Source organism: Acutalibacter caecimuris, assembly GCF_034335085.1.
In the GTDB taxonomy this organism is placed as follows: Bacteria; Bacillota; Clostridia; order Oscillospirales; family Acutalibacteraceae; genus Acutalibacter; species Acutalibacter caecimuris.
Genome location: NZ_JAWXXJ010000012.1, coordinates 1 through 57,671 on the forward strand (window position 1 = coordinate 1; position 57,671 = coordinate 57,671).

The 57,671-nt window shown below is 50.0% G+C and carries 54 protein-coding genes, 1 other RNA gene and 1 pseudogene (1 of these 56 running past the window's edge); 19 read left to right on the forward strand and 37 right to left on the reverse strand.

Annotated features, from left to right (window positions below):
• The 6 genes and pseudogenes from U8U01_RS08435 to U8U01_RS08460 all read left to right on the forward strand — a co-directional run.
• A pseudogene (locus U8U01_RS08435) lies at positions 1-100 on the forward strand (IS5/IS1182 family transposase); the annotation flags it as partial.
• 128 nt (positions 101-228) lie between these two features.
• Positions 229-432, forward strand: a complete 204-nt coding sequence (locus tag U8U01_RS08440; RefSeq protein WP_322173316.1) for a DUF1858 domain-containing protein — start codon at positions 229-231, stop codon at positions 430-432.
• An 80-nt stretch (positions 433-512) separates the two neighbouring features.
• Positions 513-1,238: a class I SAM-dependent methyltransferase gene (locus U8U01_RS08445; RefSeq protein WP_322173318.1), complete on the forward strand. Its 726-nt coding sequence runs from the start codon at positions 513-515 to the stop codon at positions 1,236-1,238.
• A complete protein-coding gene (locus tag U8U01_RS08450) occupies positions 1,222-1,995 on the forward strand; it encodes a Nif3-like dinuclear metal center hexameric protein (protein WP_322173320.1) in 774 nt (257 codons plus the stop codon). The genes U8U01_RS08445 and U8U01_RS08450 overlap by 17 nt, the downstream gene beginning before the upstream one ends.
• A gap of 14 nt (positions 1,996-2,009) precedes the next feature.
• On the forward strand, positions 2,010-2,483 hold the full coding sequence (locus tag U8U01_RS08455; protein WP_322173321.1) for a GNAT family N-acetyltransferase: 474 nt from the start codon (positions 2,010-2,012) through the stop codon (positions 2,481-2,483).
• Positions 2,484-2,501: 18 nt separating this feature from the next.
• Positions 2,502-4,238 (forward strand): Rqc2 family fibronectin-binding protein, encoded by a 1,737-nt coding sequence (locus tag U8U01_RS08460; RefSeq protein ID WP_322173323.1) that lies wholly within the window; start codon positions 2,502-2,504, stop codon positions 4,236-4,238.
• 157 nt (positions 4,239-4,395) lie between these two features.
• Here U8U01_RS08460 and U8U01_RS08465 read toward each other — a convergent pair whose 3' ends face one another.
• Positions 4,396-5,676: a bifunctional folylpolyglutamate synthase/dihydrofolate synthase gene (locus U8U01_RS08465; protein WP_322173325.1), complete on the reverse strand. Its 1,281-nt coding sequence runs from the start codon at positions 5,674-5,676 to the stop codon at positions 4,396-4,398.
• A 166-nt stretch (positions 5,677-5,842) separates the two neighbouring features.
• On the opposite strand from U8U01_RS08465, the gene U8U01_RS08470 reads away from it, so the two are divergent.
• Positions 5,843-7,759: a flagellar assembly protein A gene (locus U8U01_RS08470; protein WP_322173327.1), complete on the forward strand. Its 1,917-nt coding sequence runs from the start codon at positions 5,843-5,845 to the stop codon at positions 7,757-7,759.
• A gap of 59 nt (positions 7,760-7,818) precedes the next feature.
• Here U8U01_RS08470 and U8U01_RS08475 read toward each other — a convergent pair whose 3' ends face one another.
• The 11 genes from U8U01_RS08475 to U8U01_RS08525 all read right to left on the reverse strand — a co-directional run bounded on the left by U8U01_RS08475 (position 7,819) and on the right by U8U01_RS08525 (position 17,368).
• Positions 7,819-10,512 carry an FtsK/SpoIIIE family DNA translocase gene (locus U8U01_RS08475; protein ID WP_322173329.1) on the reverse strand — a complete coding sequence of 898 codons (2,694 nt, stop codon included), beginning with the start codon at positions 10,510-10,512 and terminating at the stop codon, positions 7,819-7,821.
• A gap of 35 nt (positions 10,513-10,547) precedes the next feature.
• Positions 10,548-11,495, reverse strand: coding sequence for an undecaprenyl-diphosphate phosphatase (locus U8U01_RS08480; RefSeq protein WP_322173331.1), 948 nt, complete (start codon positions 11,493-11,495; stop codon positions 10,548-10,550).
• A gap of 66 nt (positions 11,496-11,561) precedes the next feature.
• Positions 11,562-12,344, reverse strand: coding sequence for a ClpP family protease (locus U8U01_RS08485; protein ID WP_322173332.1), 783 nt, complete (start codon positions 12,342-12,344; stop codon positions 11,562-11,564).
• A 217-nt stretch (positions 12,345-12,561) separates the two neighbouring features.
• On the reverse strand, positions 12,562-13,134 hold the full coding sequence (locus U8U01_RS08490) for a SpoIIIAH-like family protein (protein WP_322173333.1): 573 nt from the start codon (positions 13,132-13,134) through the stop codon (positions 12,562-12,564).
• Positions 13,135-13,172: 38 nt separating this feature from the next.
• Positions 13,173-13,715 carry a SpoIIIAG-related protein gene (locus tag U8U01_RS08495; RefSeq protein WP_322173335.1) on the reverse strand — a complete coding sequence of 181 codons (543 nt, stop codon included), beginning with the start codon at positions 13,713-13,715 and terminating at the stop codon, positions 13,173-13,175.
• Positions 13,705-14,175, reverse strand: a complete 471-nt coding sequence (locus tag U8U01_RS08500; protein ID WP_322173337.1) for a hypothetical protein — start codon at positions 14,173-14,175, stop codon at positions 13,705-13,707. The genes U8U01_RS08495 and U8U01_RS08500 overlap by 11 nt, the downstream gene beginning before the upstream one ends.
• 57 nt (positions 14,176-14,232) lie before the next feature.
• Positions 14,233-15,336 (reverse strand): stage III sporulation protein AE, encoded by a 1,104-nt coding sequence (locus U8U01_RS08505; RefSeq protein ID WP_322173339.1) that lies wholly within the window; start codon positions 15,334-15,336, stop codon positions 14,233-14,235.
• Positions 15,333-15,731 carry a SpoIIIAC/SpoIIIAD family protein gene (locus U8U01_RS08510; RefSeq protein ID WP_322173340.1) on the reverse strand — a complete coding sequence of 133 codons (399 nt, stop codon included), beginning with the start codon at positions 15,729-15,731 and terminating at the stop codon, positions 15,333-15,335. Before U8U01_RS08510 ends, U8U01_RS08505 begins: the two co-directional genes overlap by 4 nt.
• Positions 15,728-15,922 carry a stage III sporulation protein AC gene (spoIIIAC, locus tag U8U01_RS08515; RefSeq protein WP_322173341.1) on the reverse strand — a complete coding sequence of 65 codons (195 nt, stop codon included), beginning with the start codon at positions 15,920-15,922 and terminating at the stop codon, positions 15,728-15,730. Before spoIIIAC ends, U8U01_RS08510 begins: the two co-directional genes overlap by 4 nt.
• A 37-nt stretch (positions 15,923-15,959) precedes the next feature.
• Positions 15,960-16,436, reverse strand: coding sequence for a stage III sporulation protein AB (locus U8U01_RS08520; RefSeq protein WP_322173343.1), 477 nt, complete (start codon positions 16,434-16,436; stop codon positions 15,960-15,962).
• Positions 16,436-17,368: a stage III sporulation protein AA gene (locus tag U8U01_RS08525; protein ID WP_322173344.1), complete on the reverse strand. Its 933-nt coding sequence runs from the start codon at positions 17,366-17,368 to the stop codon at positions 16,436-16,438. The genes U8U01_RS08520 and U8U01_RS08525 overlap by 1 nt, the downstream gene beginning before the upstream one ends.
• A 254-nt stretch (positions 17,369-17,622) precedes the next feature.
• Here U8U01_RS08525 and U8U01_RS08530 point away from each other — a divergent pair, with 254 nt between their 5' ends.
• Positions 17,623-19,191 (forward strand): carboxylesterase/lipase family protein, encoded by a 1,569-nt coding sequence (locus U8U01_RS08530; RefSeq protein ID WP_322173346.1) that lies wholly within the window; start codon positions 17,623-17,625, stop codon positions 19,189-19,191.
• 72 nt (positions 19,192-19,263) lie between these two features.
• On the opposite strand, the gene rnpB is transcribed toward U8U01_RS08530, so the two are convergent.
• Both rnpB and U8U01_RS08540 read right to left on the reverse strand, forming a co-directional pair.
• An RNA gene (rnpB, locus tag U8U01_RS08535) (RNase P RNA component class A) lies at positions 19,264-19,637 on the reverse strand.
• Positions 19,638-19,671: 34 nt separating this feature from the next.
• The gene (locus U8U01_RS08540) at positions 19,672-21,093 is read right to left on the reverse strand and encodes a nicotinate phosphoribosyltransferase (RefSeq protein ID WP_322173503.1); all 1,422 of its coding nucleotides are present in this window, start codon (positions 21,091-21,093) and stop codon (positions 19,672-19,674) included.
• Between the two features lie 378 nt (positions 21,094-21,471).
• On the opposite strand from U8U01_RS08540, the gene U8U01_RS08545 reads away from it, so the two are divergent.
• Positions 21,472-21,669 carry a hypothetical protein gene (locus U8U01_RS08545; RefSeq protein WP_322173348.1) on the forward strand — a complete coding sequence of 66 codons (198 nt, stop codon included), beginning with the start codon at positions 21,472-21,474 and terminating at the stop codon, positions 21,667-21,669.
• Between the two features lie 135 nt (positions 21,670-21,804).
• Positions 21,805-22,914, forward strand: a complete 1,110-nt coding sequence (locus tag U8U01_RS08550; protein ID WP_322173350.1) for an AI-2E family transporter — start codon at positions 21,805-21,807, stop codon at positions 22,912-22,914.
• Positions 22,915-22,918: 4 nt separating this feature from the next.
• Here the strand turns inward: U8U01_RS08550 and U8U01_RS08555 are convergent, their stop codons facing one another.
• From U8U01_RS08555 to hflX, 12 genes are all read right to left on the reverse strand, one after another.
• Positions 22,919-23,413 (reverse strand): kinase, encoded by a 495-nt coding sequence (locus U8U01_RS08555; protein ID WP_322173351.1) that lies wholly within the window; start codon positions 23,411-23,413, stop codon positions 22,919-22,921.
• Between the two features lie 71 nt (positions 23,414-23,484).
• Positions 23,485-24,393, reverse strand: a complete 909-nt coding sequence (gene argF, locus U8U01_RS08560) for an ornithine carbamoyltransferase (protein ID WP_322173353.1) — start codon at positions 24,391-24,393, stop codon at positions 23,485-23,487.
• Positions 24,394-25,566, reverse strand: coding sequence for an aspartate aminotransferase family protein (locus tag U8U01_RS08565; protein WP_322173355.1), 1,173 nt, complete (start codon positions 25,564-25,566; stop codon positions 24,394-24,396).
• Between the two features lie 15 nt (positions 25,567-25,581).
• Entirely contained in the window at positions 25,582-26,433 is an 852-nt protein-coding gene (argB, locus tag U8U01_RS08570) for an acetylglutamate kinase (RefSeq protein ID WP_322173356.1), read from the reverse strand.
• 15 nt (positions 26,434-26,448) lie between these two features.
• Positions 26,449-26,781 carry a hypothetical protein gene (locus tag U8U01_RS08575; RefSeq protein ID WP_322173358.1) on the reverse strand — a complete coding sequence of 111 codons (333 nt, stop codon included), beginning with the start codon at positions 26,779-26,781 and terminating at the stop codon, positions 26,449-26,451.
• Positions 26,778-27,992 (reverse strand): bifunctional glutamate N-acetyltransferase/amino-acid acetyltransferase ArgJ, encoded by a 1,215-nt coding sequence (gene argJ, locus U8U01_RS08580; protein WP_322173360.1) that lies wholly within the window; start codon positions 27,990-27,992, stop codon positions 26,778-26,780. The genes U8U01_RS08575 and argJ overlap by 4 nt, the downstream gene beginning before the upstream one ends.
• 25 nt (positions 27,993-28,017) lie before the next feature.
• Entirely contained in the window at positions 28,018-29,058 is a 1,041-nt protein-coding gene (argC, locus tag U8U01_RS08585) for an N-acetyl-gamma-glutamyl-phosphate reductase (RefSeq protein ID WP_322173362.1), read from the reverse strand.
• A gap of 1 nt (position 29,059) precedes the next feature.
• The gene (argH, locus tag U8U01_RS08590) at positions 29,060-30,445 is read right to left on the reverse strand and encodes an argininosuccinate lyase (RefSeq protein ID WP_322173365.1); all 1,386 of its coding nucleotides are present in this window, start codon (positions 30,443-30,445) and stop codon (positions 29,060-29,062) included.
• Positions 30,442-30,996 (reverse strand): NUDIX domain-containing protein, encoded by a 555-nt coding sequence (locus U8U01_RS08595; RefSeq protein ID WP_322173366.1) that lies wholly within the window; start codon positions 30,994-30,996, stop codon positions 30,442-30,444. The genes argH and U8U01_RS08595 overlap by 4 nt, the downstream gene beginning before the upstream one ends.
• Before the next feature lie 15 nt (positions 30,997-31,011).
• Complete coding sequence (locus U8U01_RS08600) at positions 31,012-32,238, reverse strand: argininosuccinate synthase (RefSeq protein ID WP_322173368.1); 1,227 nt, start codon at positions 32,236-32,238, stop codon at positions 31,012-31,014.
• Positions 32,239-32,536: 298 nt separating this feature from the next.
• A complete protein-coding gene (locus tag U8U01_RS08605; protein WP_322173370.1) occupies positions 32,537-33,109 on the reverse strand; it encodes a hypothetical protein in 573 nt (190 codons plus the stop codon).
• Positions 33,110-33,111: 2 nt separating this feature from the next.
• Positions 33,112-34,371 (reverse strand): GTPase HflX, encoded by a 1,260-nt coding sequence (gene hflX / locus U8U01_RS08610; RefSeq protein ID WP_322173372.1) that lies wholly within the window; start codon positions 34,369-34,371, stop codon positions 33,112-33,114.
• Between the two features lie 109 nt (positions 34,372-34,480).
• Here hflX and U8U01_RS08615 point away from each other — a divergent pair, with 109 nt between their 5' ends.
• A complete protein-coding gene (locus U8U01_RS08615; protein WP_322173374.1) occupies positions 34,481-35,050 on the forward strand; it encodes a uridine kinase family protein in 570 nt (189 codons plus the stop codon).
• A gap of 119 nt (positions 35,051-35,169) precedes the next feature.
• Here U8U01_RS08615 and U8U01_RS08620 read toward each other — a convergent pair whose 3' ends face one another.
• Entirely contained in the window at positions 35,170-36,813 is a 1,644-nt protein-coding gene (locus U8U01_RS08620) for a putative ABC exporter domain-containing protein (protein ID WP_322173376.1), read from the reverse strand.
• Positions 36,810-37,526 carry an ABC transporter ATP-binding protein gene (locus U8U01_RS08625; RefSeq protein WP_322173505.1) on the reverse strand — a complete coding sequence of 239 codons (717 nt, stop codon included), beginning with the start codon at positions 37,524-37,526 and terminating at the stop codon, positions 36,810-36,812. The genes U8U01_RS08620 and U8U01_RS08625 overlap by 4 nt, the downstream gene beginning before the upstream one ends.
• Positions 37,527-37,820: 294 nt before the next feature.
• Here U8U01_RS08625 and U8U01_RS08630 point away from each other — a divergent pair, with 294 nt between their 5' ends.
• Positions 37,821-38,048 (forward strand): helix-turn-helix domain-containing protein, encoded by a 228-nt coding sequence (locus U8U01_RS08630; RefSeq protein ID WP_322173378.1) that lies wholly within the window; start codon positions 37,821-37,823, stop codon positions 38,046-38,048.
• A gap of 72 nt (positions 38,049-38,120) precedes the next feature.
• On the opposite strand, the gene U8U01_RS08635 is transcribed toward U8U01_RS08630, so the two are convergent.
• On the reverse strand, positions 38,121-39,452 hold the full coding sequence (locus tag U8U01_RS08635) for a hemolysin family protein (protein ID WP_322173380.1): 1,332 nt from the start codon (positions 39,450-39,452) through the stop codon (positions 38,121-38,123).
• 365 nt (positions 39,453-39,817) lie between these two features.
• On the opposite strand from U8U01_RS08635, the gene nifJ reads away from it, so the two are divergent.
• The 7 genes from nifJ to U8U01_RS08670 all read left to right on the forward strand — a co-directional run bounded on the left by nifJ (position 39,818) and on the right by U8U01_RS08670 (position 49,591).
• Positions 39,818-43,489 (forward strand): pyruvate:ferredoxin (flavodoxin) oxidoreductase, encoded by a 3,672-nt coding sequence (gene nifJ, locus U8U01_RS08640; protein WP_322173382.1) that lies wholly within the window; start codon positions 39,818-39,820, stop codon positions 43,487-43,489.
• A gap of 242 nt (positions 43,490-43,731) precedes the next feature.
• Positions 43,732-44,847 (forward strand): helix-turn-helix domain-containing protein, encoded by a 1,116-nt coding sequence (locus U8U01_RS08645; RefSeq protein WP_322173384.1) that lies wholly within the window; start codon positions 43,732-43,734, stop codon positions 44,845-44,847.
• Positions 44,844-45,752 (forward strand): ABC transporter ATP-binding protein, encoded by a 909-nt coding sequence (locus U8U01_RS08650; protein ID WP_322173385.1) that lies wholly within the window; start codon positions 44,844-44,846, stop codon positions 45,750-45,752. Before U8U01_RS08645 ends, U8U01_RS08650 begins: the two co-directional genes overlap by 4 nt.
• Entirely contained in the window at positions 45,745-46,533 is a 789-nt protein-coding gene (locus U8U01_RS08655) for an ABC transporter permease subunit (RefSeq protein ID WP_322173386.1), read from the forward strand. Before U8U01_RS08650 ends, U8U01_RS08655 begins: the two co-directional genes overlap by 8 nt.
• Positions 46,534-46,717: 184 nt before the next feature.
• On the forward strand, positions 46,718-48,250 hold the full coding sequence (gene arfA / locus U8U01_RS08660) for an arabinosylfuranosidase ArfA (protein ID WP_322173388.1): 1,533 nt from the start codon (positions 46,718-46,720) through the stop codon (positions 48,248-48,250).
• A gap of 94 nt (positions 48,251-48,344) precedes the next feature.
• Positions 48,345-48,938, forward strand: a complete 594-nt coding sequence (locus tag U8U01_RS08665) for a hypothetical protein (protein WP_322173389.1) — start codon at positions 48,345-48,347, stop codon at positions 48,936-48,938.
• Positions 48,939-48,961: 23 nt separating this feature from the next.
• Complete coding sequence (locus U8U01_RS08670; RefSeq protein WP_322173390.1) at positions 48,962-49,591, forward strand: CpXC domain-containing protein; 630 nt, start codon at positions 48,962-48,964, stop codon at positions 49,589-49,591.
• Positions 49,592-49,826: 235 nt separating this feature from the next.
• Here the strand turns inward: U8U01_RS08670 and U8U01_RS08675 are convergent, their stop codons facing one another.
• The 8 genes from U8U01_RS08675 to U8U01_RS08710 all read right to left on the reverse strand — a co-directional run.
• On the reverse strand, positions 49,827-50,396 hold the full coding sequence (locus tag U8U01_RS08675) for a dipicolinate synthase subunit B (protein WP_322173392.1): 570 nt from the start codon (positions 50,394-50,396) through the stop codon (positions 49,827-49,829).
• A gap of 60 nt (positions 50,397-50,456) precedes the next feature.
• Positions 50,457-51,383: a dipicolinate synthase subunit DpsA gene (locus U8U01_RS08680; protein ID WP_322173393.1), complete on the reverse strand. Its 927-nt coding sequence runs from the start codon at positions 51,381-51,383 to the stop codon at positions 50,457-50,459.
• A gap of 164 nt (positions 51,384-51,547) precedes the next feature.
• On the reverse strand, positions 51,548-52,207 hold the full coding sequence (locus U8U01_RS08685) for an NAD(P)H-dependent oxidoreductase (protein WP_322173395.1): 660 nt from the start codon (positions 52,205-52,207) through the stop codon (positions 51,548-51,550).
• A gap of 18 nt (positions 52,208-52,225) precedes the next feature.
• Positions 52,226-53,983, reverse strand: a complete 1,758-nt coding sequence (locus U8U01_RS08690) for an ABC transporter ATP-binding protein (RefSeq protein ID WP_322173397.1) — start codon at positions 53,981-53,983, stop codon at positions 52,226-52,228.
• Positions 53,980-55,707 carry an ABC transporter ATP-binding protein gene (locus U8U01_RS08695; protein WP_322173399.1) on the reverse strand — a complete coding sequence of 576 codons (1,728 nt, stop codon included), beginning with the start codon at positions 55,705-55,707 and terminating at the stop codon, positions 53,980-53,982. The genes U8U01_RS08690 and U8U01_RS08695 overlap by 4 nt, the downstream gene beginning before the upstream one ends.
• A gap of 40 nt (positions 55,708-55,747) precedes the next feature.
• On the reverse strand, positions 55,748-56,206 hold the full coding sequence (locus tag U8U01_RS08700) for a GNAT family N-acetyltransferase (protein ID WP_322173401.1): 459 nt from the start codon (positions 56,204-56,206) through the stop codon (positions 55,748-55,750).
• 26 nt (positions 56,207-56,232) lie between these two features.
• A complete protein-coding gene (locus U8U01_RS08705; protein WP_322173403.1) occupies positions 56,233-56,940 on the reverse strand; it encodes a carbon-nitrogen hydrolase family protein in 708 nt (235 codons plus the stop codon).
• 10 nt (positions 56,941-56,950) lie between these two features.
• A protein-coding gene (locus tag U8U01_RS08710; RefSeq protein WP_322173405.1) for an ATP-dependent helicase crosses the window boundary here: on the reverse strand, positions 56,951-57,671 show its end. The gene runs 1,649 nt beyond the window's last position; 721 of the gene's 2,370 nt are visible here — the last part of the coding sequence; its start codon lies beyond the right edge, outside the window — the gene reads right to left on this strand; it ends in the stop codon at positions 56,951-56,953.

Consider the following 57,671-nt stretch of genomic DNA (forward strand, 5'->3'; position numbering starts at 1 on the left):
TTGGAGAGGTATTGCTACTCGTTATGCCAAAACCTCGGATGCTTTTATCGCCGCGGTACACGTCCGTTGTATCGCCATTTGGGCTGCTATCCGCACTTAATTCGTGTAGACACTATCTAAAACCCTCACAAAATAATTTTTTTCATCCAGGTATTGCATAGTTGTTGAAAGGGTATTATAATGGTAGAGAACAGGTGCTTATGCATCGGAAAATGGAGGAATATTAATATGGCAACTATAACAAAAGATACCATTATTGGTGAGATCCTTGACTTGGACCAGTCTACTGCCCCCTTCTTCCTGGAAATGGGTATGCACTGCTTGGGCTGTCCTTCTGCGCGTGGCGAAACTTTGGAGCAGGCCTGTGCAGTCCATGGTGTAGATGCCGATGAGTTGGTCAGCAAGATTAACGAGCATCTCGGCAACAAGTAATTTGTTTGATTTGGGCCAGAAGCCGCACGGTATAGGGGCTTGTTCCCTGTGCCGGGCGGCATGGTTTTTAGGAGGAACCTATGGCAACTTCATCTCGGCCGCTTTATACGCTCAGCCCGCGGTTAGCGGCTTGTGCTGCGTTAGTTAGACCTGGCCGGGCGATGATCGACGTGGGTACTGACCACGCCTATCTGCCCATATGGCTGCTGAAGACCGAAAGTATCTGCCGTGCTGTTGCCTGTGACATAAACCCTGGCCCGCTGGATACTGCCTTCCGCCATGCGCAACGATACCAGGTGCAAGAAAAACTGCGGTTAGTCCTCAGCGATGGCCTACGGGAGTTGACATCAAAAGATGGGGACGATATTGTCATAGCCGGTATGGGCGGAGAGTTGATCCTACGAATCATTCAAGAAACGTCCTGGTTGCTTTCCCCAGAAAAACGGTTAATCCTACAACCCATGTCGATGGTAGGGCCACTTCGATTGGGGCTGGCAAAATTGGGCTTTCAAGTGCAAGATGAGTCCGCAGTAATTGATGCAGGCAAGGTATACTCTGCATTTTCGGCAGAGTATACAGGGAAAGAAATCCCAGTCAACCATCTCTACCCTTATATGGGACAACTTCAGCCTGGCTCATTTACCGCAAAGCAATATGCACATAAAACCCTGCGCGGTATTAGAGGCCTTTTACAAGGTGCGGAGCATACAGGTGACTTGCAAACAGTACGGGAACTGCGGAAGATAATAGACGAAATCACTAAGAAGTACATTTTACCAGGAGATAACTATGGCGAGAATCTGTGACATATACGATGTAATTAATGCGGTAGCGCCCTTCGAGAGCCAGCTAAGTTTTGACAACTCTGGCCTATTAGTAGGAGATGCCGCCACGCAAGTAACCCGCGCCCTATTGTGTCTTGATATTACTGAGGCCGTGATAGAAGAGGCAACTGGCATCAACGCTAACCTGATTATTAGTCACCATCCAGTAATTTTTAACCCTATAAAATCATTAAACAGTCTTGATGCCGCGTATTTGCTGGCAAAACGAGGCATGGCCGCTTTATGCTGTCACACCAACCTAGACCTCTCCCCTATCTGTGGGGTAAATGTAGCCCTTGCTAGCCGATTAGGGTTAAGAAATGTTCGACAGGAAAATGTCTTTGGAGAAGAAAGTATACTGTTTTCTGGTGACGTGGAAACGCCTTGTGAGCCGGTGGAATTTGCGCAGCTAGTAAAAAAGCGCTTGCGTGTAAGCACCGTGCAGCTCATCCCCGGTAATAGCACAATCCAGCGTGTATTTCTTTGCAGTGGTGCAGGCGGTAATGAAATACAACATACTGCCTGTCGTGGCGGGGATGCCTTTGTTACCGGGGAGTTACGCCATCATGAGGCTATAACCGCTGTGAAAACGGGGCTTACCTGTATAGCAGCCGGGCATTATGAAACTGAAGTCATTTTCCGGGAATTTCTAGCAGAGTATTTGAAAAAACGCATTACGGATACTGCTTTCCTCATCAGTAAGGCAGAACATAGCCCCTTTGAAATGATATCTTTGTAATGGAGGGCAGGCGCATGACAATTATCCCCGCTACACGTAGTGACCTACCGGCGATTAGAAAACTCTATGAAGAGTTAAATGCCTGTATGGCGGCCTTGCAGCACAATAACTTCCGTCCTGCCCAGCAAAATGAGGATTTTATCCTTTCCATGCTCGCGGATGAAAGCAGTGATTTCCTGACAGCTAAAACAGAAACAGGTGCTATGATGGGTTTTGCCCTTGTGCAAGCAAAAGTCACTCCACCGCACCCCAGCTTTATTCCTCGCGCATATACCTACTTAATGGATATTGTTGTTACAGAATCATGCAGAAGACAAGGTGTAGGATACGCGCTACTGGAAGAAGTAATGCGGTGGGCACAAGGAAGGGGCTCAGAATTTATAGAACTTGGAGTATTGAGTGAAAACTCGGCTGCCATTAAAGTGTATGAAAAATTTGGTTTTGCGGAACGCCGGAAGATAATGGAGTTTGATTTGACACAGAACTGACGTGGAAAGGAACATATCATGGCACTGGACGGAGCATTTTTACGCCATATAAAGAAAGAATTAGAAGGAAAACTATTGGGGGCACGGGTGGATAAGATTCATCAGCCCAATCGCGAAGAACTGGTAGTAGCCTTCCGCAGCCGAGAAGGCGCAGAAAAGGTTTTGTTTTCTGCGCGTGCTAACAGCGCCCGCGTCCATCTGTCAAAGATGGCTTTGGAAAATCCCAAGCAGCCTCCTATGCTCTGTATGTTGCTACGCAAAAAACTGCAGGGCGCTAAGTTGACTGCCATTCACCAACCAGAATTGGAACGGCTGCTGCATTTTGATTTTGACACAGTAAATGAACTGGGTGACCATGTTACGTTGACCCTTACAATAGAAATTATGGGCCGGTATAGCAATATTATCCTGATAGGGCCAGATGGTAAAGTAATTGATGCCTTAAAGCGGGTGGATGCCGAAATGAGTTCTCAGCGTCTGGTATTGCCGGGACTCACTTATCAACTTCCTCCCCCACAGGATAAACTCTGTATGTTAACCGCCACCTCTGCTATGCTAATTGCCGCCCTAAAGGCCTTGCCCCGTGATATGGAACTTTCCAAAGGCTTGTTAGGGGTATTACAAGGTGTATCGCCTGTTGTCTGTCGAGAAATTGCCCATCGGGTTGGTCGTGGGCAGGAACTTACGGTAAAGACAATGGATGAGGAACAATACTTTCGGTTAGGATTCTTTTACCAGAAGTGGCGGGAAACTGTAACGGAAATCTCCGGCCAGCCGTATATGGCTGTAAATATGCAAAAAAAGCCTATAGATTTTTCTTTTACAGATATTCAACAGTACGGAACCTCTGCTGTGATACGGCAAGGCGGAAGTTTTTCACAAATGCTGGATGAATTTTATTGGGAACGGGATACGTTAGAACGTATGAGGGTTCGCGAACAAGATTTATTGCGGTTGCTCTCTACCCACTCTGAACGGCTTGCCAGAAAAATCAATGCACAAAAAGCAGAACTGGAACAGTGTGGCCAACGAGAAAACCTGCGGATAGCTGGTGATCTCTTAAGCGCAAACCTATATAGCTTGAACAAAGGAAACGACAGCGTAGAGTTAGTCAATTTTTACGAAGAAACTCAGCCTCTGGTTAAGATAAAACTTGACCCTTCTCTGACACCCAACCAAAATGCACAAAAGTACTATAAAGAATACCGCAAAGCAAAAACAGCAGAAGAAAAACTTACTGAGCAAATTGATCTGGCCGGGAGGGATTTGATATATCTGGACTCTGTTTTAGATGCTCTAGCTAGGGCTGAAACAGAACGAGATTTGGCTGAAATACGCACAGAGCTGAAGGAACAGGGATACATCCGTGTCAATCGGAATAAAAAAGAGAAAGCGACTGTAGTGAGCGAACCTTTGCGTTTTACTGTATCAGATAATTTCACTGTGCTTGTTGGCAGAAATAACCGCCAAAATGACCGGCTGACACTAAAAACCGCTAACAATAATGATCTTTGGTTTCACACCAAAAACATACCTGGCGCCCATACCGTGTTGGTTACAGAAGGCCGTAATCCCTCTGCTGCTGCTATGGAAGACGCCGCAAAACTAGCCGCCAAGCATAGCAAAGCAAAGGATTCCGCTCAAGTACCGGTCGATTATACTCAAATACGTCATGTAAGTAAACCACAAGGTGGACGGCCAGGCATGGTAATTTACGTAAATCAAAAAACAATATTTGTTAACCCAACAGAATGATTGATATCTGCATATATTTATCAACCGAGGCCGAGCAACATATATGGGACATTTATGCTATGTGCAGATAAAAAGCCTCCCCATTTTAGAGGAAAGCTTTTTTGTACTAAATTTTCAGTATTGGACACCGAATGGGCATCTTCCCTACTCCGTGTATTTAACGAAACTGCCTATACAGCATATCGCGGATTTCGCTCGCTAAATAGAATGAACCGCAAACAATTAGCGCCTCGCTCCTTTCAAGTCCATCAAATGCCATATCTACCGCTTGTGCACAACTTTTTGCCTGTAAAACATTGGGGCAAAAACGGCTAGCAATTTTTGCAAGCTCCTCAGCAGCAAGGGCGCGTGGACTATCCGGCGTCACGGCTATAATCTTTTGGAACATCGGTCCAATCAGTGAAAGTGCAGCCGTACTATCTTTATCTGCCAGCATCCCGATGATTGCGATACGGTGCCCAGGCACAAAACGTTTTAGGGCATCCCTTAGCACCTTTGCACAGCCAGGATTATGCCCACCATCTAGCAGGCATAAGGGCTGCTGTGCGATGATCTCCATTCTGGCTGGGATAAAGGCCTGGGAAAAGCCTTTATCCAGCGCGTTTTCAGAGATTGCAAAACCCTTCTGCCGAAGGATATCAATCATTTCCAGTGCCACAGCAGCATTCTTTATTTGATGTTCTCCAAGGAATGGCATATGCAGTTTTAAACCGCCTATCTCCATATCCGTACCACTAATATCTGTACGCAGGACTTGTATGTGTGTCAGATCTGGCATATGCAGTTCAGCGCCGCATTTCTGGCAGGTATCTTGAATAATTGCATGAACGCTGGGCTCTTGCTCTGGGTAGAGTACAACACATCCCCCTTCTTTAATAATACCTGCTTTTTCCTGGGCGATCTGCTCTACCGTATTGCCCAGCCAGGCAGTGTGATCGAGAGAAATCGACATTATTGTCGCGACTTCTGGAGTTTTTATTACATTGGTAGCGTCGTATCGCCCTCCCATGCCTACCTCCATTACCGCAATGTCACACTTTTCTTTTGCAAACCAATGAAACGCAATGGCTGTCACCAGTTCAAATTCTGAAACAGGGATACCGCGTGCATCCAAACGTTCGACAGCGGGCCAGATTACCTCGACCTCTTTCGCAAGTTCCTCCTCACTTATCATCTTTCCGTCTATCTGAAAGCGTTCTCGAAAATTCAACACATAAGGCGAAATGTTTTTGCCAGTTTTGTACCCCGCCTTCTGTAATATACTGGCAGTCAAGGTGCAGACGGTTCCCTTTCCATTTGTTCCACATATATGTACATATTTCAGCTTGTCTTGTGGATTGTCTAACTCTTTCAGCAACGCAGTAATACGTTCTAGCCCAGGGTTCATACCAAATAATAAGCGGGAATCAATTTTAGAAACGGCTTCCTGATAAGTCATCCTTTTACATCCTTTCGCTCTTTTCCAGCAAATTTATAGCTGGTGGTTTATTTACAAGACACGCAATACCTAACCACATTACTATCCTGTGATATTATAGCACAGCATAATTTATGGGTCAAGACTTGTAACGTGTCTACCGATAGGATCCGGGCTTAAGTGTGCTATGAATAAATGTTTTATCACAACTGAAACTTTTTTATCCAATCTGAAATTTTTGCTTGTCAAAACCCTGCTTTCAGAATATAATAGAGGAAAGAATACACTGCACTTAGATCTCATCAGGAAAGCGAGGCGTAATCACATGGCCGATTCCCCTTCTTTTTTCAGAAAAATCTTTAGGTTCCGTTTTAGACGGCATAAGAAAAAGATTTCCGTACAACCTGGTACATCCGATCATCCTCGTCCACGTCTAGAGCATTCCACGGACAAGCCTCTGAAGTTAGCGGCAAGCCAACAGCCTGTAAAACCACCGCCAGACCCCTATGCTGTCGTTCTGCCTGTTGACCATGCCCTTCATCAGTTGTGGCGCTTACGCCGGAACCAGGCAGGATGGATGCCCTCACCAGAACTGCGACTGCTTGACCCAGACAGTGACTCTCAACCTATTTCCCCAGCAGATGCTTTAAGTGAAACACAGAAACTGATAACTTCTTTGACTGTTTCCGCAGGCGCGCGGTTGGCCGCTGCCACACCAAAAGAAATTTCAGAACAAGAAGATCCAGCGCTAATACATCTAAATGCACAAGCTAACTTGTATGTTGCATCTGATCGGCTTAGTGCATGGCTAATCCTTTATCCACCAGTAGGCGACGGACAGGAGTTGTCTACTGGAGAATTGCTCAGTGCGATCGGTGCCGCGGGCGTAACTTTTGGGGTTGATCATAATTTTGTTTCCTCCATCCCTAATCTTGAGAATCGCTATTTCCATCTTTTTCATATAGCACAGGGCCAACCGGCAATACCTGGTAAGGACGGTACAATTACTGATCTCTTCCCACGGGAGGCGCAGCGGAAATTTCCTGTAGATGAATTCAATCGTGTGGATTTTACCGCCTCTACATCCACGCAAAATGTAGAAAAGGATCAGGTTATCTGCCATATTGCCCCTCCTACTCCCGGAACGCCAGGGCGTACAGTTACAGACAGCTCTATCCCTACGCGTGATGGCATACCGGCAGTGCCTCCTATGGGGCGTAATACCTTGCTAAACGAAGACGGTTCTGCACTGATTGCTGGCCGGGCAGGTGGGCTTGAGTTTTCCGGCCGGGCTTTTCAGGTTAATCCCATGCTGGATATTGCTGGAAATGTAGACTATTCTACCGGAAATATAAATTTTCTGGGTGATGTCCATATCCATGGCGATGTATGCAGTGGTTTTACTGTACGGGCTATGGGTAATATTAAGGTGGATGGCGTAGTGGAGTCCTGTACTATTGAGGCAGGCGGTGATGTGGTTCTTACCAAAGGTGTACAGGGTAATAACCAGGCCGTTATTCGCTCGCATCGGGACATTTTTGCTAAGTTTTTAGAGAATTGCAGTGTTCATGTAAAAGAAAACCTGCACAGCGAGTGTATCATTGGTTGCGAGGTATATTGCGATGCCGCCGTCTATGCCCAAAGTGGTAGAGGTGTTATTATTGGCGGCAAAGTCCGGGCTGCCCGCGAAGTCGGCGCTAACACCGTTGGTTCCAAGACTGAGGTACGCACTTCTATTGTGTTAGGGGGACTACCCTGCGAAGACTTTGAAAAGGCCCTACTTACAGAAGAAATCACTCAATTAGAAGAACGGCTGAAGGATATGGAACGCCAACCGGAAAGCCCATCAAAACTCTCGCGTATGTCAAAACTTCGGATGCAAATTTCTGTGAATAAACTAAAGCTAAATCAGTACCTAAAAAATCAAACAGAATCAGGAAATGAGTTAGAAAATCTGGAGAATCGTTTAGCATCACGGCTTACCTTTGGTATTGCCTACCCAGGTACACGCGTCCGAATCAATGATTCAAGGCTGAAGATTACCCAAGAAACCCGCCATAGTTCAGCCATGCTTATTAACGGTGAGGTTAAGCTAGTCAGTTAAATCTTTTCTCAAATCTATGCAAAGAAACAGGCAGTCCAAACGGATTGCCTGTTTCTTTTTCACTCCTCTTTTGGAGTATCCGGTTTTTGCATATTCCTTTCTAACCATTGTGTGTATGTCATCAAGACTTGCCGCGGCTTTGAACCCTCATGTGGTCCAACAATCCCCAGTTGCTCCATCTCATCAATCAAACGGCCAGCACGTGCATAGCCGAGCCGCAAGCGCCGTTGCAAAAGCGAAGTGCTGGCTTGGCCAGCCTCCACTACAACTTTAATGGCTTCATCCATCATAGGGTCTACTTCTCCCCCACTTGGCTCATCCCCGGTTTTTCCATTATCAGCGTTGGCAGCATTACGTTCTATCTCTTCGATCACTTGCTCATCATAGTCGATGGACTTGGTCTTTTTCACAAATTGTACAATGGATGAAATTTCGTCATCGCTAACATAACAACCCTGTACCCGAATAGGTTTATTGCTGCCTACAGGCGCAAAAAGCATATCCCCATTACCCAACAGCTTGTCTGCCCCGACTGTATCAATAATGGTACGGGAGTCTACCGCCGTAGACACGGTTAGCGCTATGCGGCTAGGGATATTTGCTTTGATCAACCCCGTAACTACATCAACGGAAGGCCGCTGCGTTGCTACCACCAAATGCATTCCGGCAGCACGGGCCAGTTGGGCCAACCGACAGATAGAGTCCTCAACCTCTTTAGGGGCTGCCATCATCAAGTCCGCTAACTCGTCAATGATTATAACAATTTGCGGCATGGCAGGCATAGGTTGGCCATTTTCATCTTCATAGTTCTGTGCCTCAGCCAGGTTGTTATAACCTTCCAGGTTACGTACATTGTTCTCAGAAAAAATCTTATAGCGTTTCATCATCTCATTAACAGCCCATCCCAACGCACCAGAGGCTTTGTGCGGGTCAGTAACAACAGGTACCAACATATGGGGCAAGCCATTGTACTCGGTAAGTTCTACGGCTTTGGGGTCAATCATCAAAAAACGCACTTGATCAGGTGTAGCTTTATAAAGCATACTAATAATAAGCGAGTTGATGCACACGGATTTACCAGAACCAGTAGTACCGGCAATTAATATGTGTGGCATCCGTGCCAGATCCGCCACCACGGGCTGGCCTGCAATATCCCTGCCTAGTGCTACAGATAGTTTTCCTTTAGATGTCTGGAAGGCATTTGATTGAATCAAATCTCGCATACGCACAGAACTACGTGCGCGATTAGGAACCTCAATACCCACCGCCGCCTTACCTGGGATTGGCGCCTCTATCCGCACGCCGGTAGCCGCCAAGTTCAATGCAAGGTCATCTGAAAGATTTGTGATCTTGCTGATCTTTACACCAGCAGCCGGCTGGATTTCATATCGTGTAACCGATGGACCCCGGCAAATATCTAAAATACGGGTCGACACACCAAAGCTATTCAAGGTATCTACCAGTGTTTTTCCGTTTGTCTGTAACTCCTCTGTTTCTTTGGCATGGTCGGCTTGGGGGCTAACTGCCAACATAGTTACAGGAGGGAAACAATAGGTGTTTTGCGTTTCTACAGCCTGATACTGCGCCAGTTGCTCTACCGTTGCTACAGCAGAAGTAGGTTTTAACTCCTGTTCCAGGCTCGTCTCGTTGAACAGGGGCATATCTTCATCGCTCCCCTGTTCTGGTTGGGACACAATCCCTGCGGCCTGTACAGGTATCGGAGGATTCTCCGATACTACAGGCGAAACTGGCAATTCCGGCTCCTGCGTTTCTTCGGAAACAGGTTCTGACTCAGAGGGGAGTTCCGGCACCGGCTCTGATTCGGGTTTTATGCCTGATGTTTCTGGTGTAATTCCAAACACTTCCTGTAACTTGTCCAGCTTTTCATTGCGCTGGTTGGTCTTTTTTCTGGGCTCTACAGGTGGAAACAACGATGCCATATCTACTGGTGTAGAACGTGCAGAAGAAGTTGGTTCTAATGGCACATCTATCCCCGTATTTGCCCTGTCCTGGGCTAAAATGTACCGTTCTTCTTCCCTACGCTGACGGGCATTCTGAATACCACCGCTCACTGCGTCCACTGGTTTTTTTATGGTGTGGAAGAGCCCAATCAATGTGGTACCGGTCAAAATCATCACGCTAACGAATAGCAATAGAAGAATGATGATTTTTGCTCCAGTTTTCCCTGCAACACCTAACAACAACTGCCCTAATAGACCACCAATCACACCGCCACCCACACCAGCATTGGTGCGGTAAAGAGCTGATATGTAGTCAAAAAAGGATAAACCGTCTGAAATCTTTGCACCGCCAAAAATGAAACCGGTAGCGCAAAATAGCACGATGATTACTGCTGTCAGCCAAACCTTACCACTCATGGAGCCAGTAGGCCTATCTAGTGTTGTGATGACTGCCACATAGATCATCAATACTGGCCAAAGCACCGCCCAGCCTCCAAAAATGCCTAAAATAGCATTATGGGCCCATTTCCAAAGGCTATCTCCTTCAATAAGCGCCAAACAGCCTAGAAAAATAGCACACGCAAAAAGCACGACCGCTCTTACTTGGTTTCTTTGCCTGATTTCCGCAGCCGTTGGCTTTATGGTTCTACTTTTACTGCTAGTACTCCGTTTGGCTCCTCCAGAAGTATTTTTTTTCGCCCCTGAGGGGTTTCTCTTCTGCCCGGAACTGTTTTCACCAGTTCTTCGTCTTGCAGTAGGTTGTTTTGCCTCCGCTTTTTTCTGCTCCGCCACCTAGATTCCTCCCCCGTCCTCAATAAATATCCTATTTACAGTAAGGGCTTACCGGTAAACAGGTTTATCCCCTGTACATACTCTATAATGCCAATGATCGTTACCGCTAATCCGGCCAGTAGGGTATAAATAGCAAAGATGCTTAGCTTGTTAGTGGTAACAATCCATTTCAGTAGTTTGATAGCCAAAAATCCAACTACTGCCGCAGTAACAACGCCAACAACCAAAGGTATAGCGCCGATACTCTCCCCTGCTGTCCCCACATCCTTTAAGGAAAGCAGCGCTGCCGCAGCAATAGATGGTATGCCAAGCACGAAAGAGTAATCCAACGCAGATTGCTGTGTGACACCCCGCATAAGCCCGACCGACATGGTAGAACCGGAACGAGAGAGCCCTGGGAAAATAGCTGCCAAACATTGAGTAATACCAATAATGACTGAATCCCCTACGGTTAAAGAATCCCGTCCAACAGCACCTCCCTTTGCCCAGTGACGCCCTGTACCATGCGATTGAAGGCTACCGTTCTTGTTGGCCCATATTCCCAAAAATAGAAGGGCACTGGTAGCAAGCAGCGCAACACCCTCTGTGATAATGCCAGCGTCAGATGCTAGCTGTTCTGAGAAATCTTTTACCTTCATATCCGTACCCGGTACAGGTAAGAATAAGAGGAATAGAGGTAAAAGCCCTATCACCAGCATAAAGATGAGCCGACGGTCTGCGTTCATCCCACTCCACCGAAAACGGCCTCTAAATAGGTCGCCCAGCAAAGAAAAGAACTCTTTCAGCAATCGCCAAATCAACCCCCGGTATACGAACACTACAGCAATAAGTGTCCCCAAATGTAACATAACATCAAATAAAATACCCGGAAGTTCAATTCCGAACATATGTTGAGAAATTGAAAGATGCCCTGAACTGGAAACTGGTAAAAATTCTGTGGCACCTTGTATTACACCTTGGAAAATTGCGTCAAGTATAGTCATACTATCTCCTTATGTATAGCAGCTTGGTGCAGTTATAGCTGCTCCACGCTGCCGAATTACCCTCGATTAAGAGGCTGTCTTTCTTCTGCCAGAGGCAGGCTTACGTTTCTTTTTCTTTTCTTTGTCTATCATATGGTTTAGGCAATCCATCGCATCAGAAAGAGAACCCAACGCATCAATAAGCCCCTCTTCCACTGCGTCGGGGCCGTCCAGCACACTCCCTACGTCCATCACTAGCTCCTGGGTATTCATGGCAAGGGTCGTGAAACGTTCCTTCGTAATATTGGAATTTTGTGTGACAAAGTTGGTAATCCGATCCTGCATCCGTTGAAAATACTCTAAAGTCTGTGGAATACCCAGCACCAACCCGTTCATCCGCACTGGATGGATGGTCATAGACGCAGATTCGGCAATGAACGAACGCTTTGCTGCCACTGCCAAAGGAACACCAATAGAATGCCCTCCTCCTAGTACCAGTGAAACAGTAGGTTTTTTCATACCGGCCACTAACTCTGCCAACGCAAGACCAGCCTCTACGTCACCACCAACAGTATTGAGCAGCATAAGTAGCCCATCCACTTCTGGATCCTCCTCCACTGCCACAATCTGAGGAATAACATGTTCATATTTCGTGGTTTTGTTCTGTGAAGGAGAGATATAATGTCCCTCAATCTGGCCAATAATAGTAAGGCAATGGATGGTATGGCCGTGGTTGTGTGTAACGACTGAGCCGCTTTCATTGATTTGTTTCTGCTGTTGATCATAGCCGTCCTGCACAGGCACATTCTGTTCCTCATCGGAGTTTTTCAATGCCTTTATCTGATTCTTTTTTGTGGTCACTTTTTTCATAACACAGCACACTCCTTTCATAGAGAGTGTGCCCATTCCTGGCTGGATGATACTATCATGTCATGAAAACAATATGATAAAAGTAATTATACCACTTTTTCCTCTTTTCGGCAACCCCAGTAATGTATGTTAAAAATTTATTAAGAAACTTGCGCTGTGTACTCTGGGGGCAGAACAAAAACCCCACGCCCCATCATAGGGGTGCGGGGTTTTCTGATTATTTGCTTGATCCAATAATAATGATTTTTTCTGCCGAAAAGCCAGTCTGCTCCATCACTACCTCTTGTACTACCAACATATCACTATCTTTTAAGTCGCCAGAAACGACTACGCTGCACTGGTTATCTGCAACGTACGCTACACACTCTTCATAGCCCTTCGCCTTAAGTAATCCCTCAATATTTGTTTCCGTTAGGATATTCTGGGCTAGAGCCGAGGCTTGCTCAACTGCTGCTTTTTTCTCATCGCTGTCTGCCTCCGTATCTGCAAGCACATTATCCAACAACTCCAGTGCCTCATCACGAGAAGTCTGCCGGTCCAACCGGGCTTGGGCAAAAGAATTTGTTGTTGTATTTACTTGAGTAGAGTCTTGAAGATTATCTGAAACAGTTTCCACATAAGCATTATTCACCAACTGGGCGGCCCCAAGTTTACTGGATGTATCCCCCGTGTCCTCCCCAACCGGCAGTTTATTTGTACCGGCAAACTGCCAATTTAAATATACTGCCGCTCCTAGTGCCAGTACCAGAGATGCCAATACTAGTTGTTTCCTGCCAAATTTGCTTGTCATAAGTATGATCACCCTTCTTCGATTATAAATTTATATTACTATCCGCCCTCCACCACGCATACCCGTGTAGAGGATACCCCCAAAGCGGTGCGGGCGGCGTTTACCAATTTCTCTCTGACTACCGGGTTAGTTGCAGCCTTGCTAACGATAACAACCCCCTTTACTTTAGGCTGTTCCCGATTCAGGGATAGCCCCTGTTGGGCTCCCTCTTTATCCTCTAATATTACATATGTGCTCTCTTCTTCCCTCCCGCTTTCCTGACGATTGCTTTTCTTGTCTTCTGCGTAAAAGGTTCTCCCAGAGTTCTCTAGCGTTACCATTACTACTGGTGAAGGTTCACCAGTAACTGCCTTTACTACCCGCTGTAAGTCTTCCTCTAATTGCTGCTGGGTTGCCGCTGTGCTGGCCTCTTGCACCGTATTATCCAACCGATCTGGTTCTTCTGTGGGATGCCCTGATGTAAATAATGAGGAAAGATAAATAAGTACAATCCCCCCCAGCCCCAGTAGGAAGATAATTCGGTTCACCTGTTTACCGATAATAGCTTTCTTTGCATATTCACATGCTTTTTTAAGTTCCATCTGTCTTTACCTCTATGGCTATGCTCTCTCCTAGTGCATTCAGGAGCAGTGCTTGGGCCCGTTGGGCATCGCTTTCAAAACGAAACTCTGCCGTAACCCTTGTTAATACTATGCGGTTATCTCCCGTTATATTGATGTCTGTTGTGATTTTTTTCGCCTCCAATCCGGCTGCACGCAACAACCCTTCCAGATAGTTTTCTGTTTCTTTTTGTGCTGCCCACTTATACTGGCTATCCACATATTCGTTCAATTCCTTATTTTGCCAGTCTTCAGTCCGTGATAGATTCAAGCCGTCCCATTCAACATGAAACAGAGCCGCCATGAGAGAAACCATCAGCACTAAAGCTATCAACGACTGGACGAAACTTAGCATCTTGTTTTTTGGACATAACTTACCGATTAGCCCAATGGCAATTAACACGCCGCAGACGGTTGCAGCATTTTCCATCATAACCGTCATGGTAATCACCATCCTTATATTTATTCCTTTGCGTTTTCTTTATACCAACACTTTCTTTTACCCTCCAGCCCCAGCAAAAATTATCGCGGCTGCACTAGCAATACATACGACACATATACTGGCAAGTATGGCAAGTATCATTTTCACCGTATTGGAAAATACACCCAATAGCCCACTAAATTGTGAAATTCCCAGTAACTCTCCAGACGTTTGTCCGGCTAGGCATATTGCCAACCACAGCAGGCATTCTATCATAACAGGGGCAAAGATACACAGTACAGCTAGAATTCCAAAAGCCCCTGCCCCCGACTTAACAATATGGATACTATTCTGTATAGCAGCCACGGCATCCCCCAGTGCGCCACCCACAATTGGCACACCTGTGGAAATAGCCAATTTGGCTGCCTTGTTTGTTGCTGCGTCCACCTGTGCATTTAATGCCGTTTGTACCGAAAGAACGCCTGTATAGATAGTTACTAATGTAACCAAGCTCCACTTACTCAGCGAATAGATCATTCCTGGCACCCGCGCCAACGGAGCCCCTGATATTACGGTTGCTATAGACAGGGCCAGATATATCCTCAACACTGGCAGAAGAAACCCGGTTGAAAGGACTGGCAGAATTTCGCCCGCCAGCATGGCCCAAAAGCTGTATCCACTCCCCACAGCCATCTGCCCTGCTGCCCCCAACAGACCGGCATATACGGGTACTGCCGCCCCTAAAAATGCCGCCGCTGTATCTGTAACACGTTGGCAAGTAGATATTAACCCTAACAATGGGCCTGATAAGATTACTCCACATACCAGTATCCCTATCTGTTCGGTCATACCATCCCCGTCCTCAAAACACTCACAAAGCCTGGCCAGGATTCCAACTGCGGTCAATGCCGCCAGCGATTTGGCAGGGGCAAACAGTGTATCTCGCACCATGCTGGAAATTGTGTCCCATATTCCTTCTCCAGATATTTCTTCCGTTACTACCCCGCTATCAACCCCTAATCCATCTAATAGGTTACGGGTATCTTGGTCGAGTTCGTTATACAGTCCCGACGTGCCACTCTGCTCATAAAGTTCATCCGCCGACGCATGGGGCGCCATATCCCCCATTAGAAACATCGACAACAAGGCCATAAGTCCAAATATCCATTTTTTCTTCCTCATAATTTTAAGATTTCTCCCAGATATCCAAATAATCGGGTCAGTAACGGCATGGCAACAGCTAAAGTAGCAACCTTAGCAGCTACTTCGATCCCATAGGCTATAGCCGACTCACCCGCATCTTTACATAAATGGACTGCTAACTGCCCAATCAATGTTAGCCCTACGGCCTTCAACATAGCGGTTAAACAAATCTCCTGTAAGCTTCCACTACCTGCCAGTCCCAGCAACTGTTCGACCAGTGGGCTGGCATTCTCCACGGCCATGTATATGATTAAAACCGTTGCTACAGTTGAAAGTAGCAGAGCATATTCCCGGTTGGATTTTTTTACCAACGTTCCCAATACAGCAGCACACAAGGCGCAGGCAGCTATCCCTAATAAAGCCTCGATACTCATAACTGGAACACATTTTTGATAGCCTGAAACAGGGCATCAATCTCCTGTATGATCATCATTAAAACTACGATAAGCCCGGCTAGCGTGGTCATCAAGGCTTGCTCCTCCCTGCCCGAACGGATCAACAACTGGTTAAGTACTGCCACAATGATGCCAATTGCTGCTATTCGGAATATGAGATCTACATCCACTGCTTTTTACCTCCCAGTCTTACATATACACTGCCCTTTACAGGATAACGATACAAACCGTCAGCCCGGCAAACAATCCCAGTGCAAGGTACAGCCGCCTTTTCTGTCCATATGCGTCCCTGGCCTCCTGTAGCCTGTCCCCAATCAACGCAAGATATAGCTGCAAATGCTCTTGTTGCCCTTGCGTATCGCTGGTTCCCAGATTTTGGGTAAACCCACTTAGCAAATCCTTGTCCTTCTGGCAGGTCAATATCTGATCTCCAGCCCAGGCCAGCGCACTGGCAGGGTCATCCGCAAAGCTTTCCCGTTCTATAGCTTTGCGGCAAAATAGACTGTCCCCAGCAGCAATCATCTCACTTAATGGGCGGGATGAGTAAGTAATCTCTGTAAGCATTTGACGAACCAGACAAAATAAGTCTGTTAGCCGTTCTACCCGGCGCTTTAAACTACCAGCCTGTTCTATTCCCCAGATTACTCCACTAAGTATCAAAAAGATTGCGCCTACTAGTTTCATTATCCCGCCCTACTTTCCCAACCCGCCAGCCGATTTGTCGTTTCAACTCGGTCAATCTGGCAAGGAAAGCTGCGGCCATAAAGGGTTACTATAGTTCCAAAGGCGCCGGTTTCTATTAGTTTGCGGCAAAGCGGGCGGCGGAACAACTCGTCCCTTCCCGCATGCACCGTAGCAATAATCCCTACCCCAGCGTATAAGGAACGGCGCACCGCCCCTAAGTCATCCGGAGATAGCTCATCGCAAAGAATTAGTTCCGGTGAAAGTGTACGCAAGGCTATATCCATTGCTTGAGGTTTGGGAAAGCCCTTTAGAACATCCGCACAAGGCCCCAAATCAAAACCACTGGAAATCTCTCCCCGGCTATCCAACACCGCTATCCGTAGGCAAGGCGCAAACCTACCAGTGGACAATGCCTGGGTAATATCCCTTAACAGTGTTGTCTTACCACTACCCGGCGCCCCAGCTATCAGTACCCCTTTCGAAAAGTCCACCCTATGTTGGTAAAGTTTGTCTGAACACCCCGGTACTTCCCGTGGAATCCGCAACACCATGGAAGTAATATCCCGCATTCCCTTGACACGGCCTTTTTCTAGTACCGCCGTGCCACAAATGCCAATTCTGCAACCATCTGCCTGTACATATCCATGCCGGATTTCCTCCTCATGGCTGAATACTGAGTGGCCGCATAGGTACAAGAAGGTTTCACGCAAATAGACAGGTGATACCATCGCCAGCCCTGATTCCAGTTTTTCGGTAACTCCTCCTTTCTCTCTTAAGAAGGAAACCCCTTCTCGTCCACACAGGCTTACAGGGTAACCACTTTTCAACCGTACATCACTAATGTTTGCTTTCAGGCTCTCCGGCAAAGCCAACAGCCTGTCCTGGTATAAAGGTATAAGCGATGCCACTTGGTTAAAACTTTCATATCTCATTTGGTTCACCGTCCTTCTGCTCTCATAATATGGTGGACTTGTTATAAATAGAACAAGCTCCTACCACATCGGCAAGAGCGATATAGCTTTATTGTAATTTGAGGGATTGCATACTGGCATCTCTTCCAGATAGAATAAGCCTACTATAGTTAAATTTGGTTTATCCATCAACTTTTTTTGTGTTCCCTCTTGCAAATCACCTGCAATTACTGTAAAATATAACCAGAAACTTCAAGAAGGGATGATGTTTTATTATGGCAAAGCAATTTGTGTGTTCTACCACCGAGCCGATTGTACAAACCAAAGCCGGTAAATTGCGTGGGTTTATCGTGGACGGAACCTATACCTTCCACGGTATCAAGTATGCCGATGCCAAGCGTTTCCAGCCCCCTACCCCGCCACAGTCCTGGCAAGGCGTACGGGATGCGCTCTCATATGGTTATGTTAGCCCGATGCTGGATCGAGAAACTGCACAAGGGGAAATTATGGTACCACACCGTTACTGGCCCAAAGATGAAAACTGTCAGTATCTGAACATATGGAGCCAGTCCATAGATCCGGCTGCCAAGAAACCCGTTATGGTGTGGCTCCATGGCGGTGGGTTCTCTGCAGGCTCTTCCATTGAACAAATTGCTTATGATGGTGAGAATCTTTCCAAATTTGGCGATGTGGTAGTTGTCACCTTAAACCACAGGCTAAATATTCTGGGTTATTTGGATCTCTCCCCCTATGGCGAAAAGTATAAGAATTCCGGTAATGCGGGTAATGCTGATTTGGTGGCCGCATTGGAGTGGGTGCGGGATAACATCGCAAACTTTGGCGGTGATCCAGACAACGTGACCATTTTCGGTCAGTCTGGTGGCGGCGCAAAGGTCTTTAATCTAATGCAAATTCCCAGCGCTGATGGGCTATTCCATAAGGGCATCATTATGAGCGGGGTATTTGATGGCATTTTAGAGGCTCAGCCGGATCGCGATAGCCGCCCGCTTATTGACGCTATGCTTGGATATCTAGGGTTAGCCGCTGCTGATATTGAACAATTGGAAACGGTTGCATACGAGAAATTGGCTGAGGCCTACAAGGCAGTAGCACCTGGAATTGCTCAGCAAGGCCACTACACGGGCAACGGCCCCATTGAAAATGATTTCTATGTGGGCGACCCTCGCAAGGTTGGTTTTACCGACCATGCCAAAACAATCCCTGTAATTATCGGTAGTGTCTTTGGTGAATTCGCCTTTGCCCCTGGCATCCCTCAAAAATATGACTTAACAGAAGAAGAGCAAATGGCGATGCTCCGTAAGCGGTTGAAGGATGGTACAGAGGAAGTTGCCAGGCTCTTTAAGGAGTGCTATCCAGAAAAGAACCTTACAGATGTACTTTCCCTAGATGCCATGTGCAGGGAAGCCAGCAAAGATTTTGCCAGAAAAAAAGGCGCACATCCTGAGGCTGCTACTTATTGCTACCTATTTAATTTTGAACTGCCCTTAGATGATGGACATCCTGCCTGGCACTGCGCTGATATCCCCTTCTTCTTCCATAACACAGATAAAGTGTTTATCTGCAACGTACCCGGTGTTTCTGATCTTCTAGAAGACCGCATGGCTGGCAGTTTTGTAAACTTCGCCAGGTATGGGGTGCCAAGCCATCCCTCCCTGCCTGCCTGGGCGCCTTGCACAGGTGATACGGTTGCCACTATGATTTTTGACCAGTCATGTTCCGTGCGCTACAATCATGATGATGCGCTATATAAAGCTTATCTACCGGTAGCACCCAATCCGTTTGCTCCACCGGAGGAAGGCGAGGATAAGGTATTCCTGCATTGATGATAGAGGTTTCCTATAAGATAGGCTAATTGCAAAAAGAAAGAAAACAGGGACGCAAAGTGCGTCCCTGTTTTTGTGACCAAGTCTATAAGCCGAGTTCTGTCTTGAGCAGTCATCTATCTTGGCCTACCGTTACCAATAGGCTCACGCCACCTCCACAGGCTGCGCGGGCCGCGCACATAGCCTGGCCTCAGCCAAACTATAATCCCTCCACGGTGTTGCTCCCGGATAGGGTTTACAGGGCCGCATAGTTTCCTATGCGCCGGTGAGCTCTTACCTCGCCTTTCCATCCTTACCCAAGCCCGCAGGCCAGGGCGGTATATCTCTGTTGCACTTTCCCTGGGGTCACCCCCGGCGGCGGTTAGCCGTTATCCTTGCCCTTGGGAGCTCGGACTTTCCTCAGACGCGGACTTTCGCCCTACGCCCGCAACTGCCCGGCTTGCTCACAACAAATATTGTAAGAGATTCCAGCCCAAATTGTCAATAGTTTTTTTCTGAAAGCATTCGGTTTTTTTCATCCCACAACTGTTGAGAAAGATCAACATAGTAATTATGGGGATTTTCAAACCGCGTGACCTCCTCCCATAGGGAGTCCACCTGTGCAGAACAGTAAGCTTTAATAGCATTTAGGGCCCGAGGTGTATAGATACACGCTCCCTCCTTAAATATCTGTGTCATAAGTGGTACCGCATGGAAGTTCTCTACCGTCTTACGTTTCCATGTATGGTTAGGGTCAAATAACACATATGGTTTCTCTTCATCAATGATCTCATCGTGCATCGTTACCACATCGGCGATTGCCTTGTCAGTTTCTTTATCAAAAAGTCGCCAGACGCTCTTAAAACAAGGGGTAGTAATTTTCGTCACATTCTCGCTAATCTTGATGCGGGGCGATACCGTTCCATCAGGGTTCTCTACCCCCACCAGTTTGTATACGCCGCCAAATACAGGTTCTGAAGAAGACGTAATCATCCGCTCACCCACGCCAAAGGAGTCCACCTTAGCTCCTTGGATGAGCATATCCCGGATAATATACTCGTCTAACGAGTTAGAGGCACAGATAGGGCAGTCTTCAAACCCCGCGTCGTCCAACATTTTGCGAGCTTTACGGGAAAGATAGGTAATGTCACCGCTATCAATACGGATACCCTTGGGTCTGAGCCCTTTAGGCCCCAGTACCTCCTGAAACACCTTGATGGCATTAGGTACACCAGACTTCAACACATTATAAGTATCTACCAGAAGTACACAATTATTGGGGTATGCCTCTGCATAGGCTTTAAACGCCTCATATTCGTTTCCAAACAATTGGATCCAACTGTGTGCCATAGTTCCCAATGCCGGAACGCCAAACATTTGGTCGCTCACTGTACAAGCTGTACCTGCGCAGCCACCAATATACGCTGCTCGCGCCCCATATATCGCGCCGTCAAACCCCTGTGCCCTACGGGAGCCAAACTCCATCACGGCACGACCCTGGGCAGCCCGGACAATGCGGTTAGACTTTGTAGCGATCAAACTTTGATGATTGATACATAAAAGTACCATAGTTTCAATAAATTGTGCCTGGATCGCTGGGCCACGGACAGTGACGACAGGCTCGCCAGGAAAAATTGGGGTACCCTCCGGGATAGCCCAGACATCGCAGGTAAAATGGAAATCTCTCAGGTAATCCAAGAATTCAGGGCTAAACATATGCCTGCTAGCCAGATATGCTATGTCCTCTTCGGAAAAATGTAAGTTTTTTAGGTACTCCACCAGTTGTTCTACCCCTGCCATAATCGCAAAGCCCCCGTTATCCGGGATTCTGCGGAAAAACATATCAAAATAGCATACTGTATCCCGAAAGCCTTCCAAAAAGTACCCGTTGGCCATTGTCAACTCATAAAAGTCAGTCAACATAGTCAGCTTTCGGCTGGAAAAATCTCCGCTCACTCTGATCTTCCTTTCGTTTTCCGTTTTTTACCACCATTATACCATACTTGTCAATAGTGGTATCCAGGTTCATTCTACATACTTTAGGCTATTATATCAGCCAAAGATAGTAAAGTATAGCTGTATTTTGCTATTTGAGAACTATGCTAAATTATTTTAAGAAAAGGGGTTGATTTTTAATTAATGTTCAACTATAATATGTAATTAAGGAGAATTTATTACAAACATGATTTTTTTATCCAACGGTAAACGGGGAGTGAATGCATTATGAGGCTGAGAGGGCAACCCTTGGGCACTAAAAACCTTATTGGTGCCAGAGTGGAAACCGCGCGGAAAAATCAGAACATGAAACAGAAAGAACTGCTAGCCCAATTGCAGGTCCGCGGGGTAGATCTAAATGCCTCTGGCCTGTCTAAACTAGAGGGACAGATTCGTTATGTTACTGACATGGAATTATTGGCCCTTGCGGACATTTTAGGTGTTTCTGTTATGTGGCTGCTCACCGGCCTAGACAGTAAAGATAAAGACTTCAAAGTTAACTAAAAATAAACCTTATACGTAGTTTCGCGCGGGTTTGGCCGAAAATAGCCGGGCCCGCTTTTGCTATCTACACCCACCTCCTATGTTCCTTACGTATATTCCTCTTGAAAACTTCCATATTAATCAGCAGTATTGCTTATGGAGGAAAACACCATGTTTCAAACCTGGGAGTGGAAACGCTTTATACCACTGGCCCTGTTTTTTGGAGGGTATACGCTACTTTTTCTATTATGGCGGTGGACTTTCCTGTATTCTCTTCCCTTCCTTCTGGGCCTGCTTACCGCCATAGCCGTACAACCTATTATTCAATTTGTCCAAGACAAGCTACATCTGCCGCGAAAAGCAGCCGCAGGAGGCGTCACAGCACTAACACTTATTCTTGTGCTGGCCACAATGGCCTTGCTATGTGCCTATGGTATCAAAGAGCTAACCGCGTTTCTGATCCGGGCAGCCGAAGGTGGGTTTCCTGCATTCTCTCCGCCAGTCCGGGCATTCTTTCAACAGGCCGGCGAGTTTTTCCAGCGTCTACATCTGCAAGCTGGAAACTGGAAAGAATTAGCAGAATTTCTAAAAAGCAGTGCTGGGCTTGCCCTTACCGCCTTGAATAGCCTGCTGGGCTTGCTAACTTCATTGCCTACCCTACTGGCCATGCTATTAACGACAGCTTTTTCAGCTTTTTTCATTGCAAAGGACTTCTCTCGTCTGCAAGAATTTTTTTTCTGCCTATTTCCTCGCCACATCATAGAACAGTTAAAACATGGGCTTAAAAACTCTTCTGGGACAGGCCGTCGCTATCTACTTTCCTATACGCTTATATACTTTATTAGCTTTTGTGAGGCTTTTGTAATCCTGTGTATCCTGCGGCTTCCCTATCCCCTGCTTACTGCTGCTCTCACCTGTGTGGCAGATGTACTGCCCGTGCTGGGACCTGGAATTGTTTTTACCCCTCTGGCAGTATACCAGTTGTTAATTGGCCAGTATGGCCGTGGTTTGGGGTTAATGGTAGGCTGGCTGGTCATGACCTGCGTACGGCAAATCGTTGAACCAAAGCTGGTAGCTTCTACAGCTAAAATGCATCCTCTGGCAATGGTTGCGGCAGTGTATTTTTCTTTAGCCGCAAAAAGTGTTTGGGTTCTGCTCTATACCGTTGGCTTATTTATGCTGTATGCCTTTTTGCGGAGCGCTCATATACTGCCCTCGTTACGCGCTGAAAAAGAACTAGATGACGGGCAACCGGCTGACCTGTAAACACTTATACCATTGCTGCCCGGTAAATCATATCCACCACTTGTTCAATCCCCATCTCTTTGGTTAAGATGGTTTCCGGTATACTGCCAATAAGGTCTTTTTCCAACCACCAGTCACGCATTTCTTTCTCGCCAAATGCATCTCGGTTAGCCCGTGTCTGGTGGCGCCGAAGGGTTTCTTCGAAGGGAATATCATAATAATATGCAAAGATATTTTCCCTGTAAAAGGTTGCCGCCCGTTCAAATAACGGTGCATACCACTCTGCATGGAAAATCCCCTCTAAAATCGTAACCGGGACACGTTCCCAACCGTATTCCAGTAAGCCTATCAGCAGCGGGATGGCAGGATTCTCTGGGCCGTCTTTCACCAGCAGCATTTCACGACGCACCATGTCTTGAGAAATCAGCAAAGTATTCCTTCCAATTTTCCGTTGAAGTGCCCTGGCGACCGTGGTCTTGCCACTACCAGAATTTCCCCGTAGGATAATCAACTTTTTCATTCACTCACTCCTATCCGTTCATAGTGCCTCGTTATCTGCATAAGGCCTATGGATCAAGCCAATTTATTGTTTTACTTGCGCCCCATAGTCATTACCATTACTGCCTTTTGCGCATGAAGTCGGTTTTCCGCCTCTTCAAAGATAAATTGGGCATTTGCCTCAAACACTGCCTCCGTAATCTCCTCACCCCGGTGGGCTGGCAAGCAATGCTGCACCATTGCATCAGAGTGGGCCTTTCCCATAATCCTATCGTCAATGCAGTAACCGGCGAAGGCCGCCTCCCGTTTTGCTCTTTCTTCTTCCTGCCCCATAGAGGTCCATACGTCCGTAATTACCACATCTGCATCTTTGGCAGCCTGCATCGGGTCGTCCGTCAGTTCAAAACCAGCATATTGTCCGGCAAAGTCCAAAATCTCTTTAGGCGGACGGTACCCTTCTGGACAAGCCACAGATACGTTCATACCAACCTTTAGACCTCCAACAATCAGCGAATTCATCATGTTGTTACCGTCACCAATAAAGCTGAGTTTCAGCCCATCCAGCGAACCCTTGAATTCCCGGACTGTCATCAAGTCGGCCAACACCTGGCATGGATGGCAAAAGTCTGTTAGGCCATTGATGACTGGTACACTTCCAAATTTTGCCAAATCCTCAACCTCTTTTTGCGCAAAGGTACGAATCATAATGCCATCTACATACCTGGATAAGACTCGTGCGGTATCTTGTACAGGTTCTCCCCGGCCAATTTGGGAACCTTCGGCCCCTAACACGACCGCGTAGCCCCCCAACTGATTGATACCAACCTCAAAGGAAACCCGTGTCCTGGTAGAGGATTTCTCAAAAATCATGCCCAAACACTGGCCCTTCAAATGGTGATGCTGGATGCCGTGCTTGGTTTCATATTTCAACTGGTCAGCCAAGTTGAGTGTTTCAATGATCTCTTCACCGGTCATATCCAACAGTTTTAACAAATGTTTCATTCAGTTTTCCTCCTGCAATACTTGGGAAAATCGGGCAAGCCCTTCGTCTATTTCTTCCAATGTAATTGTTAATGGCGGCAAAAAGCGGATCAATTCCTTCGCGGTAAGCACCAAAAGTCCTTGCGCCGCACAGCGTACTAACACATCATGAGCCTGTTTCTCCCTAAGCTGGATACCCAGCATCAGCCCCTGTCCCCGCACCAGTTCCACCTGCGGCATGGCCAGCAATTTTTCTGTTAGGTAAGCCCCTTTTTTCTGCACAGCCTGCAAAAAAGATGGATCGCTGACTCGCCGGATTACCTCTCTGGCACCGGCACACACCACCGGATTGCCGCCAAACGTAGATCCCTGCTGACCAGGCCTTAGAATATCCCGCAGCTTTTCATCGACTAGGCAGGCACCAATAGGCAGACCACCAGCAAGCCCCTTAGCCGTGGTCACAATGTCTGGTTGAACCCCCAAGCCCTGATAACTGTAAAAATGCCCAGTACGTCCTACTCCCGTCTGTACTTCGTCAATAAGCAGCAACACATCCTGCTCATCGCAAAGTTTGCGTATGGCTTGTACAAAGTCTGGGGCAATAGGTGCTACACCGCCCTCACCTTGAATGGTTTCCATTAACACCCCGCAGACAGATCCATCCAGCATGGCGGCGATACCTTCCAGATCGCCAGCACTGGCGTAAAGGAACCCTTCTGTTAATGGCAGAAAGTCTTTATGGAAAGCATCCTGTCCGGTTGCTGCCAATGTAGTAATTGTGCGCCCATGAAAAGAGTTCATAAGCGTGACAATCTTATTCGCACCTCTTTTTTCTCCATACTTTCTGGCAATTTTAATAGCGCACTCATTTGCCTCAGCCCCGGAGTTGCAGAAAAATGCCTGCGCCATTCCCGCTATCTGGCATAGTTCTTGTGCCAACGCAGTATTTTCTGGGGAATAGTAATAATTGCACAGATGCTGAATCTCTGCCGCCTGCCTTGCCACGGCAGCGGCCCACTGAGGATCGCTATAGCCCAAACAGTTTACGCCAATCCCAGAGGTAAAATCAATATATTCCTTCCCCTGGGAATCCCAAGCACGGGCGTTTCTGCCTTTCACCAGCGCAATATCCACCCTGCCGTATGTATGCATAATGTATGCCTGTTCCTGCCTTTTGATCTGCTGAAAATCCAATGTCCTCTCCCCCAATCAATAAAACATGGTGCCAATGCCCTCATCGGTAAACAGTTCCACTAGAATGGAATGGGCTATACGCCCATCAATAATATGAGCACGCCCGACGCCCCGACGCACTGCATCCACGCAGCAGTCAATCTTAGGTATCATCCCCCCACTGATAACACCTTCTTTCTTCAAACGGCGCACATCACTGACATTCACCACAGGAATAATTGTATTTTCATCCCCCTTATCCTGCAAGAGGCCCCGTACATCTGTCATCAATATCAATTTCATGGCCCCAAGTTCAGCGGCAATCCGGGCTGCGGCTATATCCGCGTTAATATTATAAACTTCCCCATGATATCCAGCGGCCACCGTAGATACAATAGGAATGTAACCATTTTTAGCGGCATTACAAAGGATATCCACATTTACCTCTCGGATTTCCCCCACAAAACCCAAGTCTGTCTCCATCTGGTCCGCTTTCAACAGAGAGCCGTCCAATCCGCACAGCCCAATGGCCTTGCCCCCGGCATCCTCTAAAAGTTGCACCAAATCTTTATTTACCTTGCCTGCTAACACCTGCTGCACTATATCGATGGTTTCTCGGTCAGTATAACGGAGTCCACCTACAAATTTGCTTTCTTTGCCAATCTTTTTCAGCATTGTGTTAATCTCTGGCCCACCACCGTGAACCAGCACTACATTAATACCTACCAGTTGCATCAGCACAATATCGCTCATTACGGCTGACTTCAACCCGTCATCCAGCATGGCATTGCCGCCATACTTTACTACCACCGTCGCACCGGCATATTTCTTGATATATGGCAAAGCCTGTACCAAAATATTGGCCCGCTCACTGTTTGATACCTGCATGAATACTCACCCTTTTTACGCAACGTCCGCTATGTTTGTCCAAGCCATCAGCATGGCGACAACCACCAATACAAAGAAACCAACAATAAAGAAATTAGCAACAATTCCTCCCAACAGCAGCCTCCGCCACCGATTGGTTGTTCTGTGCCGGGTCACAAAGTGGCAAGCAATGCCCAGCAGCAGTATGAGAGCCGTAATCACTGCAGCCGCAGGTTCCAGAAAAACCAGCCCAATGGCAGTTAGGCATAAGACCACAAATACTATAAAGTTCCCTGCCAGCAGCATAAACATGACCGCAGCGGCAACATCCCAAGGCGTTTCAACTTTCAATGGCCTATTCATCTTCATGAACGATAATCCGCATTGATCTTCACATAGTCATAGGTCAAGTCACAGCCGTAGGCCTCCGCTGATATAGCCCTCATATGTAGGTCGATTAGGGTTTCCACCTCTGGCTGTGAAATCACTTCCAACGCGTGTTCCTCCGAGAAATCCATCACCATACCAGCCTGGCAGACCATCTCCTGCCCTTTGACCGAGCGGAATGTGACATCAATTTTATCTACATCCACATATACTCCAGCATAGCCTATGGCACAGAGAATACGGCCGGGGTTGGCATCGTTCCCAAACATAGCTGACTTGAACAGGCTGGAGGCGCTGACACTACGGGCTACCGTGCGGGCGGTATCCAGATCCGGCGCACCTTCTACCCGGACAGTAAGCAGCTTTGTCGCCCCCTCACCGTCCCGAGCCAGCATTTTAGCAAGCTTTCGGGCCACCGCCTCTAACCCGGCGGCAAAAGTTTCAAAGTCTGCTCCTTCAGCAGAAATCTCCGGGTTGCCTGCTGCCCCGTTTGCCAGTACTAAGAAAGTATCGTTGGTAGAGGTATCACCATCCACACTAATCATGTTATAAGTACGGTCTGCCGCCTGCTTAATTGCCTTTTGTAACATTTCAGGAGAAATAGCGCAATCGCTTGTCATAAAGCTTAGCATGGTAGCCATGTTGGGATGAATCATACCACTGCCTTTTGCAATGCCGCCGATTTTCACCTTTTTACCGCCAATCCCTACCATTACTGCCGCTTCCTTCGGAAAGGTATCGGTTGTCATAATAGCGGTAGCTGCCATCAGCGAACCAGTAGGACTAAGGGCATCTTTCAAGGCAGGGGCTGCTATACGGATGGGTTCTGTAGGCAGAGAGGGGCCGATGACTCCCGTAGATGCCACAACAATATCCGTGGGCAAAAGACCCAACACCTGGGCTGCAATGGCACACATTTCCCGCGCCTTCTCTATACCATCAGGCGCACAGGTATTTGCAATACCAGAGTTGCAGATAATTGCCCTCGCTTTGCCGTCGGCGATGTTCTCCTTCGTAACAGCAATGGGCGCACCCTTTACCAAATTCTGGGTATATACTGCCCCAGCCGAACTTTCCCGGTCGCTAAAAATCAAAGCTAAATCTGGCTTTGTTTTATTTTTGCGGATACCACAATGCAGGCCACTGGCAGAAAATCCCTCAGCCGCAGTGACACCGCCTTCAATATATTCCATATGGATTTCTCCTTCCATGATCTTGCTAAAACGCGGGCGGCACCAGTTTCAGCCCAGCGCTCTCTTCCAAAGCAAACATTAAGTTCATATTCTGTACCGCCTGTCCTGCCGCACCCTTCACCATATTGTCAATGGCAGAAATGGCCACAAAGGTACCCGTGCGGGTATCGGTGAACAGGGACAGGTCGCAGAAATTGGTATAACGCACATTTTTGATATTTGCTACCTGGCCCGCAGGCAGCAAGCGGACAAAGTATTCGTCCATGTACCTTTTCTCATAAACAGCCCGCAGGGTTTCTTCTGTCACACCAGGCTGCAATCGGGCATAGCAGGTAGCCAGGATACCCCGGCTTACGGGAAGCAGATGAGGCACGAATGTTACCTGTATGGACTGGCCGCTAATGCGGCTAAGGGTCTGTTCAATCTCCGGGGTATGCCGGTGGCTGGCGACTTTATAGGCGGTAAAACCCTCGTTTAGTTCTGGGAAATGATTCTGCTGTGTAGGCTTACGGCCCGCTCCAGTAACACCAGACTTGCAGTCGGCAATGATACCTGCCGGATCAATTAACCCAGCCGCCAGTGCCGGTACAAGCGCCAGCGGTACCGCCGTAGTATAGCAGCCTGGGTTAGCAATCAGCTTTTTCCCTTTGATCTGCTCCCGAAACAGTTCCGGTAAGCCGTACACGGCTTTCCTGTGGAGGGATTTATCAGTAAAAGTACCGCCGTACCACTCTTGGTAGGCTTGTTCGTTTTCCAAACGGAAATCCGCGCCCATGTCGATAAACTTCTTACCGGCAGCCATGCAATCCGCTGCCAGTTTCTGGGAAAGCCCGTGGGGCAGCGCTGCAAAGATTACATCACTTTTTGCCAGCACTTCTTCCTGGGTACCACACACCAGATCGCACAAGTGGTAATAAGCAGGGTACACTTCCGATAGCGCCATCCCTTCAAAGCTGACCGAACTAATCGCTGCCAGTTCCGCCTGGGGATGCCCTAAAATCAACCGGCAAATCTCCGCCCCTGCATATCCTGTGGCGCCTACTACGCCGGCCTTTATCCTCTCCATCTCACGCCTCCATTTTTTTCACAAATTCCAAAACCCGCTGGGCCTGTGCCCGTACATTCTCCGGAGCCGGACCGCCGGGTACTTTTCGGTCCTCAACACACTTATCCAGGGAAATCGCCCTGTATACGCCTTCGTCAAAGCTGGGGCTTATACGCTGGTAATCCTCCAAAGGCAAAGTTTCTAAAGTTAAACCTTTGTCAATGCAGAGCGCCACCAATTCCCCGGTAATTTTGTATGCATCCCGGAAAGGTAAGCCCTTCTCCGCCACCAAATAATCTGCGCAATCCGTAGCGTTGATAAAACCTCCGGCCGCTGCGGCACGCATATTGTCCTCCCGTACCCGCATGGTATCCAGCATGGGAATCAGTGGTGTCAAGCAAAGTTTCAAGGTGTCTACTGCGTCAAACACAGCCTCCTTATCCTCCTGCATATCCTTGTTGTAAGCCAGAGGCAGACCCTTCATCATGGTTAAAAGACCTATCAGGTCGCCAAACACCCGGCCCGACTTGCCCCTGATCAACTCTGCCAGGTCAGGGTTTTTCTTTTGTGGCATAATGCTGGAACCTGTACAGTAAGCGTCATCCAGTTCAATAAAGCGGAACTCCCAACTGCACCACAGCACCAGTTCCTCACATAGGCGTGAAAGGTGCACCATACAAAGTGAGGCGGCAAAGGCTATCTCTGCGCAAAAATCCCGATCTGCTACAGCGTCCAGGCTGTTTTGCGCTGGGGTCGAAAAGCCAAGCAAGTGGGCAGTCAACGTCCGATCCAGTGGGTAAGTGGTGCCCGCCAGCGCCCCACATCCCAGAGGGCATACATCCATCCGCTTAAGGGCATCGTCCAATCGGGAGATATCCCGCAGGAACATTTCAGCATAGGCCATCAGATGGTGTCCAAAGGTAATGGGCTGCGCCCGCTGCATATGGGTGTAGCCAGGCATAACAGAGGTACTATACTGCATAGCTTTCTGGCAAAGCACGGTAAGCAGTTCCTTCATCTGAAACTTGATCCCGGTGCAGTCATCCCGCAAGGTCAGGCGGATATCCAGGGCCACCTGATCGTTCCGGCTGCGGCCAGTGTGCAGGCGCTTTCCCGTGTCACCGATACGAGCAGTAAGCTCCTGCTCTATAAAGGTATGGATATCTTCTGCATCCGGGTCAATGGCCAAAACACCATTGTCTATGTCTTCCCGGATTTTACTTAGTTCCATGCAAATCTTCAAGCTTTCACACTCGTCAATAATACCCTGCTTTCCCAGCATAGTGGCGTGGGCAATGCTGCCCTCTATATCCTGCCGGTACATCCGGCTGTCAAAGGCAATGCTGGAGTTGAAATCATTGGTTCTGGGGTCAGCCTCCTTTTTGAAACGGCCCTTCCAAAGTTTCATGTATTTCCCTCCACTGACAAAAAATCTAGCGCATCGCTACCAGAATGGCCTGTAAACTCTAAGAATGCATCCCGGTAATCCCGCATATGAGCGGTCAAGGATGGCGCAAATTCCCTTGCTCGCGCCATCCTGGTGAATTCTTCAAAATCCACCCATTTGGCGTCGCAAGTTTCCCCCTCCTGAAGTTGTACCCCGTCCAGTTCCACTTCCATATGTACGCCAAAATCCCGGCCCAAATAAGGCCAGCTACAAGAGCACCCCAACAGGGTAATCTGTCTTTCCTCTACCCGAAGGCCCGTTTCCTCATGAAGTTCCCGTATCACCGCATGGATAGGTGTTTCCCCCGCCTGCACATGGCCAGCGGGGTTTTCCCACTTTCCGGGGGCATAACGCTTTTCCATACTACGGCGGGTCAAGAAAATCCTACCGCTTTTATCTACGATCCACATCCCCACAGCCATGCGGTATTCCTCAGGGCCCAAAGGGCTTTCTTTTTCCCGTATGAGGCCAGTTGGGCTGCCATACTTATCGTAAATGTCGATACGCTCCATATACGCGCTCCTTCATTATTTGTCGTAGGTCAGCCCCTTCTTCGCCTGCACCTTGATGGGAAGCCCGAACAGGTTGATAAATCCGGCAGAATCAGCCTGGTTATATACCTCATCCTCATCAAAGGTAGCAATATCCTCGTCATACAGCGAATACGGCGCTGTCACACCAGCATCTATGATATTGCCCTTGTAGAGTTTCAGTTTCACATCGCCGGAAACGGTTTCCTGGGTGGAATCCACAAAGGCGGTGAGGGCCTGCCGTAGCGGAGTATACCACTGGCCATTGTAGACCAAATCAGCAAATTTTAAAGCCACTTGCTGCTTGTAGTGATAAGTTTCCTTGTCCAGGCACAATTCCTCCAGCTTGTTGTGGGCGTGATAGAGGATGGTACCGCCAGGGGTTTCATACACCCCGCGGGATTTCATGCCCACCAAACGGTTCTCAATAATATCTGCCAGGCCGATGCCATTTTTGCCGCCCAACTCATTGAGCCGGGTTACCATATCCACACCGTTTAAGGTTTCTCCGTTAAGCTGGGTGGGAACGCCCTTTTCAAAGTGCAGAGTGATGTAAGTAGGCTCGTCAGGGGCCTCCTCAGGGCTAACGCCCAGTTCCAAAAAGCCGGGCTTATCGTACTGGGGCTCATTGGCCGGATCCTCCAGATCAAGCCCCTCGTGGGAGAGATGCCACAGGTTCTTGTCTTTGGAGTAGTTGGTTTCACGGTTGATCTTTAGGGGGACATGATGAGCCTCTGCATAGGCTATCTCTTCTTCACGGCTTTTAATGTCCCAGATGCGCCACGGGGCTATAATCGCCATGTCCGGCGCATAAGCCTTTATAGCTAGTTCAAAGCGCACCTGATCGTTACCCTTGCCAGTACAGCCGTGACAAATTGCATCTGCGCCCTCTTTCTTGGCAATCTCTACAATGCCCTTGGCAATAATAGGCCGGGCAAAGGAGGTACCCAGCAGATACTTGTTTTCATATACGGCCCCGGCTTTAACCGTAGGATATACATAGTCCTGAATAAATTCCTCTTTTAAATCCAGCACATACAGCTTACTAGCCCCGGTCTTTTTAGCTTTTTCTTCTAGCCCATCCAACTCCGTGCCCTGGCCCACATCACCTGAAACCGCAATAACCTCACAGTTATTATAGTTTTCTTTCAGCCACGGGATAATGATTGAGGTATCCAACCCACCTGAATAAGCCAGTACTACTTTTTTGATTTCTTTAGCCACAAGACTTTCCCCTTTCACGTTTACACAACAAATGCTGTTGATGTTTTGACCTTACTAGGGCTTGTTTGAAAATAGAGGAAATGACGGATTTTTGACCAGAAGCGGTCAGCTTCAAGGAGAAAACCGCAAGTAATACTTGCGTATTACGAGGATTTTCGACGCAGAAGATGGTTGCTTCTGGGTAAAAATACGGCGTTTTCGATTTTTCAAACAAGCCCTATTCCTATTATACACGATTCTCTTTGAAAATCAAGAGAATCCTGAATATTTATTCACGATAATGTAAGTTATATGCATTTTATTCCAAACCGCCGATAATTTCAGGGAACTTTCCCTCAAGGAAATGCCTATATGTTGGGATCTCCCTGGCCGCCATGTACTGTTGTTTGATACAACCATCTAACCAGGTAAGCATACTCTCCGGCAAATCTGCATACCGGCGGATCAGGATCAACCCCGCCTCTTCCGCCTCCAGGATAGCCTCGTAAGCGTCCGGTACGAACTCACAACCAGAAACAGGCACGGGCTGGCCGGTAACAACAGCGTCTGGGATATCTGCTTGGGTTTCTCCGCCAGGCACAGTTTCTACAGCGTAGATGTAGCCGGAAACACCCCGATACGTGTCCTCCAGGGCGTTGGGATAGTATTCATCCAGGCGAGCTAAACCATTATGAAAACCGTAACTGGCCCACTTACGATATGGTGGCTCATAGGGAAAACCCGTTTCATGGCAGTATTTTTCAATGGCATTGGAAAGATATGCCAGTACATTTTCCCGCTTTTTGGAAAAATACACCAAAGGTCGTTCATGCTGGGATATTCTGGGTTCCAACACTTCAATGCAATGGGTTTGGCTTGCATGATAGAACACGGTTATTCCCCCTCTAGCTTATTGATATCATATGCCTTCACCGGGCCATACAGGCGTTGGTCTACCCGGACAGTCAGCCGTAAGCCCTCAGGCGTATATTCCTCATTTAGCACAGCGCCTTCATCCCGTAGCTTTGCCGCGAGCCCGCTTTTGGCAAAAGGCAGTAGCAATTCCACCTCGAAGGTCTTTTCCGACAAATTATCTTCCATCGCCTGCATAAGTTGGTCAATGCCCTCCCCATGTAGCGCGCTGATGTGCACAGCTCCAGACAGACGGGGGACCGCCTCCATATCAGCCACCTTATCCCACTTATTCAGTACCGGAATAACCGGGCTTTCCCCCGTTCCCAGGCTTTGCAGCAATTCTTCTGTTACCCGCAGATGTTCCCCGCACGCAGGGCTAGATGCATCACAGATATTCAGTAGGATATCCGCAGTAGCAGCCTGCTCCAAGGTGGATTTGAATGCTTCCACAAGATGATGTGGTAGCCGCCGCACCAGTCCAACTGTGTCAATTAGCATGATTGTTTTTCCACCGGGTAGTTTTAATGCCCGGGCGGTGGGATCCAACGTAGCAAAAAGCTTGTCTTCCGCCAATACGCCTGCTTGGGTCAGGCGATTCATTAGGGTACTTTTTCCAGCATTGGTATATCCCACAAGCGCCACCGTAACAACGCCGTTTTTCTTGCGGCGCTTTTCCGTGACTGCCCGGGCAGCCTCGCTTTCTGCCAGTTGCTCTTTCAAACTACCAATACGCCGCCGGATATGCCGCCGGTCTGTTTCCAGCTTGGTTTCACCAGGCCCTCGTGTACCAATGCCGCCACCTAAACGGGACAACGCTGCCCCTTTACCTGTAAGCCGCGGCAACATATATCGTAACTGGGCCAGTTCAACCTGTAACTTTCCCTCACGGCTCCGGGCACGCTGGGCAAAAATATCCAAAATCAGCATGGTGCGGTCAATTACTCTTACACCAAATAGTTCCTCAAGGTTACGGATCTGCGTTGGAGTCAACTCCCGGTCAAAGATGCAGATATCCAACTCTTCCCGCCGGATCAAATCGGCAGCTTCAGCCGCCATTCCTGTACCCACACAGGTAGCTGCCTCTGGCGAAGGCCGTTTCTGCGTTAACGTAAAAGCTGGGTCAGCCCCAGCGCTTTCCGCCAACTCACAAAGTTCATCCAAAGAAGTTTCGGCATCGTATTCGCCAGTATCCAGTGCCACTAAAAGGGCGCGTTCACGGTTCTGTTCGTTTTCAAACATGATATCCCTCCTCTATGTATGTATATTGATTGTATATTTATTCTGCCAATTCCCTATTGCAATCTTTTCCGTTCCATGCTACAATGCAAAAAAAGCAGGAGGGATCAGCATGAAAAAACCTTATATCATCGGGATTGCCGGAGGCAGCGCCAGTGGCAAATCCACCTTTTCCAACTGGCTGGAGAATACGCTCAGCGGCCTTGACTTACAGGTATTCCATATGGATAGCTACTTTAAGCCCGCAGAGGTGCGTCCCAAAGCTGCTGCTCCCATTACAGGTAAGGTCTATCTGGATGACAACTGTCCGGAAACCATCTTCCACGAGAAACTGCGGGAGGATCTTGCCCAGGCCGTTGCAGCCGGCCACGATGTGATCTTAGTGGAAGGGCTTTATGCACTGTGGTACGACTGGCTCTATGCCCAGCTCGACTTGAAACTTTTTATTGACTGCCAGGCAGACGAGCGTATAGTACGCCGGTTGAAACGGAACATGACACAATGGGGCTTGCAATTTGACGAGATTGCAGCGGTTTATCTGGACATGGTACGTTACCGGCACCAGCAATACATAGAACCCACCAAATGGCGGGCTGACTTCATCCTCAACGGCTCATCCCCCTCCCAGTTAGCGGGGCAGATGCTGGCGGAACATATTCGCAGCCAGGTCACAACCGATTGATACATCTGCAGGGGAATCTATCATAATATAGAAACAGGAAAAGGTCAAGTAAAAATGTGAAAAAACCGCCGCAAGCACCTAAAAACAGGGCTGCGGCGGTTTCTATTCATCAGCCGATCTTACTTTCCGTTCAGTTCCGCATATTGTAACAAGTTCCTGCACAAGAACATAACTAACAGTGCAATGACAATATTACCGCCCATTACACCCAGCAAAACCCCACAGGCGCCTGGCAGAAACTCCAAGTTCATCACCAGGATGCCCAGCCCTATGCCCGGCAGCGCCAAAAGCATCAGAGCAATAAAGTAGAAGACCATAAGTAGCCCTTTTGAGCGCACGGTTCCAAACACCCGTTCCACCATAATATTACCGGCAGTAAACAGCAACGAGAAGGATATCCGTGCCAGCACACACATCACCGTTTCCACCGGGGAAATGTGCAGGATTAAGCCCACTGGTACAAAAATGACAATCGCCTCAAAGCAGTCTGCCATCAGGGTTTCTGCTGTAGCCCACAGCAGCTTTTTAAGTGGCGGTTCTGGCAGCAGGTAGATAAACGGCTTAGATATCTCCCAACTGAACCGCCCCAGGCCTTCAGAGAACATCTGCATATACGTGCCCATTACAAATACTGCTACAAAGGCCGCAGTATTGCTCTCTTCATCTGCAAACATCATATTGTACATAAATGCGCAGCCAATGATGACTGCTATAAAGATTATAGAAGTCTTGGAAAAGATCAGCATACCTGAACGGCGGTTTTCCAACAGGTGCTTATAAAACAACGTGCTGGCACCCTTTCCTTTTTCTAACCCCGTTTTGCCCAGCCGCACCTTTTTGGGTATGAGCTCAGCCGGCTGGCCTTCCCTCTTAGCTGTTATAGCTGATTGGGCCACCTCAGCACCCTGTAGCACATCCTCATAGTAGTTGTTTTTGTTTTTGACAACCAATATCAAACATACTCCAAAAGCAGCTATAATCAGCAGGGCACAAATACTTATAGACTGGAGGTCATTGGTAAAAACATTGCCAACAAGCCCAGCAACCCAACCAGAAACTGGGAAAAAGATACCAATATCAGATAGATAAGCTGCCCCCGCCTCGAAAGCGTCAGGTAAGCCTACACGGAGCAATTCTTCCTCTGACAACCCGGCTAAGCCGGTAAGGATAGGCACACAACGCAGCAACAAGCCTGCTATAAATGCAGCCGTTATTCCATACACCATATAACGTACCGCCCGCCGGGCATTGTCGCTGCCACTTGTCCGCACATAGGCTGCCATCGCACATACTTGCCCTAAAAACAAGGTAAGGGCATAACCTATTACAATCAGTACCAGATGGACGTACTCTAAGCCGTATGCTGCGTGTAGCCAGCTATACTGAAACAGCAAGAAGAATCCCAGCAGCAGTGAAAGCCCTAACTGCCGTATCAACCCGTAAAACAGAACCTTATTAGGCCGCAGTGGCGAAGGGAACAGCATACTTACATCTGAAAGGGTAAACATAGGGTAATTCCCTGCCCCACCGTTAAGCCCATTGAAAAAGGTAATCAGGAACATCATGCTGTAAAACAATACCATAATGGCGGTTAACTCATACAAGGGGCGTGTATCCATTTCCATACCACCCCCACCAAGAGAGGCCAGCACAAGCATTGCTACCAAAAACACTACATAAAGCAGCTTAGCCGGATGCTTTATACCTTCCCTAAGCTGGTTTTTCAACTTGATGACAGTTAGGTAAACAAGGGGGCTTTTCATGCGCCCACCCCATTTCCATCCGGGGTGTCCCCTTCCGTAATCTGGAAAAACAGTTCCTCCAGGCTCTGTTCTTCGCTGTTATCGTTTAGTTTGGTCGCGGCAAAGCGGCCGTTCATCATAATATTTGCCACATCCCAGTAATCCTCCACACTGTCAATCATATGGGTACTGATCAGCACAGACGCCCCGTCCTGTTTCAACTCCCGGAAAATATTTTTTAGTTCCTTGATGGCATGAGGATCCAACCCAACCAACGGTTCGTCGAACACCGCTACCCTAGGCCTATGGCACAGTGCGCAGGCTATGGATAGCTTTTGTTGCATCCCTTTTGAAAGCTCCTTGCCCAGTTTATCCTTCTTATCCCACAGTTCCAACCGTTCCAAAAGCTGCTGCGAATAGGCTGTATCTTCCACTTTATAGGCCCGTCGGACAAATTCCAGGTGTTCTGCAACCGTAAGTAAATCATACACGGCAGGCATTTCTGGTATGTAGCCTAACTGGCGTTTTGCCTCAATGGTATTATTTTCAACACCATTTATCTCTATGCGGCCAGTAAAACGTAGCAGTCCTGTAATGCACTTAATAATCGTGGACTTCCCAGCACCATTGGGCCCCAGCAAAATACCAATCTGCCCGTCGCCCACGGCAAAACTGATGTTGTCATTGGCAATATTCTTTCCGTACTTTTTCGTAACGCCGCTGATAGAAAGCATAGTCATAATCTCCCTTCTGGAACTTCCCGCATGTCAGCATTTGCGGTCTTTATCCCAACAAAATATTATACTGCAAACCCATCCCCTACACAAGGGAAGTGTGGCAATCGTAAGATATTCGACAGATTTTCTCGCCTCCCTTCCCAACCGTACTTTCAGGAAAACACAGTGCACCTCCCCGGTAGACCCTTGAGTAAGAATAGCACATCAAATGACTTGTGTCAACAACATATCGCTATTTACACAAGGTTTATTCTTTCCTCTATCTCCCTACAATAGATAGGGGTGATAATAATGAAAGCAGAATATAAGAGCCTTTACGAAAAATTTGGGCTGAACGTGGTGTACTACCGCAAGCGCCAAAAGCTGACCCAACTGCAATTAGCCGAACTGGCAGATATCGACCGCAGCCACATCAGCGCCATTGAGTTAGGCAATGTAGGTGTGTCTTTTGACCTGATTTTTAAGTTATGCGAGGTGTTGGAAGTAAAGCCCAAGGATTTGTTCGATTTCCGGGATTGAGTGCGCAAAAAGGCCCTGTGTAACAGGGCCTTTCCTACTCTTAATATATGCGTGGGGATGCGTTTAAGCACCCTATTCGCCTTCCATTTCAGGTGGTTCCTTCACAATATGCAGCCGGGCCAACCGTTGATCGTCCAACTCTAACACCGTTATACGTAACCCGGCCACCTGTACCTGTGGCCGCTCCCCTTCCTTTGGAATCCGCCCCAAAAGCTCCGTCACCAGGCCGGCGATCGTATCGTAACTACCCTCAGGCAACTCTACGCCTGTCAGGTCAGATATCTCGTCAATAGAGGCGGTACCGTCCACAGTAAACTCCGTTTCGCTTACCTGATGGATTTCATCTTCCTCATGGTCATATTCGTCCTGAATGTTACCCACAATGGACTCCACCAAATCCTCCAAAGTCACCAGACCCGCCGTGCCGCCGTACTCATCCACCACAATGGCAATCTGCACCTTGCGCTCGGTAAGTTCAGCAAACAACTGGCTACACTTTTTGGTTTCTGGGATAAAGTAGGCTGGGCGCATCAGCCGGGTAATGTCAGCGTTCTTGGGGATTTGCACCCCCACAAAGGGCAACAAATCTTTCACGTAGCAGATGCCCACCACAGTGTCAATGTCCTCATGGTATACCGGTACACGGGAACAGCCACGTTCCATAGCTACTGCTACTACCTGGCTCACATCCGCGTTGTCTGGCACAGCGGCAATGTCAGTGCGATGGGTCATGGTTTCGCCCGCGGTAGTATCATTGAAGTCCAGGATATTGGCAATCATATCCTTTTCCGTTTCCTCAATAACGCCCTTTTCCTCGCCTTCTCCCACCATTTGTAGAATTTCTTCTTCCGTAACAGCACCATCCAGGGTATGTGGATCAATACGGAAGAGGCGCAAAAGCCCGTCGGATAGCAGACTGGTCAACTGTAAAAAGGGCATTGCCGCCCATGAGAGCCGCCCAATCAACCGGGCATGGCGGTACGCAAAATCCTTAGCATGATGGCGCGCTACCTTCTTTGGCAGCAGGTCACACAGCAGAAAAAAAAGGAACACATATAATAACGCTGCCAGCAAGCAACCCAGTGCCCGACGTAAGCCTACATTGTCCAAAAAAGCCAGTAAATTCCCGGCACGGCTGGCCAGGGCTGTCAGCCAAAAGGAAAGGCCCAGCAAGCCACAAAACAACAGGCCAGATTGGAGCGGGGAAATCACACTGACCTGTGCCTCCAATGCTTGCAGCAGATACCCAGCCTTTTTATCACCGGTATCCGCATCCTTTTTTACTTGGGGGGCAGAAAGGCAGCTTACCGCCGACTCGCCCGCTGCATACAGCGCCGCCAAAAAAGCGAACAGTAGCGCCAGTGCAGTAGAAATTACAAAAGTACTGTCAGGGTCTTCAGGCATATGAGATGAAACTCCTTTCAACATCGGAATTTTATGTATTATGCCTATTGTACTTGAAAAAAACGCGCTTGTCAATTCCTGATAAGCTTTTTTTGCACAGGCTACCAGGAAGTTTTCCATAGCAGCAGGCATTTCCGTTTCCCTGTGATTTCTGAATAAAATTTTTTGCAAAACCACGATTTTCACCTTTACAGAACCCAAAAAAAATGGTAGAATAACAGCGCGAGGGTACAGATATGGTGGCCAGGAACCTGTATCCGGCCTTACGGTAGCTGTCTGTAGCAACAGCCGCAGGGCCGGATACAGGCTCCACCCCTGCCTGTGCCTGTCAGTTTGAGCATCTTAATAAGGAGGAAATCGTTAAAATGCCAAGACAAATGAAGACAATGGATGGCAACACCGCCGCTGCGCATATTTCCTATGCGTTTACCGACGTTGCCGCCATCTACCCCATCACACCCTCTTCTGTGATGGCCGACGAAACCGACAAGTACGCCGCCGCCGGGCGCAAGAACCTGTTCGGCCGTGAGGTGCGCGTCACTGAGATGCAGTCTGAGGCCGGTGCCGCCGGTGCCGTGCATGGCTCTCTAGCCGCAGGCGCACTGACTACTACCTACACCGCTTCTCAGGGCCTCTTGCTGATGATCCCCAATATGTACAAGATCGCCGGCGAGTTGCTGCCCAGCGTCATCCATGTTTCTGCCCGTACCCTGGCAACGCACGCCCTTAACATCTTTGGTGACCACTCTGACGTGTATGCTTGCCGTCAGACCGGCTATGCCATGCTGTGCTCTAACTCCCCGCAGGAGGTTATGGATCTGGGGGCTGTGGCCCATCTGGCCGCCATTAAGGGCAAAGTTCCCTTCCTGCATTTCTTTGACGGTTTCCGCACTTCTCACGAGGTTCAGAAGATTGAAACCTGGGACTACGAGGATCTGGGCGAAATGCTGGACTGGGATGCTGTGGGCGAGTTCCGCCGCCATGCCCTGAATCCTGAGCATCCTGTGCTGCGTGGCCAGGCCCAAAACGGCGACATCTTCTTCCAGGCCCGTGAGGCTTGCAACAAGTACTATGATGCCGTGCCTGCCGTTGTGGTGGATTACATGGACAAGGTCAATGCCAAACTGGGCACTGATTACAAGCCTTTCAACTACTATGGCGCACCTGATGCGGACAAGGTCATCATCGCCATGGGTTCCGCCTGCGAAACCATTGAGGAAGTTATTGACTATCTGGTAGCTGCTGGTGAAAAAGTTGGCCTGGTCAAGGTGCATCTGTACCGTCCCTTTGTAGCGAACTATCTGCTGGACGCGCTGCCGGATACGGTAAAGGCCATCTCTGTACTGGATCGCACCAAGGAGCCCGGCTCCATCGGTGAGCCTCTGTACCTGGATGTATTGGCAGCTATCAACGGCACCAGCTTTGGCGCCTGCCCTGTTTACACCGGCCGCTACGGCCTGGGCAGCAAGGACACCAAGCCCAGCGACATTATCGCCGTTTACCGCAACATGGAGAAGGCTGAGCCTAAAAAGCGTTTCACCATCGGCATTGTGGACGATGTGACCCATCTGTCCCTGGAGGCCACGGAGGATCCGGATACTGCTCCCGCCGGCACTACCAGTTGCAAGTTCTGGGGCCTGGGTTCTGACGGCACTGTGGGCGCTAACAAGAACTCTATCAAGATCATCGGCGACCATACCGATATGTACGCCCAGGGCTACTTTGATTACGACTCTAAGAAGTCCGGCGGCCTGACCATCTCCCATCTGCGCTTTGGGCATACCCCCATCAAGTCCACCTATTATATCTCCAAGGCGGACTTTGTGGCCTGCTCCAACCCTGCCTACCTGGACACCTACGACATGGTGCAGGATCTGAAGAAAGGCGGCAGTTTCTTGCTGAACTGCGCTTGGGATGCCGAAGAACTCAATGAGCGTCTGCCTGGCAAAGTCAAGAAGTTTATCGCAGATAACGAGATCAACTTCTACACCATCGACGGCTTTAAGATTGGTAAGGAAATTGGTCTGGGCACCCGTATTAATACCGTGTTGCAGTCCGCTTTCTTCTCCATCGCTAAGATCATCCCTGAGGCCGATGCCATCCAGTATATGAAGGATGCTGCTCAGAAATCTTACGGACGCAAGGGCGAATCCGTGGTCAAGATGAACCATGACGCTATCGACGCTGGCGCTACCGGCTATAAGAAGGTAGACGTGCCCGCTGCCTGGAAGGACGCTGTGGATGACTCCGTGAAGAAAGTTGCCACCGGCAGCCGCCAGGATCTGGTAGATTACGTCAACAATGTGGTATTCCCTGTCAACTCCTTCCATGGTAAGGATCTGCCTGTTTCCACCTTTGAAAAGTATGCCGATGGCACCTCTCCGCAGGGCACCGCTGCCTACGAAAAACGTGGTGTGGCTGTGGATGTCCCCGAGTGGATCCCCGAAAACTGCATCCAGTGCAACCAGTGCTCTTACGTCTGCCCCCACGCGGTTATCCGTCCTGTGGCTATGACTGAAGAAGAGTTGGCCGCCGCTCCCGAGGGCACCAAGTCCAAGCCCATGACCGGCGTACCGGGTATGCACTTTGCCATGGTCATTTCCACCTTGGACTGCACCGGGTGTGGTAGCTGCGTTACTACCTGCCCCGCTAAGACCAAGGCCCTGCAAATGGCCCCCATCGACTCCCAGCGTCCCCAGCAGGCCGTGTTCAATTATGGCATCGACCTGCCTACCAAAGAGGCTGTAGCTGAGAAGTTCAAGGAAACCTCCGTGAAGGGCAGCCAGTTCAAGCAGCCCCTGCTTGAGTTCTCCGGCGCCTGCGGCGGTTGCGGCGAAACGCCTTACGCCAAGCTGGCTACCCAGCTATTTGGCGATAAGATGTTTATTGCCAACGCCACCGGCTGCTCCTCCATTTGGGGCGGTTCCGCACCTGCCACGCCCTACACGGTCAACAAGAAAGGCCACGGCCCCGCTTGGGAGAACTCCCTGTTCGAGGACAACGCCGAATTTGGTTTGGGCATGGCTTTGGCCCAGAACGCCGTACGCGGCCGCCTGGCTGAACTCACCGAAAAACTCATTGCAGTTGACTATGTTGAGCAGGAAGTAAAGGATACCGGTAAAGCCTGGCTGGAAACCATGACCGACAGCAAGGCCAACGAGGCCGCTGCCGAGGCATATATCGCCGCCTTGGAGTACAGCCGTGCCTCTATCGATTGGACGATCAACTTCTGCAAGTCTGACGAGGCTGTTAAGGCATTTGGCAGCAAAGAGGCCGCCGATAAAATGCTGGCCCATCATGAGGCCCGCAAGGCCGCTGGCGATCAGTATTGTGACTGTGAGGCCTGCACCCTGTGCAACGAGATCTTGAAGGATAAGGATTACCTGGCCAAGAAGTCCGTGTGGATTCTGGGCGGCGACGGCTGGGCTTACGACATCGGCTTTGGCGGCTTGGATCATGCCCTGGCGTCTGGCGAGAACATCAACGTACTGGTATTCGACACCGAGGTGTACTCCAACACGGGTGGGCAGGCCAGCAAGTCCACGCCCTGTGGCTCTGTAGCACAGTTTGCTGCTACCGGCAAGGCCACCAAGAAGAAGGATCTGGCTGCCATTGCCATGAGCTACGGTTATGTGTACGTGGCCCAGGTTGCTATGGGCGCTGACATGAACCAATGCATCAAGGCTTTCCACGAGGCCGAGAGTTACAATGGCCCCTCCATTATTCTGGCTTACGCTCCCTGCATCAACCACGGCATTAAGGGCGGCATGGGTGTTTCCATGACCGAGGAGAAGAAAGCTGTAGCCGCTGGTTACTGGCATAACTTCCGCTTTGACCCCCGCCGGGCTGACGCTGGCGAGAATCCCTTCCAGTTGGACAGCAAGGAGCCTTCTGCCTCCTACCGCGACTTCATTATGGGCGAAGTGCGTTACAACAGCCTGACCCGTTCCTTCCCGGAGCGCGCCGAAAAGCTGTTTGCCAATGCTGAGAAGTTTGCCGAGGAGAAGTACGCCAAGCTGAAGAAGATGGCGGAGTAATTCCTGGTTACAAATAAGCATCTGATTGCATGATAAAAGCCCGTCCAGGGTAACTGGGCGGGCTTTTCTGTTCATCAGGCCGCTGCACTATTCTGACTATTCTGTAAGTATGCACTAAGTTGCCTGTTAGGCAACTTTTTTAATTAAAATATCCCATCCGTCCCTTGCTTTCCAGCAGCAAGTGTCCTATACTGGTAACATAACTTCCCCACAAAATGCATTACAGCGAGGTATGCATCACAATGAAAGAGTTACGTATCGGCCAAGTGCTGATGGAACAACGCCGCCAACGTGGCATCACCCAGGATCAGCTTGCCGAGTACATCGGCGTTTCCAAGGCTGCTGTTTCCAAGTGGGAAACCTCCACCACCTACCCTGACATCACGCTCCTCCCTCTGTTGGCGACCTTCTTCAACATCAGTATCGACGAGTTGATCGGCTATGAGCCCCAAATGACCCCCAGTGACATCCGCCACCTCTGCCGGGAACTGGCCGCAGACTTCTCCCACAAGCCTTTTGAAGAGGTAATGGACCGATGTAGGGAAATCGCTAAAAAGTTTTTTTCCTGCCCCACCCTGCTTTTCCAACTGGGCTGCCTGTATGTAAATCACTGCCAAATGGCCGGCCAGCCACAGTTGGTTTTTGCTGTGCTAGAAGAGGCAATAGCCCTATTTGCCAGGGTGCGGGAGCAAAGCGATAACACCAGCCTACAGGAACAGGCCCTTAATATGGAGGCCCTTTGCTTGCTGGAACTAGGTCGGGCCCAAGAGGCTATCGAACTATTGGCTCCCCCTGCCCCCCTACGCATGGCTCCTGATCCCCTGTTGGCTATGGCTTATCAGCAAACCGGACACCCCGTAGATGCCACACGTGTTTTGCAGGCCGGAATTTATCAGGTTCAGGTTGAATTGCTGGATATGCTCATCCACTATCTCTGCCTATGTGACTCAGCGCAATCCTTTCATGAAACCGTACGGCGTATTCTTACCCTAGCAGATTGTTTCCATCTGGAAAGCCTCCATCCTGGTATGCTGTTAACCGCTTATGTGCATATTGCGCAAGCCTATCTGCAATGGGACGAGCCGGAAAACGCCCTCTCCACATTAGAGAACTATGCCCGCCTGGCCCAAAGTGATATTTATCCCTTGCAGCTACATGGTGACAGCTATTTCACCTTGTTAGACGATTGGCTGGAAGAAAACCTCCCCTTAGGCAATAGCCCGCCGCGGGACGTTTCTCTTATCCAGAAAAGCATTGTCGATGCTTTGGAGTTACCAGTGTTCCAAGTGCTCCAGGGAAATCCACGCTATCAGAGCATTCTTCACACACTGAAAAAAGAAAAAAGGAGCAGTATATGAATGCTGTAGTATTGACAGATCTGTCAAAAACCTACCCCGGCGGTAAAACGGCAGTGGACGGCCTCAGCCTGTCCCTGCCGGCCGGGGAAATCTTCGGCTTTCTCGGCCCTAATGGTGCCGGAAAGACCACCACTGTTAAGCTGTTGATTGGTATGCTTACACCCAGCCAAGGATGCTGCCAGGTATTTTCACTTGACCCTGCACAAGAACCGGAGCATATCCACGCGCTTTCCGGTGTTGTAACCGAGCACGCCCAAATGTATGACCACCTGACTGGCATGGAAAACCTGTTGTTCTATGCCTCCCTATGTGGCCTAAGCACTGCCGAAAGCAGTCAGCGTGCCAACGCTCTGTTGGAGCAGTTAGAACTGTCCGATGCCTGCGACCGCCGGTTGGCTACCTATTCCACTGGTATGCGGCAACGTCTGTCTTTGGCCCGCTCCTTGCTGCACCAGCCGAAAATACTTTTTCTGGACGAGCCCACTTCCGGGCTCGACCCGGAAAGTGCCCGAAATGTCCATGAAATGATCCGCCGGTTGGCCGCAGAGCAAGGCATTACCGTATTCCTCTGCACGCACCAGTTACGCTATGCCCAAGAAATATGTACCCGCTATGGCCTCATGTCCCAGGGCCGCCTGCTGGCTGAAGGCACGCTGGAGGAACTTCGCAAAAAAATCCACAGTTCTATGACTGTGTGCGTGCAGGCACAAAATATGCCCCAGGAATTCCTTCCCCACCGCACTGGCCGGGATACCTTTGAGATTCCCATTACTACCGAAAAGGATATCCCCCGTCTGGCTGGCCGTATTACCCAAAACGGCGGGGCGTTGTACCACCTTTCTGCACGCCTGCCCTCACTGGAAGAGATTTATTTTTCCTTAACAAAGGGGGATAATCATGGATAAGCGTATCATTGCCATTATCAAAAAAGATATCCGAGGCATGGTTTCAAACAAACGGATGCTTACCACACTGCTGGTCGTACCACTGGTGCTGACAGTCTTTGTTCCCAGTATGTTCATTCTCACATTGTGGTTCTTTCCCGGCGAGGGCGCGGAACTGCTGAAAATGTTAAAGATGCTCCCTCTTTCTATCACTGGGGAAGGCGAATTCCCCGTTTTGGCCGGACTGTTGCTAAATTACCTGATGCCCGTTTTTTTCCTGCTCATCCCCATTATGGCCGCATCCGTCATGGCAGCCACTTCCTTTGTAGGCGAAAAGGAAAAACACACACTGGAAACCCTCTTATACAGCCCGCTTTCCTTACGGCAAATCTTCCGCGCCAAAGTAGCGGCAGCCTTCCTGCTCAGTATGCTGGCATCGGCGGTGTCCTTCGTGGCCATGCTGGCCGTTATTGAGATGGAAACCTCATTACTGGCCCACCGCTTGGTGGTACCCAGCCTAAAATGGTTGGCAGTCCTGTTGCTGGTAGCCCCCGCCATCTCGCTGATTGCCATCACCCTGATGGTACGGGTATCCGCCAAAGCCCAAAGCGTGGAGGAAGCCCAGCAGGGTGCCATTTTCCTGCTGCTGCCGGTTCTAATGTTGCTGATTGGCCAATTCACCGGCCTGTTGCTGGTTAGCGGCTGGCTGCTGGTTGCTATCGGGATAGTATGTGCCGTGCTGGCCGTGTTGCTGTTGCGTCAGGCACAGCGTGGGTTCACCTACGAAAAACTTCTGCAATAACCGTTTCTGCGGCTGTTTACACAACAAAATAGTTTACTCACAGTGGAAAAGGAAACCAGGTATCCCCTTTTCCACTGCTGCCTTTTCCATTCCTTTCTTTCCTGCTATTTATTTCTCCCAGTTATGTTGACTTGCCCCCCTCCTCAAGTGTATAATTGGCTTATATGAACAGGAGGTCAGTTTTATGAATAAGAAGTTCGCCCGCATTACCCTAGATCCAGACCATCGGATCAGTACCATTGATAAGCGCATTTATGGCTCCTTTGTAGAGCACCTGGGGCGTGCGGTCTACGGCGGGGTCTATCAGCCCGGCCACGCCTCTGCCGACGAAGAGGGATTCCGCCAGGACGTGCTGGATTTGGTTCGGGAGTTAAATGTGCCCATTGTCCGTTACCCCGGCGGCAACTTTGTGTCCAACTACTTCTGGGAGGACGGCGTGGGCCCAGTCAGCCAGCGCCCGCGACGCCTGGAACTGGCCTGGCGCAGCACCGAGCCTAACCTGGTAGGTATCAACGAGTTTGCCCGCTGGGCCCAAAAGGCCGGTACAGATATTATGATGGCTGTAAATCTGGGCACACGAGGCATTGACGCGGCTTGCAACCTGCTGGAATACTGCAACCACCCTGCCGGCACTAAATACAGCGACCTGCGCCGCAGCCACGGGGTAGAAAACCCTTATGGCATCAAAACCTGGTGCCTGGGTAACGAGATGGACGGACCCTGGCAAGTAGGCCATAAAACCGCGCGGGAGTACGGCCACCTGGCCAACGAAACAGCTAAGGCCCTCCGGCAGATTGACCCCTCTATTCAGTTGGTAGCCTGTGGCAGTTCCAACACTGGTATGGCCAGTTATCCCCAATGGGAGGCCACAGTGCTGGAGGAGGCGTATGATAGTGTGGACTTTATCTCCCTACACACCTACTACGGCAACCCAGAGAATGATACTGCCAACTTCCTGGCCCGTTCAGATGACATGGATAATTTCATCAAAACTGTAACCGCAACCTGTGACTTTGTAAAGGCTAAGCGCCGGGCAAAGAAAAGCATGATGCTCAGCTTTGACGAGTGGAATGTGTGGTTTCATAGCACTCCCTCCGACAACGATGAGATGGCTAACCGTCCCTGGTCCGTGGCGCCCCATCTGTTAGAGGATCAGTATACCTTTGAAGACGCACTGCTGGTGGGTTTGATGCTTATCACCCTGCTTAAGCATTCAGACCGGGTACGTATGGCTTGTTTAGCCCAACTGGTCAATGTCATCGCCCCCATTATGACCGAAGAGAACGGCCCGGCTTGGCGGCAGACCATTTACTATCCCTATCTGCACGCCTCAAAATACGGCCGTGGTGTAGCCCTCCACACAGCGCTGCGCTCTTCCCGGCACGATACCAAGGATTTCACCGATGTGACAGACGTAGAGTCAGTTGCCGTATGGGACGAGGAAAAGGGTGAAGTGGCGATATTCGCCGTAAACCGTGATCTGGAGGAAGAAATCACCCTGGAGAGCGACCTTCGTGGCTTTGAGGGCTACCATTTTGAAGAGCATATCGTGTTAGAAAACAGCGACTTTAAGGCTACAAACTCCGCACAGGGCCAGAACGTTACGCCCCGGACTGTTTCTGGCCGAAACGAGCAGGACGGTTTCATTCTGAAAACCCGGCTGTCCCCAGCCTCCTGGAATGTGATCCGGTTGAAAAAAGTTGATTGCCCCTTTTAGGCCCATTCCATTTGTGCATGATTTTTTCATATCTTTCTGATATACTATGCTATATATAGACAGTTTACCGCTAAAACCAGCAGGAGGTCACACTATGGCTAATTGGAAAAAGATTGGCAAAACCGCCCAAACGCGTGCCCAGAGGGCCGCGCACCGGCTAAAAGAGAAAAACCGCCGCATTGCCGCCGCCAACCGGCTGCGTACAGTCATCCGCTGCCAGGAAAGGGCCGCCGAAAAAGAGTACCTAGCGCTGGGCCGCTATTATTACAACGCCTTGCGCAACCCGGATAACCCGATTGCTGAGGCCCACTGTGCCCACATCGACCAGATACAGGCCTTGCGGGACAGTGCGCTGGAAAGTCTGGAACAGACCATGTGGGAGCATAACGATGCCAAGGAGGCCTCCAGCATCGCCGTCATCAGCGGGGCGGATAGGCCTACCCCGGCCCTAGTAACAAAACTGGCTAAGCCCGGCACCCTTTTCCACTTTAACAAAGGGCCCATTGAAATCACTGTGACAAAGGACGAGGATGCCCCCTTTGACCCGGAGGACGAGAACAGTGAGGAGGTCGACCTCTCCGATGTTGCAAGCTTTGACCATGACCCCATGCCGGAAACCACAGAGGTGCCCCTACCGGCAACCCGTCCGGCTGAGTTGGACGAAAACGACAGCCTACCCTTTGAATAAGGCTGCGGGGAGGAATAACGGGAATGTCAACAGAAATTGTAAAGGATATCATCTGCCCCCAGTGCGGAGAATCCCAAAAATACCGGCTATATACCAGCGTGAATGCCCAAGAACACCCTGAACTGAAACAGAGCGTACTGGATGAAACCCTGTTCGACTGGCGTTGCCAGCGTTGCAGCTACTTTGCGGCAATGGCCTATCCCTTCGTCTATCTGGACAACCAGGCAAAATATGTGGTATGCCTCACGCCTGGAGGCAGCGGTAGCGCGGTAGAGCCTACAGAGGCCATGCGGGACTATATCAAGCGCCGGGTAAAAAACCTTGCTGAGTTGAAGGAAAAGGTCTTGATTTTCGACAACGGCCTGGACGATGTAGCCGTAGAATTGATGAAGAATGCCCTGTGCAGTATCATCAAACGCAACTACGGCAACGCCCGGCTCCACGCCTACTTTAGCAAAGTGGAGGGCGACAAGATGGATTTTGCTATCTTTATGCCACGCCAACTGGAGCCGGTCTACCATTCCACCAGGGTAGAGGTGTACAACCAGTCCCAAGAGGTTCTACGCACTTTGGATTACACTGACCCCCAGGGCTTTGCCACGGTAGATGCCCGGCTTGCCAAGCGGATCATTGACGAATACCAAAGCAGTTAGAGGCAGACCGCAAGTATCATTTCTACCGAACAGGATATTTGTAGTGCACTAGTCTTAAGGCTATCCGTTGTCTAAATGGGCGGCCCGACTTATTCCTTGGGAACAGAAAGGATTTTTGGGAAAACCTTTTTCGCTGAATCTGTAAATGTTGGTGCAAAAATGTTACTTTCTTAGGATCTATAATAAAGTTCAAAAACAGGCCTGGCAGGTTAGTTGACCTGCCAGGCCTGTTTTGTTACACGCAGCGGTAAACAGGCTGCAACTGCCGGCCCTGCAGGGCCGCCTCCACTGTATCTTCCAGCAGGGAAAAATCCGCTACCAAAGAAAAGGGCTTTTTCACCGGATCATCCTGACGCAGGGGTACAAAGTACACATTTTTTGTGTTCATCAGCCGGGCAAGGTTCTGCCCGGAAGCTGCCAGAGCGTCATTGCTGGCCAGGCAGATCACCACCGGCATCCCCACTCGCAGGGAAGACTTGACAGCCATTGTCACCGGCGTATCGGTAATACCCAAAGCCAGTTTAGACAAAGTATTGCCCGTACAGGGGCACACCACCATTGCGTCTACCAGCCGTTTGGGCCCAATGGGCTCGGTCTGAACAATCGTATGCAACACCGGCTTACCGGAAATCTCCTGGGCCTGGCCGATAAAATCAGCCGCCCGGCCAAATCGGGTATCTGTTTCATACACGTTCTCAGACATCACCGTCATCAGATCATACTGTTTCCGCAACTTGGCCAGTTGCTCCATCGCTTTGTCCAGTGTGCAAAAGGAACCGCACATGGCAAATCCCAGGGTCTGCATCGCGACCATCTCCTTTCTCCATAATCAAAGGCCTGAATATATTAACGGCCTCTGGTACGCCTACTCTTCCATCATACGGTATACGGTTCTTTTAATCAGTTCCCCCGATGCCTTCGGTGACATCTTCCCCGGTAGGGAGGGCGCTGGCAGAACACGCAGCCCCAACCGGCCGGCTACTTCCAGGTCTATGCCGCCCGGGGATGAAGCCAGTTCCATCAGCAGCGAATCCCGACGCTGGCAGCGGAGAACCTCTGCTCCCAGAACCCGCACCGGCACTGTGTTGAATACCAGATCAAAGGGCCTCGCTGCCTCTGCAAAACAAAGCGGCTGGCAACCGGTTGCTTGGATCGCCGTGCGGTCAGCCGGCTTTCTGGCTGCGCAGAATACCTGTGCACCCATACCTTTCAGCATGGCACACAAAGCCTTGCCAATGCGTCCGTACCCGGTTACCAAGCACTGTGCGCCACCCAAGCTGCCTTCGTACTCGTGGATAGCCAAACCGATTGCCCCCTCTGCTGTCAGGAAGGCATTGCCCATCACCAGTTCCTCCCGCTGGTAGTAATCCTGCCAGTCTATCCGCTGCCATAGGCTGGATGTTTCTGTCAGTTGGGCCAGCATACCACCAAACACCTTTTTGCCTTCCATTAATCGGGCAAAGCCATCATCCAAGGGAACTTTCCGCAAGGAAAGCGGCGTGTTCAAGTACTGGCCATCCCGTGTGGCAGGCAAGGGCAAAACCACCACATCACAGCGCTGCCCAAGTAGCTCTGGCTCCGTATGCACCAGCCCGATGTCCGCAGCCTGTTCCATACAGCTTACCAGCGTTTCGTAGCCATCTTCAGCCAGCGACCGGGCCAAATACACCTGCCTGCGGTCACCGCCCATCACACCAAATACCGTATGCCGGTTTTGTGCATTTTGTGTATTCCGTACGGCACTACTCCGTAAAAAGCCATTTGCATCCTGTAAGTGATCTCTATCTCCCATAGGAGGCACTTCCTCTCGCCGATATTTCTAACCGATATGGGGCTTGCCCCCCACTGGGGGATATTCTATACTATGGCAGCGCGAGGTTTTGGTGAGTCCGAGGCCGTTTGGGCGCAAAAAAGCCGCGGGAACACCGCGGCTTTCTGATTAGGATTGGCTTTATGTTATGGTTGTAGGCACCCTTCCCCTCTGGCTGCCTGGAGGATCAACTTTACATAACTCTCCAACAGAGGGTCAAGCTTTACCCAATCATATTGCTGGATGGGAAACATCCCCTCCCCTTGTACTACCTGTTTCACCGGCAAAGATATCCCCGTATCCCACTCCCTACTATACGGGATTACCTTACACTGTATGGTGTCCAGCGCATTGGCAATGGTATCGTTGACCATTGCCTTGTAGCTTTTTAAAGCCCACTCTCCGCCACCACCATGGGAAATGATGCCCACTGGCAGGCCGTGTATCTCGGCATGGTAAGCACTATTTTTCCACCAGTGCAGAAAAGCCACTTCTTCCATTTTTTCCAGTAACATACAAAGTTTAGCTGGGATAGGCGCATAATGTGGGGAAACAACCAGGGCGCCACTGGCTGAAATCAGTTTTTCGTATATCTGGTTAAAATCCTCATCCCGGCAGCAACGTTTTGTTGTAAAACAGCCACCACACCCAACGCAAGGGGTCAGGTCATATGCCCGCAAGTCCAATGTTTCGCATACAACGTCATATTTTTGCAGGAAATCCGCAACTTTTTGGCAAATCAGCATAGAAACACCCTGCCTGCCACTGTGCAAAATATTGCCCGCACAGATGCAAATGATCTTCACGCCCTTGCCCCCCTTTGCCTATACCGCCGCAAACTGGCTGTTGTACAGTTCCGCGTAGAAACCGCCCCTGTCCAGTAACTCCTGATGGTGCCCCTGCTCGATAATATGCCCGTCCCGCATCACCAAAATCACGTCTGCATCCTTAATAGTGGACAGCCGGTGGGCTACAATAAAGCTGGTACGCCCCTGCATCATTTTGGAAAAAGCCCGCTGGATCCGCACTTCCGTACGGGTGTCAATGGAAGAGGTAGCCTCGTCCAGAATCAGCATGGGCGGCAGCGAGAGCATCACCCGAGCGATACAGAGCAACTGCTTTTGCCCCTGGCTAAGCCCACCCAGTTCCTCGCCAATAACTGTATCATACCCATTTGGCAACCGCTGGATAAAGCTGTGGGCATGGGCAGCTTTGGCAGCAGCCACTATTTCTTCCCGTCCGGCACCCGGACGGCTATAGGCAATATTCTCCGCCACAGTACCTTGTTTCAGCCAGGTATCCTGTAACACCATGCCAAAATTCCTACGCAGGCTCCCTCTGGTCATAGCGCGGATATCCCCGCCATCCACCCGGATAACCCCAGCGTCCACATCATAAAAGCGCATCAACAGGTTGATGACCGTGGTCTTGCCACAGCCGGTAGGGCCTACCAGCGCTACCCTCTGGCCCGGCCGCACGTACAGGCTAAAGTCCTCAATCAACCGCTGGCCAGGCCGGTAAGAGAAATAGACGTCCTCAATACCCACACGGCCCTCCGGATCCTTCAGTTCTATAGCCTGGGGTGCGTCCGGCACCTGCGGAGGCTGCTCGATCAGTTCAAACACCCGCGCAGCACAGGCCAGAGCATTTTGCAGTTCTGTTACCACGCCGGATATCTCGTTAAAAGGCTTGGTGTACTGATTGGCATAGCTTAAAAAGCAGGTAAGCTGGCCTACGGTCAGTCCTCCCCCCACCACAGACAATGCCCCCACAATGCCCACCCCGGTATATACCAGCGAGTTCACAAACCGGGTGGAGGGGTTCGTAATGGAGGAAAAGAAAATAGCCTTTAACGAACACTGCCGCAGCCGCTCGTTGATCTCGTTGAACCGGCTCAGCAAATTCTCTTCCTGGCTGAATGCCTGTACCACCTTCTGATTGCCTACCATCTCCTCCACAAAGCCGGTCTGTTCCCCCCGCACCTGGGACTGTAGCCGGAACATAGAGTAAGTGCGTTTGGCAATAAACGCTGCCACCACCAATGAAACCGGCGTAACCAGCAGCACCACCAACGTTACCGTGATGTTCACAGAGAACATAAAGCCCAGTGTGCCAAAAATCGTAATGACCCCTGTAAACAACTGGGTAAAGCCCATCAGTAGGCCATCAGCAAACTGGTCTACATCGGCAATTACCCGGCTGACCGTTTCCCCCGCCGGGTGGGCATCCAGATAAGAGAGGGGCAGCACCTGTAAGTGCCGGAAAGCCTCCCCCCGGATATCACGCACCACCCGGTAGGTAATGCGGTTATTGATCACACTCATCACCCATTGGGCCAGGGCCGCTATGCCTATAATAATCCCGATTTGCACCAATATGCCGGCAATACCGGCAAAACTCACCTGTCCCGGCCCTATGATCATGTCCACCGCATCGCCGGTAAGAATGGGGATATAAAGGGACGCGACCACAGAAACCGCCGCCAGCAGTACCGAAAGCCCTACAAAAAACCAGTACCGCCGGATATACCGCAACACCTTTTTCAGCGTGCCCTTTTGGGCCCTTTGCGCAGCCAGTTTCATTTTGCGCCCTCCTCTCCCTTACGGAACTGAGATTCATAGATCTCCTTATATACTTCGCAATCCTCCAGAAGTTGGTCGTGGGTTCCCACACCCACGGCGTGGCCGTCCTCCAGCACGATAATCCGGTCGGCATGGCGGATAGATGCCGTGCGCTGGGATACAATGAACACCGTGGGCCGGTAGTCCAGTCCGGCCAACGCCTGCCGCAGCCGGGCGTCGGTGGCAAAATCCAAGGCGCTGGCGCTATCATCCAGAATCAATATCTCCGGCCTGCGCACCAGAGCTCGGGCAATGGTTAACCGCTGCCGCTGCCCTCCAGAGAAGTTCTTACCCCCCTGTTCTACCGGCTCCTCCAGACCCTTCGGCTTTTGTTCCACAAAGTCTTTGGCCTGGGCCGTTTCCAGCGCCTCCCATAGGGTGCCGTCCTCCGCATTCCTCCTGCCCCACAGCAGGTTTTCCCGTATAGTGCCCGTAAACAGCATAGCCTTCTGGGGCACAACGCCTACCATACGGCGCAGGCTATCCAAAGGCCATTCCCGCACGTCCACACCCCCTACTAACACCCGGCCCCCACTGGCCTCATAAAAACGGGGGATCAGGTTTACCAGCGAGGTCTTTCCGCTGCCCGTGCCACCGATAATGCCTATAGTTTCCCCTGCCCCGGCAGTAAAGCTGATGCCAGACAGGGAAGGCGCGCCCGCTCCCCGGTAGGTAAGGGACACATCCTCAAAGGCCACCTCTGCCCCGCTACCAACCCTGCCCTCGGTGGAACTGGCCAAACTGGGTTGAATATCCAGCACCGCGGAAACCCGGTTGGCACAGGCCAGGGCTTTGGTAATGTTGATGATCAGGTTGGCCAGCTTGACCAGTTCTACCAGGATCTGGGACATATAGTTCAGCAGCGCTACCACCGCACCCTGGGTGATCATGCCGGTGTCTACTCGCAGGGCCCCGACCCAAATCAGCGCCACAGCCCCCAGGTTGATGATGATATATGTTACCGGGTTCATCAGGGCGGAAACCTTACCTACAAACTCCTGCAAATGGGTAAGCTGCTGGTTCTCCTGCTGAAACCCCTCTATCTCCGACTGCTCCCGGCCAAAGGCCCGTACCACCCGTACGCCGGTCAGGTTTTCCCGGGTGGCAGACAGCACCTTGTCCAGCCCTTGCTGCACCCGTTTGTAACGTGGCATGGTCCACAGCATCACCCCAAAGACCACGACAGACAGCAGGGGGATCACCCCCACAAAGATCAGCGCGGCCTTCCAGTCAATGGTAAAAGCCATCACCATGGCTCCAAACACCACAAAGGGGGAGCGCAGTAGCAGGCGTAAGGTAAGGTTCATGCCGTTTTGCACCTGGTTGATGTCGCTGGTCATGCGGGTAATCAGGGTAGAGGTTCCCTCCTTGTCCATATCGGCAAAACTCAAGCGCTGGATATGCCCAAACAGCGCCGACCGCAGCTTTGCCGCAAAACCTACCGACGCCTTTGCGGCAAAAAACTGGGCGGTCAACGAACAGGCCAGCCCTATCACACCCAGGGCTACCAGCACCAGGCACATCCGTATGATGTACCCCCGGTCCCCCGCCGCTACACCCACATCAATCACCGAGGCCATTACCAGTGGGACCATTAACTCAAAGGTGGCCTCCAACAGCTTAAACAACGGCCCCAGTACACATTCTTTCCTATACTCCTGCAGGTAGATCAACAGCTTTTTCATGTATGAACTCTATCCTTTCTCTTACACCCCATATACCGGGCTAGTTTACATCCATTACATAGACCTGGCAAGGATTGGCCTCGTCCCAAAGCAGTGGGAAACATTCCAGTTCCATAAAGCCCAGCGCCTGGTAAAACCGGTTCGTCCCGTCATAATCCTCGTACCGGCCCATCGCCACCGTCTTAACCGTAAGGAAATGAAACCCTCGCCCTTTGGCATAGCCGTACAGTGCGTCAAACAGCGCTCTGCCCACTCCCTGCCGGTGGCAATCCTGGCGCACGCCCATCACATACACCTCCCCGGCATACGGGCTGGTCGCTTTAAAAGTAATGAATCCCCGAACCCGTTCCCCGTCCAAGTCCGCCCACACAGGCACTTCCCGGCAGCTTTGCGCGTACTCCTCTATGCTTTCCGGGTTGCCAAACCAGTCAGGTAACGACTTCAGCAAATTCCGGCATATCCCCTCTTTCCATTCTTTCTTCTCTATCTGCCTGACCATCTATTTCCCTCCTGCATAAAATAAGCCTACTCCGGCAAATCTGCCACCAGCCCACCAAAAAGCGCCGGCCGCCGGTCGGCAAAATAACCAATAGGACGATCCCCGCTTTGCTCCAGATCCACTTCCACTTGAAAACTACCGTATTGCCCCTTTACAGCCAGTATCTCCCGGCCCCCGCTGTCAAAGGCAAAGGCCATGGGGATTTCCCCACAAAAATGGCAACAACCCATTACAGGCAACTCGTTTTCAATGGCCCTGGCCCGGGCTAAAGCGCGCCACTGGCCATATTGTAGTTCGTGGTACATCCCTGTGCCAATTATATTTACCATCAGCGCAGGCCCCTCTAATGCCATGGCCCTGCACACCTCCGGGAAGTGCACCTCATAGCAGACTGGCACAGCCAACCGGCCCAATGCACTTTGCAAACAGTGTATTTTATCCCCCGGCCGCTTGCCATGGGCACGCTCACTAGAAGTCAAGATGCACTTGGTATATGTATCCACCAAGTTGCCGCTTTCCAGAACCACCGCCTTCTCCTCGTCCCCGTCCCGGTACCCTGCCAGTACCGTGCCCGGCCGCCCCTCTGTCAGGCGTAAGGCCAATGCCATATCCTCTTTGGAGCGCAAAAAACCTTCCGGGAGCACCGTAAGCTCAGCCGCCTGACCGCCAAGGAAAACCGGCAATTCCTCCTGGGCAGCCAGCCGCCTGGGCACGCATAATTCTACGGTTGCCATCCATACCACCTCACAGTTTTGTTAGCCTGGCAAAATTGGCCATCAGCTTTTTCGTGCCTCCCTTATCAAAGGCAATCTCCAGCAGCGTATCGTTGGCAATGGGTGTAGCGCTGACGATCAGCCCGTTGCCAAAGGTCTTATGCTGCACGCTGTCCCCTACTTGGTAAGTCCCCGCCGGGGTAGGGGTATGGGGCTTAGGCCGGTAAGATATTTTAGCGCGTCCCCCTGCCTGGCCGGCGCCTACCGTGCCCGTTATGGTATTCCCACGCCCCAGGTATTCCCGTGAGCGGGTACGTTCCGTCAGTTCCTGGGGCACCTCATCGGTAAACCGGGACGCCCGGTTGCGGGTGGTACTGCCGAAAATCATCCGGCTCTCAGCATTGTAGATATACAACTCTTCCCGGGCGCGGGTAATGGCCACATAGGCCAACCGGCGCTCCTCCTCTACCTGGCTGGGGTCAAAAATCACGGCATTCCCAGGGAATACCCCCTCCTCCCAGCCAGGCAAAAACACCACCGGGAACTCCAAGCCCTTAGCTGAGTGGACTGTCATCAGCACCGTAGAGTCCGCCTCGGCGTCATAGTTGTCAATATCCGTGAACAGTGCCACTTCCTCCAAGAACCCGGAAAGGCTGGCCTCTTCGCCGTTTTCCTCCTCATACCGCTGTAGCATAGAAGAAAGTTCCTGCACGTTCTCTGTACGGCCCTCGGCTTTTTCCGGCTCGTCGGTT

What these genes read in the sequence shown, in the direction of transcription:
- U8U01_RS08440 (WP_322173316.1), top strand. Translation starts at nt 229, where the DNA reads ATGGCAACTATAACAAAAGATACCATTATTGGTGAGATCCTTGACTTG.
- U8U01_RS08445 (WP_322173318.1), top strand. Translation starts at nt 513, where the DNA reads ATGGCAACTTCATCTCGGCCGCTTTATACGCTCAGCCCGCGGTTAGCG.
- U8U01_RS08450 (WP_322173320.1), top strand. Translation starts at nt 1,222, where the DNA reads ATGGCGAGAATCTGTGACATATACGATGTAATTAATGCGGTAGCGCCC.
- U8U01_RS08455 (WP_322173321.1), top strand. Translation starts at nt 2,010, where the DNA reads ATGACAATTATCCCCGCTACACGTAGTGACCTACCGGCGATTAGAAAA.
- U8U01_RS08460 (WP_322173323.1), top strand. Translation starts at nt 2,502, where the DNA reads ATGGCACTGGACGGAGCATTTTTACGCCATATAAAGAAAGAATTAGAA.
- U8U01_RS08465 (WP_322173325.1), bottom strand. Translation starts at nt 5,676, where the DNA reads ATGACTTATCAGGAAGCCGTTTCTAAAATTGATTCCCGCTTATTATTT.
- U8U01_RS08470 (WP_322173327.1), top strand. Translation starts at nt 5,843, where the DNA reads ATGAATAAATGTTTTATCACAACTGAAACTTTTTTATCCAATCTGAAA.
- U8U01_RS08480 (WP_322173331.1), bottom strand. Translation starts at nt 11,495, where the DNA reads ATGACTATACTTGACGCAATTTTCCAAGGTGTAATACAAGGTGCCACA.
- U8U01_RS08485 (WP_322173332.1), bottom strand. Translation starts at nt 12,344, where the DNA reads ATGAAAAAAGTGACCACAAAAAAGAATCAGATAAAGGCATTGAAAAAC.
- U8U01_RS08490 (WP_322173333.1), bottom strand. Translation starts at nt 13,134, where the DNA reads ATGACAAGCAAATTTGGCAGGAAACAACTAGTATTGGCATCTCTGGTA.
- U8U01_RS08495 (WP_322173335.1), bottom strand. Translation starts at nt 13,715, where the DNA reads ATGGAACTTAAAAAAGCATGTGAATATGCAAAGAAAGCTATTATCGGT.
- U8U01_RS08500 (WP_322173337.1), bottom strand. Translation starts at nt 14,175, where the DNA reads ATGACGGTTATGATGGAAAATGCTGCAACCGTCTGCGGCGTGTTAATT.
- U8U01_RS08505 (WP_322173339.1), bottom strand. Translation starts at nt 15,336, where the DNA reads ATGAGGAAGAAAAAATGGATATTTGGACTTATGGCCTTGTTGTCGATG.
- U8U01_RS08510 (WP_322173340.1), bottom strand. Translation starts at nt 15,731, where the DNA reads ATGAGTATCGAGGCTTTATTAGGGATAGCTGCCTGCGCCTTGTGTGCT.
- U8U01_RS08520 (WP_322173343.1), bottom strand. Translation starts at nt 16,436, where the DNA reads ATGAAACTAGTAGGCGCAATCTTTTTGATACTTAGTGGAGTAATCTGG.
- U8U01_RS08525 (WP_322173344.1), bottom strand. Translation starts at nt 17,368, where the DNA reads ATGAGATATGAAAGTTTTAACCAAGTGGCATCGCTTATACCTTTATAC.
- U8U01_RS08530 (WP_322173346.1), top strand. Translation starts at nt 17,623, where the DNA reads ATGGCAAAGCAATTTGTGTGTTCTACCACCGAGCCGATTGTACAAACC.
- U8U01_RS08540 (WP_322173503.1), bottom strand. Translation starts at nt 21,093, where the DNA reads ATGTTGACTGACTTTTATGAGTTGACAATGGCCAACGGGTACTTTTTG.
- U8U01_RS08545 (WP_322173348.1), top strand. Translation starts at nt 21,472, where the DNA reads ATGAAACAGAAAGAACTGCTAGCCCAATTGCAGGTCCGCGGGGTAGAT.
- U8U01_RS08550 (WP_322173350.1), top strand. Translation starts at nt 21,805, where the DNA reads ATGGAGGAAAACACCATGTTTCAAACCTGGGAGTGGAAACGCTTTATA.
- U8U01_RS08555 (WP_322173351.1), bottom strand. Translation starts at nt 23,413, where the DNA reads ATGAAAAAGTTGATTATCCTACGGGGAAATTCTGGTAGTGGCAAGACC.
- argF (WP_322173353.1), bottom strand. Translation starts at nt 24,393, where the DNA reads ATGAAACATTTGTTAAAACTGTTGGATATGACCGGTGAAGAGATCATT.
- argB (WP_322173356.1), bottom strand. Translation starts at nt 26,433, where the DNA reads ATGCAGGTATCAAACAGTGAGCGGGCCAATATTTTGGTACAGGCTTTG.
- U8U01_RS08575 (WP_322173358.1), bottom strand. Translation starts at nt 26,781, where the DNA reads ATGAAGATGAATAGGCCATTGAAAGTTGAAACGCCTTGGGATGTTGCC.
- argJ (WP_322173360.1), bottom strand. Translation starts at nt 27,992, where the DNA reads ATGGAATATATTGAAGGCGGTGTCACTGCGGCTGAGGGATTTTCTGCC.
- argC (WP_322173362.1), bottom strand. Translation starts at nt 29,058, where the DNA reads ATGGAGAGGATAAAGGCCGGCGTAGTAGGCGCCACAGGATATGCAGGG.
- argH (WP_322173365.1), bottom strand. Translation starts at nt 30,445, where the DNA reads ATGAAACTTTGGAAGGGCCGTTTCAAAAAGGAGGCTGACCCCAGAACC.
- U8U01_RS08595 (WP_322173366.1), bottom strand. Translation starts at nt 30,996, where the DNA reads ATGGAGCGTATCGACATTTACGATAAGTATGGCAGCCCAACTGGCCTC.
- hflX (WP_322173372.1), bottom strand. Translation starts at nt 34,371, where the DNA reads ATGTTTGAAAACGAACAGAACCGTGAACGCGCCCTTTTAGTGGCACTG.
- U8U01_RS08615 (WP_322173374.1), top strand. Translation starts at nt 34,481, where the DNA reads ATGAAAAAACCTTATATCATCGGGATTGCCGGAGGCAGCGCCAGTGGC.
- U8U01_RS08620 (WP_322173376.1), bottom strand. Translation starts at nt 36,813, where the DNA reads ATGAAAAGCCCCCTTGTTTACCTAACTGTCATCAAGTTGAAAAACCAG.
- U8U01_RS08625 (WP_322173505.1), bottom strand. Translation starts at nt 37,526, where the DNA reads ATGCTTTCTATCAGCGGCGTTACGAAAAAGTACGGAAAGAATATTGCC.
- U8U01_RS08630 (WP_322173378.1), top strand. Translation starts at nt 37,821, where the DNA reads ATGAAAGCAGAATATAAGAGCCTTTACGAAAAATTTGGGCTGAACGTG.
- U8U01_RS08635 (WP_322173380.1), bottom strand. Translation starts at nt 39,452, where the DNA reads ATGCCTGAAGACCCTGACAGTACTTTTGTAATTTCTACTGCACTGGCG.
- nifJ (WP_322173382.1), top strand. Translation starts at nt 39,818, where the DNA reads ATGCCAAGACAAATGAAGACAATGGATGGCAACACCGCCGCTGCGCAT.
- U8U01_RS08645 (WP_322173384.1), top strand. Translation starts at nt 43,732, where the DNA reads ATGAAAGAGTTACGTATCGGCCAAGTGCTGATGGAACAACGCCGCCAA.
- U8U01_RS08650 (WP_322173385.1), top strand. Translation starts at nt 44,844, where the DNA reads ATGAATGCTGTAGTATTGACAGATCTGTCAAAAACCTACCCCGGCGGT.
- U8U01_RS08655 (WP_322173386.1), top strand. Translation starts at nt 45,745, where the DNA reads ATGGATAAGCGTATCATTGCCATTATCAAAAAAGATATCCGAGGCATG.
- arfA (WP_322173388.1), top strand. Translation starts at nt 46,718, where the DNA reads ATGAATAAGAAGTTCGCCCGCATTACCCTAGATCCAGACCATCGGATC.
- U8U01_RS08665 (WP_322173389.1), top strand. Translation starts at nt 48,345, where the DNA reads ATGGCTAATTGGAAAAAGATTGGCAAAACCGCCCAAACGCGTGCCCAG.
- U8U01_RS08670 (WP_322173390.1), top strand. Translation starts at nt 48,962, where the DNA reads ATGTCAACAGAAATTGTAAAGGATATCATCTGCCCCCAGTGCGGAGAA.
- U8U01_RS08675 (WP_322173392.1), bottom strand. Translation starts at nt 50,396, where the DNA reads ATGCAGACCCTGGGATTTGCCATGTGCGGTTCCTTTTGCACACTGGAC.
- U8U01_RS08680 (WP_322173393.1), bottom strand. Translation starts at nt 51,383, where the DNA reads ATGGGAGATAGAGATCACTTACAGGATGCAAATGGCTTTTTACGGAGT.
- U8U01_RS08690 (WP_322173397.1), bottom strand. Translation starts at nt 53,983, where the DNA reads ATGAAACTGGCTGCGCAAAGGGCCCAAAAGGGCACGCTGAAAAAGGTG.
- U8U01_RS08695 (WP_322173399.1), bottom strand. Translation starts at nt 55,707, where the DNA reads ATGAAAAAGCTGTTGATCTACCTGCAGGAGTATAGGAAAGAATGTGTA.
- U8U01_RS08700 (WP_322173401.1), bottom strand. Translation starts at nt 56,206, where the DNA reads ATGGTCAGGCAGATAGAGAAGAAAGAATGGAAAGAGGGGATATGCCGG.
- U8U01_RS08705 (WP_322173403.1), bottom strand. Translation starts at nt 56,940, where the DNA reads ATGGCAACCGTAGAATTATGCGTGCCCAGGCGGCTGGCTGCCCAGGAG.